A 57,671-nucleotide genomic window follows, 5' to 3' on the forward strand; every position below is an offset into this window, starting at 1 on the left:
TGACTGTACATTCTAGATTGCGCATAACGCGCACTATTGTTCCAATACGCGGCAGGGATTATCCATGCTAGACCACAGCTCAGCATGTAAGTACCATTGCCTTTATCTTCATAATCAGGAGAATTTTTAATATCTAGATTACGAAACAGCGCCACCATATCCGCGCCAACCTGCTTACGATATTGCTCAATATCGGCAAACGCCGGATCTTGTTTATTGCCGGGAGTAATCGCATCAAGCGCCTGCTCTTGCGATTTTTTCAGCCCTCTTTGCGTATCGTATTTTACTTCTTTCGTGCCAATTAAGTTGACTTTGATGTCCAGACCACTTTGACGCAGAATTTCATTTCCCACGTTGAATCGGTGCTGGATTTGAGCCACGTGATCTTGCTGAAACCACTCAGCCGTGCCGGGTGTATAAACACCTAGAATATCAATTTCAGTGGTTGCACTACTCGGTAACGCATGTGTTGCTAACACCACGGCTAATGCCAATGACGCTATTTTCATAGAAAACTCCTACATTATTTATTTTATTAACACACAAAGCCGTGTGTTTTAGGTATCAATGGCTGGTCGAGGTTTCGTCATAGCCATGATTCGGTGGTACTCGGTAAACCCATGCTTCACTGCCGTTGCCTTCAAGCTTCACTTGACCACTGGGATGACCAATAAAACCAAGTATTGCCGTTTTGCCGAAAGTGAATGTGGCCGGGTAAACTTCCCCGTCGAGTTCAAACTGCCCAGACCAAGTCCGGACGCCTTCATTCTGAATTTCTGATGAAGTGACTTGGATATTGACTGGCTGGTTATCAGGCATAGTGACCGTGACAGCATCGCCCGTTGCCAGAACTCGGAATTGTTCAATATTTTCGATTTCGATCGCTTTGATTTCCGTCACTGCATCACTTTTTGGCCTAATGGCTTGCAACGCTGGGCTTGGGTTGATGTCGTGCCATACTTCATCAACGGTTTGTGCCGCAAGCATGCGCTCTTCAGTGATAGGCTCTGAATTCAGAGCAGAACGAGCATCTCCAGCGTTCGATGCATCTTCTCGTGGTGGCTTCATCAACTGACGCTCATCAGCAACTGTTGCGGCTTTAAAATCAGTATCCTCGTTATTATTCAGTGCTTTTGGAGCAGGCACTAATGTTAATGAACTATGGCTAATGTAATATTTACCAACAATGAGACCGAATATTGCTAATAACAAAATGGTCATTATCTTAACTTTCAAACTTTATATCTCCGACAATTAGATGTGGCATATATATAGATACATAAGATGTATGAATACAATTAAATAACGTGATCTTAAGTCAATAAAGTTAAGGTTAAATATAATCAAACTTTATAGATTTGAATGATGATCTAATTTTCAAAAAAATGAATGCAATGCGCTAAATAAAATATCAAGCCAAAAGAAAAACAATAATCCGTAATTAATAAATTAGTTATTATTGTTTGATGGCAATAAACAGAGAAAATTAAAGAAGATGGTACTCTTGATAACGACGAGTCTTATGAAAAAGGTACTTAAAAGCGCAAAAATACAGTTTAGGCTGTCTATGACTAAACAACTTGAAATTGCAGGTCGATATGGTAAGTGAGCACCCCATAGCAATAGCTAAAAATGTAGCCAACATTGCTACAGCTACAAGTGGGAAGGAAAAAGCCTTCATTCTCGAAGCTCTTTAATCTATGGCTGAGCACTTTGCTGGAACTGTAAACCAACTAATTTGGTATTTTATCAAAACGTAATTCACTATTTATCCTAATGACCAAACAATAAGATATTTATCTACTCGGACATAAATCTGATTATTTCTTGACACTTATTCCATTATTTTAATATTTGCACTTTTTATAAACCATGGGAAAGAGAAAACAGATGATGGATGACATTGTAAAGAAAGATATAGCTAACGACCCAAAGGTAGCCCGTTTACTTTAGTAACCTTCTTCGTTTTTTAATTCATTATCTGCTCCTTTGAAAAGACACTACTATGAAATACAGGTCAATCCGAATGCTATTAGTGTCCATATAAATGATAATATTGTGTATAACTACACAACTTGAAGTTGCAGGTAGGTTGGAAAGTAAGTTTCCCCCATGAGCATAGATAAACGATTTGATGAAGTGAGCGAACGTAACCAACACCGCTGCAGCTTCAAGTAGGAAGGGGATATCAGACGATCAATCGGCATGAATCATCATAGATAGAAGGTCACAACATTCCCCGCGCTAAGAAAAGTACTATATAAATCTTGTTCAATTTTTTCGAACTTAATCATCAAACAGAGTGAGTTATCTCAGGTTACGAATCACTCTACACTGGCTCCAACAGCTAGGAAGCCGCTGAGCACCTACTACCTTTTAATGAATCTGAGGACACTTTAATGAAAGCACTATTGAAACAACTAACCACATCAACTTCTGGATTTTCTGCGCTTGCGCTTCGTTTCCCAATTGGCATCATTTTTATGGCGCACGGTGCGCAGAAACTCTTTGGCTGGTTTGGAGGATATGGATTAGAAGGCACAGGTCAATGGATGGCTTCAATTGGCTTAAACCCAGGTGTGCTGATGGCATTTTTAGCGGGTAGTGGTGAATTCTTTGGGGGCCTATTCATTTTACTTGGCTTACTAACTCGCCCTGCCGCCTTGCTTCTTTCTATTACGATGATCGTCGCAATCGCTTCTGTACACTTAGGTAACGGCTTATTCATGGCTAATAACGGTTATGAGTTTGGCCTTGCGCTGCTTGCAGCCAGTGTATCGTTGGTTTTCTCTGGTGCTGGCAAATTGGCACTTGATAACTGGTTAAATAAAAAGCTCGCATAATCTATGCCTAAGGCCAGCATACCGTTTCATTGAAGGAGGCCAAGCCTCCTTCAAACGTTAAGATTTTCAGTCGATAACATTCAACTTAGTATCACTTTCCTTCCTTTCTCTACTTGTGTTGCATACCCTTCTTTTTATGCTACATAAAAGTGCCGTTGAGACCCTATTCATATAAAGCAACCTTAATGGGTAAATATGCAACCAAACGAGCTTAAAATTGAATGAAAACTAGCAAATTACCATTAGATGAGAATAGTGATATTTGTTAACGCAAAAGACTCATGTGTTGCCAAATGATAAAAAATAAAAATTTAAACCCAAAAATAGGTTATTAAAACGTAAAAGATGGGCAGTTTTAAGTGATAAAGATCACAGCAATTAACCGTTAACATTATTTTACTTTTTGATTTGCACTCAGCCCTGCTAACCTGCGGCACGCTTTGAAATGATGTCGAAGTGCATAAAATAAAGGAGTGTTCACAATGAATACCAAAAAACCGATGTCGCTTACCGGCCGTGTTATTTTAGGTATGGTAGCGGGTATTTTGACTGGCTTTGCCATTCGAGCCCTATTTGCTGAAAACGGATTTGTTGACGCGTATATCGTTAACGGCTTATTCGATGTTGGCGGAAAAATCTTTATCGCCAGCTTAAAAATGTTAGTTGTACCCCTCGTGTTTGTTTCTCTCGTTTGTGGTACGAGCTCACTGAAAGATCTCACCACACTTGGCCGCATGGGCGGTAAAACCCTAGCCTTTTACATCGCAACCACTGCGATTGCCATCACACTGGCACTGACAATGGGCACTGTGTTTCAACCGGGGTCCGGAGCCGATTTAACCGCAGCAAGCTCATTCCAATCTGCGCAAGCCCCTTCTTTGGGCCAAGTGTTTATTGATATGTTCCCGACCAACCCAATCAGCGCGATGGCAGAAGGTAAAACACTGCAGGTCATCGTCTTTGCAGTACTATTTGGCATAGCCATCAGTGCCGCGGGTAAACCGGGCGAGCGTATTGCGGGCGTTTTTAATGACTTGAACGAAGTTATTATGAAACTAGTCGCCTTGTTGATGAACCTTGCTCCATACGGCGTATTTTTCCTGATGGCGAAATTGTTCACCAGCCTTGGTTTAAGTGCCATTTTGAACCTCGCAGAATACTTCGTAGTACTGACGGTTACCTTGCTGCTACACGGTTTTGTCACCTATAGTTTGATGTTGAAAGGCTTTACTGGTTTAAGTCCAATCACCTTCTTCCGTAAAATGGAAGATGCCATTATGTTCGCTTTCTCTACAGCCTCTTCCAATGCGACTATACCCGTCACCATGGAAACGGCTAAAAACCGCTTAGGGGTTGATAACAAGATAGCTTCTTTCACCATTCCGCTAGGTGCGACCGTTAACATGGATGGCACAGCGATCATGCAAGGCGTTGCGACAGCATTTATTGCCCAAGCGTTCAATATCGACCTAACCATGGGTGACTACGTGATGGTCATCCTCACGGCAACACTAGCCTCTGTTGGTACAGCAGGCGTTCCGGGTGTTGGTCTTGTCATGCTAGCGATGGTGCTAAACCAAGTCGGCTTGCCACTAGAAGGTATTGCTTTGATTATGGGTGTTGACCGCTTATTAGATATGATCCGCACCGCAGTCAATATTACTGGTGATAGCTGTGTGACTCTTATTGTGGCGAAAACAGAAGGCGCGTTAGACGAAGCTCGCTTTAATGATCCACAAGCTGGCGTGAAAGAAGAAGAAGTCCATTTAGCAAAAGCTCAAGCCTAACTTTCTTCACTTCCACTCATCAAAATCAAACCCTGTCGCTATTGCTACAGGGTTTTTCTTTATTCGCTTTACAGGTCAAGAATAAGATTAAAAATCAAGTAGATCAGAGCTATCTCACACCGAACTATCTTCAATAGATCTAGAATTTTATCAGCCTAACTTTCTAGGAGTGAACACAATGATACCTCGACGCACATGGCTTCTTTTGTTCTGCACTTTACTCTTTCCTTCAGTCGCTCTTGCTTCCTCTAACGATATCGATTCGTTAGATCTAACACACTCAACGATTGGTTATGCCTCTTTAGTCATTTTTACTCTGGCATACACTTTGGTCATGATGGAGGAGTACCTTAAGCTACGAAAGTCTAAACCTGTGTTACTTGCAGCTGGTTTAATTTGGGCCATGATTGGTTATGTTTATCAGCAGTATGAATTAACCGAGATTGCCAAAAACGCGCTAGAGCATAATTTGCTGGAATACGCCGAATTATTGCTGTTTCTGTTAGTCGCGATGACCTACATCAGTGCAATGGAAGAGCGGCGATTATTTGATGCATTACAAGCGTGGATGGTGGGAAAAGGTTTTGATTTTCGTGCTCTTTTTTGGATCACGGGGCTGCTTGCATTTTTCATCTCGCCAATTGCCGATAACCTAACCACCGCACTGTTGATGTGCGCTGTCGTACTAAAAGTGGCAGGAAACAACCCACGTTTTATCAACATTGCTTGTATTAATATCGTCGTAGCGGCTAACGCCGGAGGCGCTTTTAGCCCTTTTGGAGACATCACCACCTTAATGGTTTGGCAAGCGGGCCATGTGCCATTTTCACAGTTCCTTTCTCTGTTTCTCCCTTCTGTGATCAACTACCTTGTTCCTGCATTGCTGATGTCATTTTTTCTGCCCAAGGAAAAGCCAACCACCCTGCATGAACATGTCGAGCTTAAACGCGGAGCCCGCCGTATTGTCGTACTTTTCCGCCGTAGCATTCCATGCTGTGGTGCGCTTTCCACCCGTGATAGGCATGATGATGGGGCTCGCTTACTTACAATTTTTTGGCTATTTCCTCAGGAAAACCTTACCTACTTCGCTGGCCAAAAAAACCGTAATTGCGATTGCAAATAATGACGAGGCCGCCCTAAAACGTATTGGCTCTGTGGTGCCATTCGATGTCTTTAAGCGAGTTTCACACGCCGAATGGGATACGCTACTGTTTTTCTACGGGGTGGTCATGTGCGTAGGAGGGCTAAGCTTACTGGGTTATTTAGGCATGATCTCTGAAGTGATGTATAGCCAATGGAACCCCATATGGGCAAACGTGATGATTGGTTTTCTTTCGGCAATTGTCGATAACATTCCCGTCATGTTTGCAGTACTGACGATGGAACCCGATATGTCCACAGGAAACTGGCTGCTCGTCACATTAACAGCGGGCGTCGGCGGCAGTTTACTCTCGATTGGCTCAGCCGCTGGAGTGGCTCTGATGGGCGCTGCACACGGCAAATACACCTTTGTAGGCCATCTAAAATGGACACCGATTATTGCAACAGGCTACGCCGCAAGTATTGGTGTCCACTTACTACTCAATCACGCTTTGTTTTAACGAATTTGCTTCGCAATATAATGACACAGCGCCTCTGCCAGCTGGTGCGAGGCCAAGTTACGTGCCACCACTTCTGAAGCCAGCTTTCCGCTGTTTATCACGCCAATCCAATCGTCAATCATGGCGCTAAAGCCTTTACTGGTCAGCATTGGCGTCCAATCTTTTAAACTAAGGGCTTGCTCTTGCCCTTGATGCCAACGTTTTCCTTGTGTAAATGAGTCAAACTCAAAACCTTCATTCACAAAGCTCGCGCTGACTCGCTCAGCGGTTATGCCGAACTGGCGATTCATTGAGGCATGCAGCAAACTTTCGCCGTGTTGCCATTGAACATCCAAGCGGGATAACTGACCTTGATGCTGCTGGTAGGTAATATAAGCATCATCCAATGTGGCTTTAGCATTCACGTTTACGCTGTCTAGCGGATGGATAAAATCATCAAAGATAAAGGTGCGCACATCACCGGGCAGATCATAGCGGTGCTTTTCCCAACGAAGCGAACGTAAGTCGTTTCTATTACCAGTTTGCACTGCATTTAGGTGTTGGTTATAGAGCGGAATATGTCGGCGATTAAACCCCACATACAAGGGTTGACGATGCTTTTCTGCAAGCTCATACAACATTTCACAGACGCTTGCGCTGTCGGCTAGCGGCTTATCAACAAAGGTTGGAATTCCGTGTTCAAGGAAAAATTGGGCGATTTGAGGGTGAGCCGAGGTCGCCGCATGGATCATAACCGCATCAACGTTATAGCCAAGTAGCTCTCGATAATCCGTGCAATTCTCTGAAATGCGGTAACGCTGCGCTAGTTGCGTAACAAGAGCTGGATTACGAGTACAAAATACCAATTCTAAATCTGGGCGCTGTGTGATGACCGGAAGATACGCCTTTTGCGCGATATCACCTAGACCAATAATGCCAATTTTCATCATCAAATCTCTTTTCGTTAGATGAAGGTTAGGCTAACACAAGAAGATAAAAAAGGGAGGTGTAGAACTCAGTGAAAAGGCAATCCTTGCCTGTCTGGGATGAGGCTAAAATGGGCTCTCTTTGTTCAGTTCATTGCAAATTTCGACAATCGCCAATGAGAGCCCGGATTTGATGATTTGTTGCTGACGCTGAAGTTGAAGCTGGTAAAAATCCAGTTCAATGTCGCCATCCGGTTCCAATACTTCCAACTGCACCATGCCCATTTTGGCCACCAAATGGAGCTTTTTTATCGGCACCAAAATTTTCGGGTCGGTGAACTCGTATTCCGCACCATCACTGTTGAGTTGATTACGCAGTTTGATGATATCTTCAATATCGTGATAAACATCATCAGGTAATACCCCAAGGCCAAACAGCAGTTTTAGCCTGACAGACAAGTTGCCGAGTGGTCCAGAATCTTGCAATAGAGGGCCAACTACTGATTGGACAGCGAAGTTATCTTTGCGAAAAATGCGTTGCATTAATGCGTCAATCGCCTCATTGAACACTTCAACCGTCGTAATAAAGAATCCGCGCACCGAATGGGCACTATTCAGTCGTTCAATTATATCGCTTTCGTTAATTCTATCTGCCATACGCTGTACTAATTGTTGTTATAAAGGGAGGGCATTAGCGCCCTCCAAAGTATTTATGTGATTAAAGCTGTTTGTAGATCGCTTCAATTTGCTTAACCTGCTCGCTCTGCTCATCTAACCCTGTGTAATGGGCCAGTGTTTTACATACGCCATATTGGTTCAATGATGTTTGAAGCTCGACCGCTTGAGGATCGCTGTCGTTGGTATACTTAAGGGCCGCCGCAATCCCTTTCAATAGCATTTTGTTTTCAACACCGTACTCGATTGTACCGAGTAATGGCTTGATTAATCTATCATTGGGGCCTAATTTTCGTATTGGCTGACGACCAACGCGATCCACTTCATCCACCAAATATGGGTTGGCAAAGCGGCTCAATATTTTTTCGATATAAGCGGCGTGCAATTCACGGTCAAAACCGTAACGACGAATGAGTACTTCACCGCTTTCATGCATGGCTTGCTTCACTTGCTGACGAATTGCAGGATCTTCAATTGCTTCACGAATCGTCTTATGACCACTCAAACAACCCAAATAGGCGGTAATGCAGTGCCCAGTATTTAGAGTGAAAAGTTTACGCTCAACAAAAGCCATCAGATTATTGGTTTTTTCCATCCCTTCAATGTTGGGGATCTCACCTTTAAATTGCTGTTCATCAACAATCCATTCGCTGAAACTTTCAACCGTCACGGCCAACGGGTCATCGTTCGCGGCTTCGACAGGTGGCACAATGCGATCCACCGCGGAATCGACAAAACCAATTAACTCATCGGTTTTAGCATGCAGCGATGGGTCTAGATATTTATACACTTCGCCTTTCAGGTGTGTTGTACCACGCACCATGTTTTCACAAGCGATCACATTGAGTGGCTGTTCATTGCCCGCTTCAAATCTTTTGGTGATGCCTTTGGCGATCGTTTTCGCAATGATATCAAGCACTGCAGGGCCGACAGCTGTAGTAACTAAATCCGTTTTTACAATGCGATCAATCACATCATCACTGGCTGAATTCACCGCAGTGACATGAGTGACAGTATCAATTTTGCACTCAGAACCCACTACCTTTACTTTGTATTCTTGACGATGACTCAATTGATCGACCAAAGGTTCATTTACATCGGCAAAAGTCACTTCAATGTCTGCATCGGCCAATAATTTACCAATAAAACCACGACCAATGTTACCCGCGCCAAAATGTACTGCATTTTTCATAATCTTACCTACCAAAAACTTATCTAAAAGAGAAAAGAGCGCTTAATACTTCAATTGAGGTGAGGTCAGCAGTATAGGGGAACAGCCGACCTCGTTTTGCCTCAGGAGCAAAAGCGTTACGCTGCTTGGTTACCCGATAGGATGGCCAAGATATCGCTCACGTCTCTGGTTGAGGTGAGCTTCTCGATAGCATCAGGCTCATCGAGTGCGTTGGTAATGGTGGTAATAACTTGAATATGTTCATCATTTTTGGCGGCAATACCGATAACCAGTTTCGCTACGCCATCTTGGTCGTCCGTAAACTGCACACCAGCAGGATATTGGCAAATCACAATACCCGTTTTAATCACACGGTCTTTGGCGGCGACGGTGCCATGAGGAACGGCAATCGATTCTCCAAGATAAGTGGATACCATTTTCTCACGTTCAAACATGGCATCAACATACTCAGGCTCCGCATAGCCAAGCTCAACTAACTTATTGCCAGCGAAACGAATGGCTTCTTCTTTATTAGCGGCATTCAAACCTAAGTGAATGTTTTCTTTTTGGATTTGAAAAACGGACGGTTTTTGAATTTCAAAGCTGTCGTCATTCGCAGCGAGGATGGATACTTTAACCACATCGCTATCATTCGCCGCCTTAGGGCGTTGAGCTGCCAAAAGCTTAGTCACAAGCTGGTTGTACATTTCACTGTCTAAAAAGTTGCTCAGTGAAATATGCTGTGCACTGGGTGCATGTGTGCGTGCGCGGCCAGTCAGGTCTTTATGAGTAATCACGATTTCTGCGTTCTCCGGCAAACTATTGATGGCAAGGTTAGTGACGTGAATCGCTAAGCCCGCATCTTTGATTTTTTTACGCAGCATGCTTGCGCCCATTGCGCTTGAACCCATACCCGCATCGCAAGCAACAATAATGCTTTTCACGTTGGCTAAATCAATATTGCTTTTTTGAGAAGCCGTCGTCACATTGCCCTTTGCGCTCGATTTCATCTCTTTCATTTGTGATGTGGCTTTTTCTAACGCCGCTTCATCACCTTCTTCCTCGGTGCTGCTCTGTGCTTTCATCAATAATGATGCAACGGTAAAGGACACACCTGCCGCACCAAATATTGAGCATAATACGCCAACAATCGATCCTTTCTGTGTCATCAGTAACACTGCAAAGATAGAGCCAGGAGACGCTGGAGAAACAATACCTGCATTGAAGAGAGTCAAAATGAACACCCCTGTCATACCACCAGCAATCGCTGCAAGAATCAGACGTGGATTCATCAGTATGTATGGGAAATAAATCTCATGGATGCCGCCGAAGAAGTGAATGATGGAAGCGCCACCAGCTGTTTGACGTGCTGTACCTTTACCAAACACCATGTAAGCCAACAAAATACCGAGACCAGGGCCAGGGTTTGCTTCAATTAAGAAGAAGATTGACTGCCCCATTTCACTGGCTTGTTGAATACCTAACGGTGAGAAAATACCGTGGTTAATCGCGTTGTTAAGGAACAAGATCTTCGCGGGTTCAACAAAAATAGAGGTGAGTGGTAAAAGGTGTGCTGAAACTAGGAAGTTTACGCCTGCCGCTAAACCACCAGAGAGCACTTTGACAAATGGCCCAATAAGGTAAAACGCCAAGATTGCGCCAAGCATACCAATAATGCCTGCCGAGAAGTTGTTTACCAACATCTCAAAACCGCTTTTTACTTTACCTTCAACACGTTGGTCAAAGGTTTTGATCGCCCAACCACCCATAGGGCCAACCATCATGGCTCCCATGAACATGGGGATATCTGTTCCGACAATCACACCCATTGTGGTGATGGCACCGACAACAGCGCCACGTTCTCCACCAACCAATTTACCACCCGTGTAACCAATCAGCAGTGGTAATAAGTAAGTAATCATCGGCCCAACCATAGATGCTAACGTTTCATTCGGTAGCCAACCTGTTGGGATAAATAGTGCGGTTATAAAGCCCCACGCGATAAACGCGCCAATGTTTGGCATAACCATGTTAGATAAGAAGCGACCAAAATTTTGTATCTTGATCTTTGCATCTGGTGATATCATGTGGATTCCCCGTTCGATGTTCTGATGAATATTGTTGTTGTAACGGTTCTGCGAAAAACCGTTGATTGCTTAGTACACAATCAATTTACCACACAATTTCATTCTGGAACTGACGACGGGTTTTTCGTGATCAGCCCCTCATAAATCCTAGCTTACAAATCATTTCTTCGTGATCATGGTCATTAAATTGACATGTAAATTTACAACAAAAAACAAAAATACAACTTATCAACAAGACTTAAGCGATCAACATCATACTTTTTGAGTTTTAACTTTTAATAAAAAAGAGATTAAAATCACAATTTAACTCTAATTATTAAAAATTAAAGAACCGAAAGTGATAAAAATCACAATTACATCTTTATTTCACTAATCGAAATAAAACCACCACTTCCATATTGTCTATTTTGTAACTTATATACACAAAACCATATTAATATTAGCTCATACATTAATATGGCTTTTTTTACTAACAACATCGGATCTTCTTCTAAAAGCAGGCCAAGGATACGCTCCAATTCACAAACCGAACAATAAGAGGTGGGACGAGTATAGCCTTACAACGCAAAATGTTTTGACCCTGAGCATTCCCTGTTAGAATCGGCTGTACTGTTAACCATAGACGCTGTGAACGAATTCATGAAAGAAAGAGTGGTTGTTTCCGTTTCATCCATCCATGGGACGAAGCACTTTCATCTCGGTAAATGGTTCCGACATTTTTTAAAAGGTTTTGGCTATGTGCTGGTTGCCAGCATTCTCGCCACTGGCGGCGTTATCTATTACCTTCTTGATGAAGTTGATTTTGCTAAACTCAAGCAACAAGAGTTAGAGAGCCAGTCGATGTCACTGACCGAAGAAGTCACCTCTTTAAAGGAGCTAAAAAACAGCTTAGAGAATGACCTGCTCGAACGAGAAGAAAAGATGCAGGTTGTTTCAGACAGGCTCGGCGATCTTGAAAAAGTATTGGGGATGGATGAAAGCGGAGCGGAATTAGAATCACGTTTAGACACCGCTGCTATCACTTCTTCAGTTAGAATGGTGATGCTGACCCAAATACCCAGCGGTGCACCTGTGCATAATGCGAGAATTTCGTCAGGATACGGTGAGCGTATTCATCCTGTCACTGGCAACGTCAAAATTCACCGCGGGCAAGATTTTGCGGTTAACATAGGCACGCCAATTTATGCACCAGCCGATGGCGTTGCCGAAGTCACTCGCGCCAGTGATAAAGGGTCAGGCAATTTTTTACGCTTACAGCACTCTTATGGATTTACCAGCTCCTATTCTCATTTGCAAAAATTTGCCGTGAAAGGGGGCGATTTTGTACAGAAGGGCGACTTAATTGCTTATTCTGGAAACAGTGGGTTATCTTCTGGCCCACATTTGCACTATGAAATTCGATTTGTCGGCCGTTCATTAGATCCAAGACCTTTTGTTGATTGGGGCGTGAATGATTTTGAAACGATATTTAGTAAGGTAAGAGGTATCCGATGGGAATCTTTAGTAAACAAAGTCGAGCTAAGAGTCAGCACTCAGCTACAACTCTCATCGCAAAAGGCTGTTCCATTAGTGGGGAACTCAGGTTAGAAAGCGACATTCAAATTGACGGGTCGGTAGAAGGTCAATTGCACGTTGATAAAACCATCGTCATTAGTGAAACAGGCACGGTTAATGGTGAGCTGTACGCAGGCCACATCATCATTAATGGCGAGTTCCAAGGCACATGTCACGCGACTAAAATTGAAATTTTAAGCAAAGGGAGCGTCACAGGGTCTATTTATAGCGACGACTTGAGCATTGAACAAGGTGGGCGCTTTAATGGAGTAACCTACCCTGCCCCGGAGAAGCAAGTAGTTGAATTAAAAGAAGCGAAAATCGCTGCTGAAGGTTAATTCAACTACCGATTTCGTTCGCACTTCCCCATTTGATAGAAAGTCCCATTTGCTACAAAGTGTAAAAAGGCCTGCTGATGTTAGCAGGCCTTTTGTTTATGAATGTCCTTTCCCAACAGGGAGAGACTTAGAAACCTTCGATATTTTTTGCTTCTAATTCCGCAAAGTATTTTACGGTTTTCACTTTTAGTTCTTGAGTCGATGGTTCATCACATACAATCACTGATTTCGCGTGAAGTTGTAGTGCGGAGACGGTCCACAAATGGTTGACGCTTCCTTCCACGGCCGCTTGCAAAGCCAGCGCCTTATTGTGGCCTGTCACCAAAATCATGATCTCTTCTGAATCTAGCAGTGTGCCTACACCAATCGTTAGCGCGTATTTAGGAACTTGGTTGATATCACCATCAAAGAAGCGAGAGTTTGCAATGCGCGTATCTTCTGTCAGTGTCTTAATGCGAGTGCGCGACGAAAGTGAAGAAGCAGGCTCGTTAAACGCGATGTGCCCATCATTTCCCACACCGCCCATAAATAGATTAATGCGGCCGTATGATTTAATTTTGTCTTCATAGCGCTTACATTCTGCATCAACATCTGGTGCGTTGCCATTCAGTAAGTTGATATTTTCTTCTTGAATATCAACATGATTGAAGAAATTGTTATACATAAATGAGCGGTATGACTCCGGATGATTTTCAGGAATACCAATGTATTCATCCATATTAAATGTCACGACATGCTTAAAGCTCACCTCGCCTGCTTTATGCATTTCAATCAGTGCATTATAAGTCGTCAATGGTGTACCACCAGTAGGTAAACCCAATACAAAAGGACGGTCTGCCGTTGGGTTGAATGCGTTGATACGTTTTACGATGTGTGCTGCTGCCCACTTGCCGACTTGTGCAGCCTGTTTTAACGGGATAAGTCTCATGATTGGCCCCTAGTTATTGGAATATTATGGTGTAATAGAACATTAATTCGCATTATAAAATAAGTATTGGGTAACTGCCATTGTTTTAGGTCAAATTTTCGCTCTTTCTTCAAATCTCAACCAGAAATGCGCTTAAATTTGTAGCAATTTCTACAGGTAAGCTTAACTAATACGGCACATGCTATAACCAAATGAGATAAAAATTCATCTATAAAATTAAGTAAAGTTTGAGTCGCTATCAATCCACTATCTGGCGAAGCGTGCATTCATTACCCATACTTGGAGTAACAAGCAAGAAAGGAGCAAATGCCATGAAAAACGAACTTGAACCCGCGAAAATTCTCCATGCTTATGAAACAGTAATGGCGCATGGTACACCGACTGAATTCGGGAAAATCTATGAAGGTATCGAAGCTTTTTCAGACTATGACGGCTATAACATTTACATGCGAGGAAATGGTGTGGAGCTAAAAGTTGGCTTCCACAATACCTACCATCTCGATTATGACCAAGAGCATCTACGCGACAGCTTTTTGAAAAAAGTAGCCATTTTGGCTAAGTAGCGGTGTTGACCCAGCTCATGGATTGGCTAAGCGCGACCAAATGAGCAGAGTGGCGATAATGCAAAGCCCGAGTGAGTCATCAATACTAGGGCTTTGAGCGAAAGCACTTTTCTCATCTTGATTGAGTCACACTCTTTTGCACAGAGATCTCTTATATGAAAGGCGATACAAGCGAATTTGTCAGCCTTATTGAGACAATAAGGCTGAAGAGATAAATGAGAAAGCTGACCAAATTACGGCTTAAGATCCTGCATTAGAGATACAGATTAATCTTCTTCCGTTAAGCTGACTTCTTCATCATTATAATCGTCACCACTTTCCGGTTTATTGCGACCGTTCAACGTATGGAAACGCTTACGACCACGAGCAAGTTGAGTGTATTTTAACCAGACACGCTCTAACTTAGATTTCGCTTTACCTGGGTTTTCAATCGCCTTAACAAAATGAGCTTCTTCGGCATTCTCTGGCGTGAGTTCACCAGATTCAAGACCAAGCATGGTACCACCATAAATGGCGAGAAGTTCTTCTTCTGCAAGAGTAAAATCACCAGACTTAGCAAAGCCTCGTGGAAACTTTGTATTGTCGTAAAAACGTTTTTTTCCGTGACGGAATTCAGTCTCAGACATATCAACCTCATGTGAATGGCGCTACTACCATGTAGCGATAGATCACGCGAAAATTAGGCGTAAATCTCCGAAAAGAAAAACAAAAATTTTTTATCGTCATAATTGCACTTCCTTGTTAATCTGACGGGGTAATTTCAGAGGATTTAATATGGATGTAAAAGTTTTTCGCACTTTTCTCGAACTCGCCAAAGTACGTCATTTTGGGCGAGCAGCTGAAAACCTTTATTTGACCCAAGCCGCCGTCAGCGCACGTATCAAGCAATTAGAAAATTATTTTGATGCTCAACTATTTACGCGTGATCGCAACAACATAAAGCTCACATCGGCAGGAGAACGACTCGTTGGCTATGCCGAAGTGATGGTGGCTACTTTGCAACAAGCCAAGTTTGAGCTCTCTTTGGAAAATGGCCGAGCTTTGCAGCTTACATTAGGGGGAACGCCCAACGTTTGGGATGCTCATCTACAAAACTGTTTAAGCGTTGTGACTGATGCTTTTAGCGGTTATGGCTTTATGGCGGAAGTCATGGGGCGCGAGCAGCTCAACCGCAGCCTACTGGAGCGTACCTTAGATATGGCGTTTGCCTTTGACCCAATTAAAGCCGAAGAGCTAAACTGCAAAAAAGTCGCAGATTTAGTACTTGTGTTGGTTTCGACGCGTCCTGACACACTGGAAACCGCCTTTGATAATAAATACGTGTACGTCGATTGGGGAAGCCGTTTCGCCTCCGAGCATGCTGAGCGACATCCGAAGACGCCGACCCCCTATTTGCGCACCTCGACCGCTCGTATCGCACTTGATTTCATTTTAGAAAAAGGGGGAAGCGCTTACCTTCCTACCTCACTTGTTGAACCTTTTATCCACTCTGGCCAATTGTATCGAATTGACAATGTGGAAGATTGGCAGCGTCCCATCTTCCTCAGCTACCGAAAAAACAGCTCATCGATAGAAGCCATTATGCAAGTGGAAAAGTTAGTCAAAAACATCAACCCTAGTAGTGCTTACTCATTACAACAAGCGGGCGAGGTCATTCTCGACTGACCCAACAAATTCATAACGCTGTAGCGGGTATTGAATACAGCGTTATGAATATCCTTTTTCAAGAGAAACCGCAGAAAAAGCCATCCAGTTCCGAAAATGGCTAGTATCGACAGAATTCATGCATACACTTAGCTTATAAAAACTGCATAAGGCTCGTTATACCAAATGGCACCATGGATGGAAGTCGATAAAGAACAATGCCAACAAGCTCGCACTAGCCGTGATCCGCGATTTGATGGACGATTTTTCGTTGCCGTCAAAACAACCAACATCTTTTGTCGCCCAATATGTCCGGCAACCCTGCCAAAAGAAAAGAATGTTGAATACTTCGCCAACTCCGCACTAGCTCTACAAGCGGGTTATCGGCCATGCCTGCGTTGCCGCCCAGACAGTGCACCTCATTCTTGGGCATGGAAAGGGGTTGAAACCACCTTTTTGCGTGCAATCAAGCTTATTGAGCAAGGTGAATTACAATCGAGTAATCTGGCTCAATTTGCCGAACGTTTGGGGATCAGTGACCGCTATCTACGACAACTGTTTCAAACCCATTTAGGAGTGTCACCGAAACAATATGCTCAGTACCATCAGTTGATGTTTGCTAAGCAGTTGTTGCATTCCAGTGCTCTGTCCATTACCGATATAGGATTCGCTTGTGGGTTCAACAGTACCCGCCGCTTTAACGATGCGTTTATCAAAACGTTACAACTGACCCCCAGCCAAGTGCGGCAATCTAAAACTGCATTGATGACAAAAAACCTATTAACACTCTCTTTTCGCGGCCCTTTCGATTGGCAACATATGCTAGATTTCTATCGATTACGTGCAGTAAACGCCATTGAACAGGTCGGTAACAATCATTATCAACGCACCTTCAACATACACAATACGACCGGCTGGTTTCGTGCCAGCTTAACCTCTGAGGCCCATTTAGAGGTTGAATTCGAGTTGCAAGACATCACCAAACTGCGTTACTTGGTGGCAAAATTACGCCGCCTATTTGACCTCGAAGCCGACATCAGCCACATCGAGGCCTATTTGGAAGGCTGCGCTCCGGGTTTAGTCACTCGTTCAGGAATCCGCATTCCCGGCGTTTGGAATTGTTGGGAGGCGGGAGTCAGAGCTATTTTAGGTCAACAAGTTTCGATAAAAGCAGCCATTGGCCAGCTCAACCGATTAGTCGATGCGGTGAACCCAGCTCAAAATACGAGCAGTTACTTTCCAAGCCCGGAACAAATCGCACAGCTTGATTTGCACTTTTTAAAGATGCCACACAGCCGAAAAGAGACCTTAACACGCTTTGCTCAATTCATGTGCCAACACCCTGAAGCCGATGTGGATGCTTGGCTTTCACTAAAAGGTATTGGGCCGTGGACCGTAAACTACGCTAGGTTAAGAGGTCAGTCCGATTCAGATTGCTTTCTAGACACTGATTTGGTGGTTAAGAAGGCCTTAAGCCATTTTCCTGAGCTGAACGCAGACAAGGTTTCACCTTGGGGAAGTTACGCCACCTTTCACTGTTGGAATTACTAATATGAATAGCTTCACCCACTATCACAGCCCCTTAGGAATCATGACATTGCAAGCCTGCGAGCAAGGTTTATTGGGGGCTTGGTTTGAAACCGAAACCACCATGCCAACAGAGTTAGGGGTAAAATCCGAACACTGCACTATACTCATCAATACTATCAAACAGTTAGATGAGTACTTTTCCGGGAAACGGACTATATTTACTTTACCTTTAGCGGCAAAAGGCACCGAGTTCCAACAATCTGTGTGGCAAGCATTATGCAAGATACCTTATGGCGAAACTTGGAACTACCAACAGATTGCAGAGGCGATCGGTAACCCCAAAGCCGTAAGGGCTGTCGGCTTGGCCAATGGTAGAAATCCAATTTCGATCATCGTTCCTTGCCATAGAGTGATCGGAAAAAGTGGTCAACTCACAGGCTATGCGGGAGGAATAAACCGTAAAGCAAGCTTATTAGAACTTGAGCGAACAACAACAGAGGTTGCAGCAACATGATAAGATCTACGGCAAAATCAATCAGTATTCTCGTCCTTACAGCCACTTTGCAAGGCTGTTTTCAAGATGACCTTGAACGTTGGTTAAACCGTGAAACTTATGAGTTCAAAGGGACTTATGACAACCAGTTCAATGATGACTTATTGATTTTCGAAGAAGGTGTTGTACGTGCTGAATCTGAAACTCAGCACTGGTCTCGCGCTTACAGCGTGGATGGTAATCAACTGACGATCCAGCTACGCAATAGCTCGAAAGAAAAACGGGAAGATATTGTGATGGTGATCCATGGTAAAGGAGAAGTGCTCACATGCAGTGTCTGCGCCATGTATAAATTGAGTAACGTGTGGGCAAAAACAGGTTATGTGGAAGCCAAACCGTCTGGAGTAGACAACGCGAGCCAATGACTCGCGTTAACGCAATGACCAGTTCTACTCACTCATGTTTACCCGCGCCTAAGCTCAAAAATTAAGCTTTTATCTATTTTAAAAACCATCGCACACACTCGCTCTGTCATTTACCCAAAATTCAAGTAAGGTAGAGATATCAGACTGTTGAATTGAATGGATCTCGTGAAATAAGGAGATAATGATGGCAGAAAAACTGTCAACCTCAGCACTGGCTAAATTGCGTAATACAGATGCTAAACAACTATTCAGTAACCTCCAAAAAGCAGGGTACATTAACCGCTTCGACAACAAGTGGGTATTAACAGAACTGGGAGCAAAATTTGGCGGCGAATACGCCCAGCACACGCAATATGGCCAATTTATTGTCTGGCCGGAAAACTTGCTCGTCGACACACAAGCCACCAACGGGAAAACGTTAAGTGCCACTCAACTTGGCGATCATTTCAGGCTCAACCCAAAAAAAATAAATCAACTATTGAGTGAGTTAGGCTGGATATCTAAAACAGAAAAAGGTTGGCAAGTAACGGAGGCTGGGCTCAGAGCTGGCGCTCAGCAACGTGAAGATAAATCTTCTGAGCAATTCTTTGTTGTTTGGCATGATACGGTGACTCGCCATAAACGTCTGAAACAATCCATTGTCGAATTTTTAGGGCAAGAGGCTCACAGCCAATCGACCGATAAATCATTGTCCCACTTTCGCCAAAAATTTGAGGCAAAACATCGCACCTTAGACGGCCACTATGTTCGCTCAACCGGCGAATTATTGATCGACAATTGGCTCTATTTGGCGGGCGTCGTACACGCTTATGAGCGTCAGTTGCCGATAGAAGCTGATGTGATGTGCGATTTTTATCTGCCAGCAGGAAAAGTGTATTTGCAATATTGGGGTTCAGATAGTGGCGCGACCGACGAAAAAACTCGCTTACACACACAAGCGATTTACCACGATCACGGCTTTGCTCTGATTAATATTCACCCGCAAGACATTGCCCATTTAGATGACATTCTGCCCAGAAAACTGCGAGAGTTTGGGATTAAAGCGTATTAATCGCGTTGGCGAGATGCCCCCTTCCCCTCGTCACTGAGAGAGCAACACGAGAGAAAAGGAGCAAAAAACAAAACCTATATTAACGATAAGAAGAATAGCGAGCTCTAGCCGCCTCTTCTTTCGGGACGATGGTTTTACCAATCGGAGCCAAAGAAATAACCGCGAGTTTCAAATGCTGTAGTGCGAAAGGGATGCCAATGATGGTAATAAAACACGCCACCGCCGATAAAATATGACCAACGGCTAACCAAAAACCAGCGAAAACAAACCAAATCACATTGCCGATTAAGCCAAATGGGCTGGTACCAATATCTTGCTGATTGGTCAATTCATCACGGGAAATCGCCTCTTGTCCAAAAGGAAAAAACGAAAAGTTACCGATAACAAAGCAAGCACGCCCCCATGGAATGCCAATAATGCTGATAAAGGCAAGGAGACCAAAAAACCACCAAGCGAGCCCCATAAACACTCCGCCCAGTAAAAACCAAATAATATTGCCGATTGTTCTCATCACTGCTACTCCGTATAAAATAGACCCATAAACCCTTTCAGTATCATTGCATGACCTGAACGGAAGATTAACGCTAGGCTAAACCATGCCATACCGCCGTAACGCCGCTTATCGTACAAAGCAGCAACGCAGCGAAACGGATGTTATCTTTGGGCAGTGATTGCGTGGTCATCATCGCCAACTTATAACCCAACCAAGCTGAGGGGATAAGCGGAATCGTTATCCATAAATGATGTAACGTCAGAAAACCTGCCGGTATTTGAATAATCAAAGAGATGATCGAGCTAAACACAAAAAATGCCGAAAGATTGCCACGCAACTGATTCGCTTCTTGATGCTGTAAGATCAACGCCATCGGCGGCCCACCAATCGCGGAACTGGTGCCAAAGAAGCCGGAGAAAAAACCCGCAATACCCATTTTTATTGGGGTCGGTTCGATGCGATACGGCAATAAACTAACAGCCACGGCAAATAACACCAATAAACCAAGCCATAACGCCAGTACATCCGTCGAGACTAAAACCAGAAGGATACCGCCCGCAATTGAACCGGGAACGCGACCAATCAGCGCCATTTTTAAACCGCCGAGCTCAATGTTCGAGCGATGCTTTAAGGCGTTCAAGATAGAAATAAACAGCGCCACGATACAAATGGGGGCAGGAACGTAATCGGCGGAGATCAAGAACAGCAAGGGCGCTGCGACGATCGCTAAACCAAAACCAATCGCCGTTTGCACAAATGAACCCAAGAAAATAAGAAACATGGCGATAAGCGCCGTACTACTGAACATTTCCATTAAAATGCCTATAAGCGAAACAAAGAAAAGTAATGCCCATAGAGAGCATTACTTCGTTCACGTTATCAGCAATTTTCGATCAAGAGAATAGCCAAATGGATCTATCGGACTGGTATCAGTAAGCGACACCAATACGTTGACGAGGGTGAGCGGCACTTTCTAACTCATCGATCATCGCGAGGGCATAATCACTGACTGAGATTTTGCTGTTGCCTTCAGCATCAAACAATAGAGTGTCACCACCCACACGGTAAGCACCTTGCTTCTCGCCCGGAAAAATTTCAGCGGCCGGGCTAACAAATGTCCAATTAACCTTGCTTGTACTCGCACGGAAGAGATCCAACGCTTCGCCTTGCGCTAATGCTTCCCCTTTGTACTCTTCAGGGAAACCTTCTACGGTCACCAATTTGATACCGGGAGCGACTTCCAATGAACCCGCACCACCAACCCACAGTAGGCGATCCACACCCACTTGCGGTAGATCTGACAGCAGTTTTTGCGCTGTAGCTGCAACAATATCGTGGTTGCCAGCTGCACGTCCGCCGATAGAAGCGATCACGACATCAACACCAGCTAACGCAGCGCTAATTTTTGACAAAGGCTGTTGTAAGTCAAATAGTTGAACGCTAACACCTTCAGCATCGACTTTACTTGAATCACGCACTAACGCGATCACCTCGTGGCCCCGTGCTTTTGCTTCATTGACAATGTGACTACCAATCCAACCTGATGCGCCTAATACTGCAATTTTCATAATTTATTTCCTCATTCGGTTTCTGTTTCTCGACAACAATTGTAGTCTAGTAGTTAAACGAAGGAGGAAAAACACCCAAAAATGATGTAGATTGTATCAATATTCGTATCTAATAAAGGCCTACCATGGACAGACTAACCGCCATGCGCAGTTTTATCGAAGTGGCAAATACTGCCAGTTTTACCAAAGCCGCAGACAACTTGAGCTTAAGTCGATTACAAGTGTCACGTAATGTCCAAGAAGTTGAGGATTGGTTAAAGCAGAGGTTACTGCACCGCACGACACGCAAAGTCAGCCTAACCACCGCCGGTGAAGAGGCTTTAATCCGTTGCGAACAAATTTTGCACCAAACTGCCGAACTTGAAACACGGGCGTTGGAACAGTCACAACTCTTAAACGGTACCATTCGCATTGCCGCGCCGATAGGCCTTGCTCAAAACATGTTATTGGCCGTTGTTGAAGACTTCACGCAACGACACCCCAATGTGTTAATTGACATTGTCGCTTCAGATCGCCTTTCACAACTGGTCGATGAACGCGTGGATATTGCCCTGCGTTTTACCCAACAGCCGGATGATACGCTCATCGCTCGCCGTTTAATGAGCGTCGGCACCGTCATATGCGCTTCCCCTAGCTATCTCAACCAACACCCTCCTATCAATACACCCAATGACTTAACCCAGCACAACTGCTTTGTGCACATGAGTAATAACAAGTGGGATGTGGTTAAAGACAATGAACAGCTCTCTGTCACCGTGAATGGCAACATCCGCGCTAATGATATGGAAATTTTATGCCGTGCTGCCCTACATCACAAAGGCATCGTACGGCTACCATGCGATCTTGCAAATGTCTTTATCGCCTCAGGAACACTAGTACGCGTTTTGCCAGAGTTTCACAGCCCAAGCAGCGCACTATGGGCTGTGTATCTTTCTCGTAGCTATCAAACCCCATTGGTTCGCCAATTCATTGATTTCATCGCTCAAAGCTGGAAAAACGATCTCATCGCTTAGCGTTAAGTCATTCTAGCTAATAATTTAATCAATATTATTAGCTAGATTAAACATAGTGTTAATGCCAAAAATGAAATTATCTATAATTAATATTGTAGATGACCTCATTTATCTCACAGACATACTATCTACCTATTAAAAAGTTAAGTAAAAATAAAAATATATTTTTACTTACACTAAAACAATCAACAATAAATGTTGATAAGTTACTTAATACTATTAGTAAAAATAACCAGTATTGTTGAAATCATCATTTAACCCTGAAATAAAAATTTCATCAAGTAAATGAGCGTTTATTATCCCTTTCAATATCTCACGAAAAAACATGATTAAGCTGGCAAATTAAGCGCTTAATAAATAACAAAAATGAAATTAAACTTAAGATCTATCCATTGATATCATTATAAAATTATTTTATTTACATACTGATATGTACATATTAGTTATGCAACCTTGATTAACTGGAATCACTAACTATATTTATCCACATAAAGATTATAAACATGTAAATATCAACACTAATATCAATAATATTTAATAGATATAACCACAAAAACCATTCGAAATGGTTAAATCAGTACAATGATATTCTGTGGATCCATAAATAAACGTCAGTAGGTATTGAATGAAAAAAATAGAAATACTTATCGTGGTTGATTGTGCCGGAGCATTAACAACCACGAGCTTAATGGATAACGTTTACTTAATTGATAGTAACCAATGGCTTGGTTCTTGGGATGAAGGAACGTGCCAACTCCACACGGTATCTCAAGATGGTCAGTTTATTTGCTGGCGTAGCTGCGCCATTTCGCCAGATGACGAAGTCAATATAACGGGATTCTCTGGTGACATGATTGATCAAAACGCTTGCTTACCAAGCCCTGTTAATGACGCGTGGGAAGGCAGAGTTCAGACTCGCGGGGATACTGGGCGTTATCTATATACCATTTCTCTTTCAATAAACGGAATAACAATGAATTTTTCACCTTATCTCGAAGTTCAATAACTCCATCTAAATAAGGAACATTGTATGAAAAAAGTAGAAATACTCATGGTCGTAGATGCAGCAGCAGCGCTGGCAAGTCGAGATCTGCAAAGTAACATTTATCTCATTGATACAAATAAATATATGGGCTCGGGTAATGAAGGCCAAGCTGAGTTAAAAACAGCCTGTAAAGACGGTCAATTATTATGCTGGCGAGTTGTCGCTATTTCACCAGACAATGAAGTTGATATTGTCGAGTTTAATGGGCAAATGATAAATGACAGAGTTTGTATACCCACTAAACAAGGACTAAGCGGTGATGAATTCTGGGAAGGCCGAGTTGAAGCGCAAGGACAAGCCAGCACACAACAATACAATGCGACCTTGTCTATTGATGGTGCAAGATTAACGTTTGATCCTTTCCTCGTTATTTCACTGTAGAGGGCGAACTCATGTTAAGCCCAAATGTTGATACCGCATTAAATATGCTGACCGACGTATATACTGATTTTTTAGGTATTAGTAACTACGATGCAACGTGCAACTCTCTCTTTATTGGCCATGTAGCAAAAGATCCAAACTGGCTCGTAGAAGTTCGAAGCAGGACTGAGATCTTAAGAGCGGTAATGAATGAGTTTATGCAACAAAAGCCTAAAATTTTTGCGCAAATTATTACATCGTTTATTAATTATCAGACCACGTTCGATGCCTGTGCACAAAACAGTAAGGCGATAACAAGTACGAAGCAATGGATTGAATGCTTACAATTATTGCAAAAAACGTTAAAGCAAAATATCACGTTAACAAATGAAGCTCAGCAAGTTTTCACGAAATCTTACAGCCAAGCGAAAAATGCAGAGGAGCTGCTCGCATCCAGCATTCAAGATGGCTGGAATGAACTTGCGAGCGAAGAACAAGCAATGGTACGCATTGCAACAGAGATAGGCTCTCTATCGCAATCTATTGCCAGTTTAGGAGCTAATGTCACAGCGGCCCAATTAAGAGCAGGAAAAGCTTACATACAAAGTATGGTCACTATTTCCTACGGTGTCGTAATGGGAGCAACGACGTCTGTACCATTCCTTTCCTTTGCTGGTGCGCTATTCACGGTTGGTTACAGTGCATACAGCACAATATCGAGCGCGAAAGAGGTACAACAAGATTTAGACAAACTCACTCAATTACAAACACTAGCCAGTGAAGAAGCACAAGCGGCTGCCATTACTAAAGCCATTATTCAAACCCTCAGCAACATGAGCGAAGAATTCCTAAAGATTGATGATAGCTTGCCAGCACTTTCATTGTTATGGCAAGACGAATTAGACAAGGTAAACGAACTGATCAACGCCTTACAAAGCGGTTCAGACCCAGCCCTATTGACTGATTTGCAAACCATCAAGATTGCTTCAGCCTCATGGAAAACCATTTCAGAATTTGTGCAACTCATTAGTTTACCGCCAAACGTTGGAAAACCCGTTTTAGTCAACACACTAAATAACACCATTCAAGAACAGTAAAGGAGATACACAATGTCACAACAAGTTACTCAGTTGAATCCAACACAGCAAACCACTCAATCTGCATTTTTGGCAACCACAGTCATCACAGCGCAGTGCCATGCCATTTTAAACACACAATTTACGCCACCTACGGTAAAACCAGATTGGTTTGATGACCTGAGTAAAAAATTAGACTCAGCAAAATTGGTTGCTAAGCAATGGATTGACGATTTGGGACCACAAGTATCAGCATCGATTCCCTCCAGCGTAATTAATTTTGACGCCACTTTCCAAGCATCAATCGATGCCATTCATGAGTTATATAAAGCGGATCCAACAGCAAGTGGCAAAGACAATACGACGGTTCAGCAAGCTTCACAGATTATGACCGCCCTATCTTCTCAAGTCAGCGGTATCGAAGCCACAGTCAAAGGGATGAATAAGGAACTCTCTGATTGGGGGGTGAAAATGCAAGCAGCACATGATGACTTAGTCAATGGTGCGACCAATATTCAAAAAACAATTATCGATTTACAAACAGATATTGAAAGTATGAATAACGCAATAGACAACAATCGTGCAGCCATTGAGAAACTGAATAAAGATCTAGTCTATGCACAAGTTGCGGTTGGTGTTGGCATCTTTATGCTCGTCGCAGGCGTTGCGCTTACCGTCGCAACCGCTGGCACCGCAGCTGTAGTCTCCGGCGGTATCGCAGCCGTCGGCGCGGCATCGATTATTGCTGGTGGCGTTACGTGGGGCGTATTACAAAATCAAATTGATGATGACTACGACAGCATCGCGCAAGAACAAAAGCAAAAAGCTGAAGATCAACAACAGATTATCGCTTTACAGGGGCTTTCCAATGCCAGTAGCGCCGTCGTTTCAGCGATTGAAACATCGACATCAGTATTATCTGATTTTGAAACGACGTGGACTGTCTTTGGCAACGAGTTAGATGATGTAGTAACCAAGCTTAATAATGGTGCATCCATGCAGAGCATTATTATGGAAAAAGTGATGTCTGACGCAGCGAAAAACGAATGGGATGATGCGGTTGAACTTGCTAAACAGCTAGCTAGCGCAAAAATAGCTATCGAAACGAAAGAGTTAGCACCTGCAGTAAAACAAGCAGCTTAAACATTACTAAAGGGGGTTAATGCCCCCCTTTTATTCTTTTTCGAGGACCATCATGAATCAATCAGCCAGCGAGCAACTTCAAACCGACATTCCTGCATCTATTAGCGCTATGGTGTTACTAAATTCTGCATGCCAAGGCGTTGTTGAAACTTATATTGATCAAGGCAATGCAGAACATTGGTATGCTCAGGTAGAACAAAATTTAAATGCGGTGCAAAAACTGGTACGGCAATGGCGTTTGAGTGGTAATTTATATTTTTCAAATGACATTATGGACAGTGTTCTTTCCATTGCGAATACATTCAAAGATTCTAATGTTCAAATTTTAACCTTATTCAAAGCACTAGAAACCCGTTTTGACGCCGCTCAACTAAAGCAGCTAACTTCATTAATCTTAACATTACAAAATCCGATTCAAAGTCTTACATCAAATATAAAACGTTATGATGAGGGATTGAATGCTTGGGCTCGCCAAGTGGAAGATGCTCATAACACATTGCAACAAACTATTGCACAGATCCAGCAAGAAGAAGTTTCCATCCAAGCAGAAATTATCGCCACTAACGCCCAAATTGATCTAATGAAACAGCAGATAGCAGCATTTAAAACCGCCATTGCGAATGCTCAATCGCAGCGTAAGAAAGGGATATTTGAAACGATTTTTGGCGTGGTGCTTGCTCCGTTTACACTGGGAGGTTCTTTGATATTGGCAGGGTTTGGTGTTAGCTCTATTGTAGAAGCACAAAGTGAAATATCTAGCCTGCAAAGCGATATCCAATCATCTTTAAATACCATCAACCACGATCAACAAACGCTCTCTCAAGATCAACAACAAATCGCGTCTCTCAATGCCCTATTGCTAAGTGTCGATCAAGTTAACAACGATTGTGCGGCGATCAGCCGATCCTTAGATACACTACAAACCACGGTGCTCAGTTTATACAATGAAACCAACAACGTCGTTTCTAACCTTACCAAAGCACAAGATTCACAAGCGGTCATTCTGGAGCAAGTTTGGTACCAATCAGCTTACAATGAGTGGCAAGATATTCTGGAGGTAGCATCAACGCTCAATAATGCACAACCTCAAATAACAAAAGCTCAAATCAAGTAATTGATTTGGCTCCAGTGACGGAGCCAATGGCTGATTTAATTGAGCAAATTATAAAGCAATGCCGATACCGCCAATAACCCTATTGCCATGACAAAGGGTGTACTCATCTGCTGTTGATACTTCGCCAGCGATGGCACTTTGAATACAGAAATCATCGGCATAATAAACAGAATCATAGCGATCACGGGGCCTGAAAACGCTTCCATCATTCCCAGAATGCTGGGGTTGAGTATCGCGACAATCCAAATCGTGACAAACAAAATCGCAATGGTGAGTCGCCCAGCAAGACGCAATGACAGGCCAAAGTTTTTACACAGCAATCCAGTCAGGCTTTCTCGCGCACCAAGGAAATGCCCTAAAAAGGAAGAGGTAATGGCAATAAACGCCACTAAAGGGCCTAGAGTGGCGATAAAGGGATTATCTGTGACATTGGCAAGGTAAGTCAGCACTGAAATATTTTGCACTTTTGCTTCTTGCAATGCCTCTGGTGATAAAGCCAATACGCAAGAGAACACGAACAACAAGACAAACAGAATCAATACAAGACTGGTGTAACGCAGAATCTGCTCTGATTTTTTATCCGCTAGCGCGCCATAATGACGACGTTGAACATTGGCAAAACTTGAGATCGCCGCTGCGTGGCTAAAAGAAAACACCACGACAGGAATGGCTAACCACACTGTGTGTAAGAAATCACTCGTTTGCGGCAAGACTAATGACGGCACTGACCAATACGGGATCAAATAGAGCGAGAGACATAATAAAATAGCCGCCAATGGATAAACCATAACAGCAAAAGCGCGCAACATGATCTTCTCACCACCCAGCATAATGGCAATTAACGCAAAGACTAAGCCACCAGAAAGTAGCGCCCGAGGGGGAGCGACCATCTGCGCTTGATTAACCAAAAAGCTATCAACCGTGTTAGTTAGACCGACACCGTAAATCAGTAAAATTGGGAAAATAGAGAGGAAATACAGCAAAGAGATCAAGCGACCAGCCCTTTGGCCAAAGTGTTCTTCAACAACGTCGGTAAAATCGGCATTAGGACGGCGCGATGAGAGAACAAAACGCGCAAGACCACGATGAGAGAGATAAGTCATCGGAAAAGCGAGTAAGACCATTAACACTAATGGCCAGAAACCACCTAACCCAATGTTGATTGGCAAAAATAGAATGCCAGCCCCAACGGCCGTACCAAATAAACTGAGTAGCCAATAGGTGTCGTGTTTAGTCCAATTGGAAATCTGAACATGACTAAAATGAGCCATTTCCTTAGTGTCTTTCACTGCTTTTTCACTTATATAAAAATAATAATGTCGCGAATCCTACTCCTATTAATCATTATGATCATTTTGAGACCTTGGTCATAATCACTATAATCAAGGGACTTGGCTTGGATTGAAAACCATGAAAACACCGAATTAACAGCATATTAAACTGGTTTTATGTGATTTTATTGAAACTAAAAACCAAATTTTAAGATTTTTCAGTAAATGTAATTAGTTGACGATTTATCCAGCACAGTCACGCACAGCAAACAAAAATAAAGGACATTTGTCCTACCTAATCGGTAGGCGATCATGATTTTATACAATCGTTTTTCGAAAAGAGGCACACAGATAGACACTGTAGGTATGCGGGGCCAGAAGATAAATAGGAATCGATTTATAGGTTTACAGTGTAAATGGCCCTAAATAGGGCCAATTGAGTCTATCTCTGAGCTGTGATATTTATGAATTAACGGCTTTGATAAGGATAGAAGTATCCATTCTTCCCTCACCTTGCTCAGACAAGGCTTGGTAAGCATGATAAGTTTTTTCTGTCATCGGCAATTTTAGATCGTTTCGTTGCGCTTCATCCAAACAAAAGCCCAAGTCTTTGATCATCCAATCAATGGCAAAGCCGTAATCAAACTTACCTATTGACATATTCACAGCGCGGTTTTCCATCTGCCATGAACCTGCGGCTCCATTTTTCAAACAATCAACCAAAACGCCAATATCTAACCCTGACTTTTCCGCTAAGATCAATCCTTCCGACAGGCCATTTAATACGCCAGCAATGCAAATTTGATTGACCATTTTTGCGCGTTGTCCTTGCCCTGCTTTCCCCATCAGCACCGATGACTTGCCATAAGCACGAAATACGGGTTGCAGCTGCTCAAACAGTTCGGCATCTCCACCACACATAATGGTTAGCACACCATTTTCAGCCCCTGCTTGGCCACCAGAAACAGGAGCATCCATAAAGCGAATGCCCGCTTTATGAGCCGCAGACGCCAGCTCTTCGGCTAACAGTGCCGATGTGGTGGTGTGATCAACCAAAATTGCGCCGCGTTTCATCGCCCCTATCGCGCCGCCGTCACTGGTCGTCATGCTACGGACATCATCATCATTGCCAACGCAGGTTAAAACCACATCGGCATCTTGCACGCACTCTGCGACTGTTTGCGCTGCATGCCCATGATACTGCTGCGCCCACTGCTGCGCTTTAGCTTGAGTGCGGTTGTAGACGCTAACATCAAATCCTGCGTTTTTTAGATGCCCAGCCATAGGGTATCCCATAACCCCTAATCCAATAAAACTGACTTTCATTAACTTCTCCTTTTATTATTACCCAGCAGCCCAAACGGACGAACACACGTAACTGAGTGTGGGCTGTATGTATCCTTGCGTCATTCTCTATGAATAAGACCACGGTTAGCAATGCACAGATAAAAAAAAGCCGAGTCAATCACTCGGCTTCTCATTAATTCGCTCTATTACAGCTCAGCGTTATGGTAAACCTGTTGTACATCATCACAGTCATCTAGCATGTCGAGGAACTTCTGGAATTTCTCCGCCTCTTCGCCCGTGACCGGTGTGTGTGTTTGTGGAACGAACGTGATTTCTTCCACATCGATAGTCAAATCAGGGAACTGATTATTTAGCGATGTTTTCACTTTGAAGAATTCAGTGTTAGGTGCAAATACAGTGATCACACCATCTTCCAGTTCAACATCCGTCACATCGACATCATCCATCATCAGTGCTTCAAGGATAGAATCTTCATCATCCCCTTTGAACTGAAATACCGCTTGGTGATCAAACATGTGTGATACGGTACCTGGAGTACCAATTTTCGCACCCGTTTTAACAAAGCATTGACGCACATCTTGGAACGTACGGTTGCCGTTATCTGTTAAGCAGTCAACGATAACACTTGCGCCGCCAGGGCCAAAACCTTCGTAACGAGCAGGTTGGTAGTCTTCACCACCACCACCACTGGCTTTATCTAGCGCTTTATCAATAACGTGGCCTGGAACTTGGTCTTTCTTCGCTTTTGTGATCAGGTGGCGTAAAGACAAGTTCATGTCTGGGTCCGAACCACCATTTTTCGCACACATGTAAATTTCTTTACCGTATTTGGAATAGACTTTAATTTTTGCGCCTTGAGTTTTCGCCATTGAGGCTTTGCGCACTTCAAAACTTCTTCCCATAGGGATGATCTCTCTAATTCAATTTAACGCGAGGGATTTTAGCAAAAAGTGGGATCATTTCAATTTTCCACTTAGCAAAGACATGAATGCTACGCAACACCCATCACTCTTTTGTATTTGTTCACCGATTGTAAAAACCACTCTTTTTCGGCCTCACTGGCAATTTTAGACTGCTGCTGAGTGATCGCTTCAGGCCCTGCTTTTCCTTGCTTGAGTTTCCAAACAAGAAAGGAAGCTTGTTTATCGAGCTCTACTTTGTTTTTCTCTTCAGCGGCAAGTAAAGATAGGTTGAAGGACATGAGTTAGCCTAGATCGGTAAATACGTGGCACGAAATATAGCATAGGACATAGGAAAATTAAGAGCATAAATGTGCAATTTATCGGTATGAAATCAAGAAAATTGGAAAATATAAAGGGTGGCTATGCGCCACCCTTAGGGGATTAATGGTGAGAACTCGTCAGTGAAGTATGCCTAGCTCCTTCGCTTCTTCAATGGTTAAACCACTTTCTCGAATCTCTCTTAATGCTTCAATACGACGGCGAGCTTCGGCTGATTTAAGGTTTTTAACTGGTTTTTGAGTCTCTACTTCTTCCGTGAAGTCCCACTTATTTGCAATATCAGTCATTTCGTCATGGTCAATAGAATTTATGGACATTGTTACCTCCGAACAAACCACGTAAGGGACATGTAATCTGTAGCAAACGACATTTGATTTGTTAAGCATATTTCGTCCATATTGTGATTTTGGCGATGGTTTAGAAACCTTATTTTTAAAACTATTAATATTACTTTGCCAACCTTGCTAGACGAGGCTAAATTTAAATATTGCGTACATGAATTCAAGCGTTTTAGCGCTCATTTTATTCTGTTGCATACTATCGCAGTCCCCCCTACCCCACGCTCTTTCAATGTGCTGATTTTTAGCACATGGTTCTCCATTTCTGTTTGGCAAATAAGCTTGAAATGCACCAGACTGTAGTTAATACATTTAAAGTTGTAGGTAAGACGCGATGTGTAAGCTTCACGACTGGTTAACCGAGATCCATCAATGGCATCTGAACAAGCGCTATGACCAGGTGGCTCAATTACAACCTCTGATCCTTAATGCTCCACAAGAGATCTGGGGGCCGGATCTGAGTGATGATCAAAGTAAAGCAATTGCTTGTTGGCTTGATGCTTGCCTGCGCCAATATGAGTACTACAAGCTCATTGACGGTGAGCTTGCCTTCCAATATCTGCAGCTTGCTTACGCTCGTTTTCAGCGTTGTGTCTCGGAGCCGAGTAGTGAACTTGAGTTAAAATCTTGGTGTATAAAACGGATGCAGCAGTTGATGGTACTGAGTTTGGAGCATCTCAACCAACAGCACGTTGATGAAGCCTTATCCCGAAGTTTAATTGATGCTCATGTTCGATTTCTTGCATATTACGCGTGGAACGATGATCAAGGTATAAAGCGAGGGTATTAATTGATTGCAGGGATCAACAGATAAAAAAATAGCGAGTTATATAACTCGCTAAAAACATATATGAGCCAATCTATTAATTCATCAGATAGGACAAAAGGTTGTCTATTCGTTTTCTATACTAACGAACCTTCTAAAACAAAATGTCAGCTACATGTCAAGGTTGTGTTGTAAATTGGTTTTAAATACCAATAGCGACTTCATCAAGTGCCCGGAATACGGATTCATCTAAATGCCCCTCGTACACTTGCTTGCACACTTTGCGGCGTACCGCGAGACCCGAGATCAAACGTTCGATCGATAAATGTTTATTCTCGTTTTTCGTGTTATAGAGCTCGATCAATTTACTTAACGTCTCATAAGAGATCGCCTCATTTCCAACCCTCAGCCAATCCAGCTTATCAATCAGCTCTGTACACTCTTCCTTGATAGAGGATGGTGGATGCCCAGTCATTGCTGATAACGCCGTTATACTGCGTTCTAGGGCCTCTGGAGAGGTATATTTAGATAAGGTAATCGTAATTTCATCGGCATTGATCTCTACTAGGTGTTTGCGCTGCTTAACTCTTCGTCCTAGCTTACCCTTTGGAGACGGTGCTTTACGTTGAATAGGTTCAAATTCACCATCAATGATCTCAGAAAGTTCTTCTAATTTTTGCTTAGAAACCATCTCATTGCGCAGTGGGTTAGGCAACGTTGGAGCCATGTTGCGTTTGCCTGCATTGGTGGTACGAGCGCGCGAGTAGCGCAGGACTTCTTCCACATCGCACTTAATGTCGACTTGGTAATCCATCACTTTTTCTTTATCCACCAGTGTGGTGACCGTCAAATGATAGCCCCAAAGATTCACGACAAATAACGAATCGCTGCCCTTTCCTTCCGATAATCGTTTTAGCTCACGGACAAGATCCATCGAAAAACGACGCCATTCGATATTACGGGCCAACTTTTGGTTCAATTCACTCAGTAGCATGCTGTCGGTATGGCGACGCGACATGCGACTGCGAAAATAGGAGTAGAGTTGGAAGACCAACGTATGTTGCTTTAGGATCTCTGGTGGAAACAAGAAAAAGTAATCGCGAGTGAGTAACTCTTCGTAGAATGAAGGTTCCCACACCAAAATGTACAAATTAGGTTTGATCCTAATTTCACCATCAGCCCCTTCCGTTGGCGCTTCTTCAGAAGCGGTGATCGTTCTTGCTAGGAACCGAAAACGATCACTCTTAAATCCTTCTGGCATGTTTTCACTCAGCCAACGGCCGGTTAACTCATGCAATTGGAAGTCCGTAAATTCAATCCGATCAATACTATCGCGAATAGAATCTCTTGCTGGGCCACTATCTTTTTTACCGCGAAGCGACAAAATGTCAGTAATGTACAATGGGGTTTTATTCGGTGTGTGTTTGGTATTAAGTTGGTAATCTTCTTGGTGATGATCGTGGTATTGCACCGTTAAGGTGAACAGTGCAAACAGTGTCATTAGATCATCCACTGTCATGATGTTTTTGGAAGAACGAGTTTCAATGATCGCACGGGTACCAGAAATCGATACCATTGATTTCTGGTAGCTTTTACGAGTTCTCGGTGGAGCTAATGCTTGATCAATGATCCCAGCCCAATTGGTGGGTGAAACCACAAACTGATCCGCTTCGTCTTTCATCGCTGGTGGAATATTTAGCCCATGTTCTGTCAACAAACGCTTATTGACCTGAGTTTGAGCCAGTGCTTTTGAACGCTTGCGTTTTTCTGTCTGTTTTACTGATTCAGTTACCAGACTGGTTGAACCAAGCACAGAGATGAGCTTATTTGGGTTAACAAATTTATGCAGCATTGTCTTGCCAGCTAAACCTTCTTCAAATCTCACCGGGATCTGTTTAAATAAACCAATACTTACTGCAGCACGCAGACGTTGCTGAATAGCCGCTCTGGTCAATTGGCCATCGGTTGCTTCAATTAACTCTGTTGTTGAGACTAACCCATCTTGGCTGCGGAAACCTCTTAATGAGATCAGGTTAAGAAGTTCAACGATACTTTTGGTAACACCTTTAAAATGTTGGTATTGATCAACCCAATCAACAGCAGTTTCTGAAACTTCAAAAAGATGCCCATCTTTGTGGCTCCTTGGTGCTTTGATCAATATTTTTTCGTCTGCGTTCATTATTAGATCCGTATCACACTAGCCGTAATATCGCTATAGTTCCAATAGAATAAAGAAAAAGAGATCATAAATAAAGAAAAACTTATTGCTTTTAAATAACTGATCTTTTTGATTATTCTGATCTATATTGCTTATATGATCTAATGATCAGGCCTTAATGAGCAGCCTAATTGATTGTTTTATAGGGATAAAAAAAAATCCCCTTCAGAAGCATGATCATAGAAAACTGAAAACATGATCATTGTAGAGAAGAAAGCATGATCAATCACATTCCGAACGATGATCATCAGACGACTGAATCAATGATCAAACACTTTCTTAAAGCATGATCATGGCTCATGCACAACTTATCCACATGATGAGTTGAAGTGATTATTTTATTTGAGCTAGATGAAGAATATGGGCTTGGTTTTTCTTTGGAAAGATGATCAAGGAAGTGCATTAAATGTTCTTTCAAAGTCGATTTTGGCATAAACACGAATTGAAATGACAAATAACTCTTTTAACGGCTTCTATTATAAGGAGTGAGAGTGTGTCGAAAGCATGATCAAGAGAGTATTGACGAAGGTTTTGTTATTTGGTGTGTTTTAAATTTTACTTGTTATGTACTAGGTATCTTGCTCAGCCCCTACTCCATCTGCAATCACCCGTAATTATGCGCTATTTTTACATGCTTCCGAGCTTAAATCACACTTGATCATTGATCCGATGAAGATCCATTTGTTTTCTGATTATTTGCTGATAAGGAAGGCGCTAATTCCTCTTGATCATTGTTCCTGTAGCGAGGGATCTCTTCGGACGCATGATCATCATGTTAGCCTTGATCATGCGTCCTGGTACCCTGACGAAAAGGATAAGTTTCCCCTGCCCTGTAGCTCTAGTTATTATTATTCATGTTGTACGATTATTTAATTGATCTGCAGGGGGAACATCATTCCAAATGACACATACCGTAAATTATGCTGCTTCTCTAATCGTTCCGGGTATTTTAAGCTCATTTACAATGTAAATAAGTTACGTTGTAATATTTTTAATGTTCAAATAAATAATGGACTAAGTTGCCCATTATTTAAGGAAAAATGATGACCATAATGAGGTCAATTCATTAAATTCCGATATGTTTTTCTATTTATTGTGATATTAATCTAAAAGTGAATGTTCACCTTTTTGTTGAGTATTAAATTGTTTGCTGTACAATCTGCGTTAGGTACTTATTATGGAATTTGGCAATGAAAAGAGAACAAACCATAGCGAATCTCTACCAGCTCGCCGAGCAAACTCAACAGGTGCAAGCTGACCGAATTGAAATTGTTTTAGAAGAACGTAGTGATGACCATTTCCCAGCGATGTCAAAAGCGCTAATGGAAACTCGTTCAGGCTTAACACGCCGTAAGCTAGATGATGCCATTTCCAAAATGGAACAAGCTGGCCATCAATTTACTAAAAACAATGCAAATCACTATTCAATTTCTTTAGCGGAAGCCCACATGCTCATGGATGCCGCTGGTGTGCCTAAGTTCCACCAAAGGAAAAAGCATGGTGATCATAAGCCTTGGGTCATCAATGTTCAGAACCAAAAGGGGGGGACAGGTAAATCAATGACGGCTGTCCATCTAGCCGCGTGCCTCGCCCTGAATTTGGATCAGCGTTACCGTATCTGCTTGATTGACTTAGATCCGCAAGGTTCATTACGGTTATTTCTCAACCCGCAAATAAGTTTATCAGAGCACAGTAATATCTATTCTGCCGTTGATATTATGTTAGACAACGTGCCTGAAGACACTGAAGTGGACAAGGCGTTCTTACATAAGAACGTGATGTTGCCAACCCAATATCCCAATTTAAAAACCATCTCTGCATTTCCTGAAGATGCAATGTTTAACGCAGAAGCGTGGCAGTATCTTTCGCAAAACCAATCGCTTGATATTGTTCGACTGCTGAAAGAGAAACTTATCGATAAGATTGGCGATGATTTTGACATCATTATGATTGATACTGGCCCACACGTTGATCCATTGGTATGGAATGCAATGTATGCTTCCAATGCATTACTGATCCCGTGCGCGGCTAAGCGATTAGATTGGGCGTCAACCGTCAATTTCTTTCAACACCTTCCTACGGTTTATGAAATGTTTCCAGAAGATTGGAAAGGGTTAGAATTTGTACGTTTGATGCCGACGATGTTTGAAGATGATAATAAAAAGCAAGTCTCGGTATTAACGGAAATGAATTACCTGTTGGGTGATCAAGTCATGATGGCGACGATTCCGCGTAGCCGAGCATTTGAAACCTGTGCTGACACCTACAGCACCGTTTTTGATCTCACCACCAGCGATTTTGAAGGTGGTAAAAAGACGCTAGCGACTGCGCAAGACGCTGTGCAAAAAAGTGCACTGGAGCTTGAGCGAGTGCTTCACAGTCATTGGTCATCACTAAATCAGGGGTAAGTAAAACATGGCAATTAAAACGTCTGAACTAAATGCGAAACTGTTTGGTAAAGCGAATAAGCGACGTGCAACCACCCCGCAAGAAGCCCAAACGGCAGCGAAAGAACAAGCGCAAATCATCGAATTGGCGGTTGCGGGAGAAGAGTTAGTCACTTTCGAACTGGTCAGGATTCCCGCTGAGCAAGTAGCGGAAAAGACGATTGTTTTTACGCAGAATGCGCGTGAACAAGCTTTTCTGAATGAGCATGCTCTATCTGATGTATTGAGTACATTACGTGAGCGTGGTCAGCAATATCCTGCGGTTGGTCGTAAAACCGCTGGGGGCAAAATTGAAGTCCTTGATGGCAGCCGTCGTCGAATGTCTTGTATCTTGGCGGGTAAAGAATTTTTGGTTTATGTTGCTGAAGACATAAACTCGGAACATGCGAAGTTTCTTTCGGATGTGGCAAACGCGCACAAGCCGCTTTCTCTTTATGAGAAGGGTAAAGAGATGCAAGCGAAGCTGGATAACGGTGAAGCGGAAGACCAAAAAGCTTTAGCTAAGATATTTCAGTGCAGTGAGGCCCTAGTAAGTGGTGCTCTAAAAGCAGCGGCTTTGCCACTTGAGCTGTTGCAAGCTTATCCAAATGTGGTTGAATTAGGTCGTCCAACCATAGTTAAATTGCATAAACAATTTAATGAACTCGATGCAAAGCAACAAGCAAATTTGTTGGAAAAGTGTCAATCTGAAGATGGATTTGTTTGGCAGCGTAGTAGCGTACAAGGTGTTGCCCGATTGACGAAAGAAGTCACAGAGACAATTGAGTCTTGGATACAAGAGTTGTTGCCACCTAAGCGCACTGAGCATGTAAAAATTGATCTGATCAAAGGCCGCGTAAGTTACAGTCGTAAAGGCAGTAATTTAGCGCTTAATTTGAAAAAGGTGGATGATGCTACGGTGCAAGAAATATTAGATTTTATTCAATCTAAGCTTGATTAAGCATCCATCATGTAAAGAATAAAAAACCCGCCACGGCGGGTTTTTTAGTAACTAAGTCTATTCAGCTCGAATCTATTGATTTCTTAAACGCTGCCAGTATTTTTCGTAGATAGCGAGCGCTTCAGGCCCAACATCATTAATGAATTCCCCTTTAGCCATATCTTCATCGGCTGGAAAAATCGTTGGATTGTCGCGAAGTTCTGCTGGAAGCAACGCTCGGCCGCTTTTTGTTGCCGATGCATAACCTAAGCTATTCACAATCTCAGCTTGGTTCTCTGCTTGATACATGAAGTTGATGAATTTATGCGCCAACGCTTTGTTGTTGCTGCCTGATGGAATAGTAAAGTTATCCATCCACAAGACTGCGCCTTCTTCCGGCATTACAAATTTTAGCTCTGGCATCTCAACTTGGCCTTGGTAGGCATTCCCGTTCCATTGCATCCCTAACGCTGCTTCACCTGAGACATAAGGCACATGTGGCGCATCAGAGTTATACAACAGTACATTATCTTTTAACGCGACCAATGATTGGTAGGCTTTTTCAATCTCTTTTTCATTTTTTGTATTAATACTGAAGCCATTTAAGATCAGCGCCATACCAAAGACATCGCGAATATCGTCAATCAACATCACTTGTTGGCTATATTTCTTATCCCACAAATCAGCCCAGCGAGAGACACCTTCTGGTACTAATGCTTCGTTATAGCTGAGGCCAGTGATCCCCCAAATATAGGGCAGGGAATAACTATTTTTGGGATCGTGTGCTTGGCCGAGTAGTGAAGGCATGGCATCTTTCATGTTCGGGATTTGTGCATGATCCAGCTCGGTTAGTAACCCTTCACGTCCCATTTTTTCAATGAAATACGCTGAGGCAAAAACCACATCATAACCGCCACCTTTGAGCAACTTGAGCTTGGTATACATTGACTCGTTATTTTCAAAGGTCGAATAGTTAATCGTTACCCCTTCCTGCTGCTCAAACTGCTTGAGGGATTTTTCTGGAAGATATCCTCCCCATGCATAAACGTTGAGTGTTTTGTTGTCTGCGCTTACGTGTGAAGAAGTTAGAGCTGCTGCCAAAACCAATCCTTTGATGAAAGTTTTCATTGCATTTGAATTCCTTAAATAGCCCAGAAGTGTACTGGGGTGTAGGTGAATAATTAGTTAAAAATGGTCACGATTAAAGCAAATATAATTTGTCGTAAAGAAAAATATTTTTAACGACGCACAGTGATTATAGCGGCTGTGCTACCATTGCGTTTCAGCGAGGTGGCGTAAATATGAACATGATAGCGGCTTATTTAGATGATTTGATGGTGCAGGCTGAGAATAGCCTATGGCGTATGGGGCTCTTAATCCGTGGTGAGCCTCAATGGCAACAACACGTGCTTATGCATTTTCTCGCAAAAAATGAGGGGCAAGCCATATTTCAGTTAGGTGGAGAACCGTTACCATGCGTTCGTTATGCCCCCTTCAACAAAGGGCAGCAGTTTCTTGGTCAAGAATGCCATTTACTTATTTGTGACAATCACCATGGTTTTGATGCGAACAGTTTCAGTGCTGCGCTGGGTTCACTGGTCGGTGGTGGGTTACTGTTGATCATTGAAGCCCCTCAGCGTAATGACTCTTTTGCTGAGCGCTGGTTAACGCGAGCGTTGGAACAGCTTGTTGTTATAGAACAGAATCAACCTTGCCCTCCTTTACCCGTTTATCCACGAGTCAGTTCTCAATCACCGATTTATGAACAGCAAGTTGATGCGGTTTCAGCAATTCTTCGTGTTATGGATGGGCATCGCAAGCGACCATTGGTTCTCACTGCCGATCGGGGACGAGGGAAAAGCAGTGCGCTTGGTATTGCTGCGGCTAAATTGATGGCGTCTCGTTCATTAGATATTGTGGTCACGGCACCCTCAATCCATGCCGTAGCGCCGATATTTGAACATGCGGCTAAAGGTTTAGCAGGCGCTCACGTCACCAGACAATCCCTTACTTGGCAAAACTCGTCATTGACGTTTGTGGCACCGGATGAGCTGATTTTGCATCGGCCACAGTGTGATCTCCTATTGGTAGATGAAGCGGCCGCGCTGCCTTTATCAATGTTAAAAAACTGGGTTGAACACTATCATCGTGCGGTCTTTTCTACCACCATTCATGGCTACGAAGGGTGTGGGAGAGGGTTCACGCTTAAGTTTCAAACTTGGTTAGCACACCATCGAGCTGGGACTCGAACTCTCCATTTAGATCAGCCGATCCGTTGGCGTCAGGGTGATCCGTTAGAAGCGTGGCATTACGATACTTTCCTCCTTCATTATGATTTAGCTACATTGCCGACGATGACATCAGAACAGTTAGCGACACTTAACATTGAGCATCTGGATAAGGCTCAACTCATTGCCAACCCGACACGCTTAGCCGCTATTTTTTCGTTATTAGTGAATGCTCATTACCAGACATCACCGAACGATCTATTTCATTTTTTAGCGGACGATAAAGTTCAGCTAGTTGCTGCAATGGTAGGCGAGGTTTGTGTCGGTTGTTTGCTGACAGTTCGTGAAGGTGGGCTTTGTAGCGCTTTAGTGGAAGAGATCCAACGAGGAAAGCGGCGTCCTAAAGGTCATCTAGTTCCTGTTTGCTTAGCTAATCAAGTAGGTATTACGCAGGCAGCGCAGAGTGTTTGTCAGCGCATCATGCGTATTGCAGTTCATCCCGAATTACAAAATCAAGGGTTAGGCAGCCGCTTGATTGAAGCGTGCATGTTGGAAAATGATGCCGACTATTTAGCGACGAGTTTTGGCGTAACGAGCGATTTAATGGCTTTTTGGGCTAAGAACCAATTTGTTCCGATAAAACTAGGGAGCCACAGAGACAGTGCGAGTGGCTGTTTTTCCTTAATCATGGTTCAAGCGGAAAAATTGGATTGGTTAACTCGGGCAGAACAGATTTTCGAACAGCATTTCATTTTCTCGCTATCTGATTCGTTGCAAAGTTTAGAGCCGGCTTTGGTTCGGGCCATCTTGCCATTAGTCCGAGATCGTGTCGCATGCGCGGATTCAAATGAAGTTAATTTCCTACCTTATTCATTGCTACGTTGTTACGCACAAGGCGGTGCGGATTATGAGAGTGTGAGTGTATGGATTCATCGGCTAATTACTTCATTGGATAAAGCTGCTCTATCACTGTTATCTGATGTACTTATTGCCAAAGTATTGCAAAGGAAAAGCTGGCAAGAGTGTGCCAGTCAATTAAACCTCACTGGACGGAAAATGATTGAGGCTACCCTCCGTCATGACCTCAATCGACTATTAGATGATTTACACTGTAAAGTTGATCATTCAACGCAATGAACTGCAGCCAATTTACAGTGTAAAGCGTGAATAATGTAAGAGCAGACACTTTCTCCAGGTGTACTGTGCTTGTCATATGACAAAAAAGTCCTACTACTTACGTCTTAAGAGTAGGATTTTTTTGTTCTAGTCACAGAATAAAAAATCCAAATTATATTAATGAGTTAACCATACGGTCCCCCTTATTGTGAGGTTTTTATTTTTGTTCCTAACGTGTTCAATCATTTGCTTAATGAGTATTCCCTCCTACACTCAAAGTCAGGTGTTCTCCTAAAAAATAGAATATAAATAGTACGTAAGGATGAGATATGGATTTTTTGTTGGCGGAGTCTTTGGAAATTTCAACGGTACTAGATTCCAAAGCAAATTATCTTCAATGGCTAAGCCTAACTCCTCCTTTAACGATAGATGCATCACGAGTTAATAGCGTGGATGCTGCCGGTCTGCAACTGCTTGCTTCTTTGTTTATGACAGCAGAGCGAGCTGGAATTGAGATCACTTTAGTTAACGCAACAAACACGCTCAATGAAGGTATTGCGCTACTGGCTTTAGAAAGCTTGTTCGCAGAGTAATGAGATTTTGCAAGGAAGGGGCTATGACAAAGATCCTCGCGGTTGATGATTCGGTTTCAATTCGTCAAATGCTAAGCCATACATTGAAAGATGCAGGCTATGACGTTGAAACCGCTACTGATGGAAGTGATGCATTACGTAAGGCACAACAAACCAAATTTGATGTTGTTATTTCGGACGTCAACATGCCAGTGATGGGTGGTTTTGAGTTAGTTAAAGCAATACGTGGTAATGCTCAATATAAGTTTATACCTATTTTGATGTTAACCACTGAAACGAGTATGGAAAAGAAACAAGAAGGAAAACTCGCGGGAGCTACAGGATGGTTGGTCAAACCGTTCAACCCTGAGACGCTATTGAAAACACTAAAACGGGTCATATAGAACACCGTATTTTATTAAAAGCTTCATTCGTTAAACGACGTTAACTGGCAGGAAGATCTATGGCTTTAGACATGGAACTGTTGCGCAAGATGTTTTACGAAGAGTGTCGTGAAAATCTTGAAGTGCTTGAAAATGTACTGCTTAATCTTGACCCTAATCAGGTTGAGAAAGAGACTATTAATACCATTTTTCGGGCTGCCCATTCGATTAAAGGTGGCGCTGCGACCTTTAGTTTACTGGATATCAGTGAATTTACCCACTCTGTCGAAGCGTATCTTGACCTCGTCCGTAACGAAAAATCAACTCTCACCGCTCAAAGTGTGGACATTTTACTGAAAAGCGGTGATTGCATTCGCAATATGCTCGCGGGGCATGAGAGCCACGGTGAGGTTGATAGTGAGCTTCAGCAGAGAGTCAGCCAGTCACTGCATGCTTTACTTGCTGACAATTCAACGGTTGATCATGAGCTAGCAGACCATCACCCGCTTGACGCCGAAGATGAACAGACGTCATCGCTCTTAAAGGCTTCTGACAACGAGAACAACTTAGGTTGGAAAGTCGTTTTTACTCCGCATAGAGAACTTTATTTCAGTGGTAATGATCCACTTCGGTTGCTGCGAGAGCTTTATGAACTGGATGATCAGTGCAGGGCGGAAGCTCAGCTTGAGCACCTTCCCGAATTGGTGGAAATAGAGGCTGAGCTTTGTTATTTAAGCTGGACTATTTTTCTCAGTAGCCAAGTGCAAGAGAGTGATATTCGCGAAATTTTTGAATGGGTTGAAGATGAATGTGACTTAATTGTTGAACCTTTAGTACAAGAATCGACGACCCAAGGTATGATCAGCGAGAGTGAGGAATCTTCGGCCGAGGTGCCACCTACGTTTCATGCGAACGCTGTTCCCCCTACCGAATCGGCAGAGCAAGTTGATCTCATAAAACCCATCGATCTCATAAAATCAATAGAGTCTACGCCCGCTGTTGCGCCCAAAGTGGCTAAAGCAGAATCCAGCGTAAGCTCTATTCGCGTCGATATTGAGAAAGTCGACAGCCTGATTAATTTGGTTGGGGAACTTGTTATCACCCAATCAATGCTGACCGAAATCGGCAACGATTTCACCATGGATAAATTAGAAAAGTTGCAAGCAGGCCTAGTTCAGCTTTTGCAAAACAGTAAAGATTTACAAGAAAATGTGCTCAATATTCGCATGCTGCCGATGAGCTTTGCTTTTAGCCGCTTTCCTCGCCTTGTGCGAGACTTGTGCGGCCGACTTGAAAAAAAAGTAGAACTGAACATCATTGGCGAGCATACCGAGCTCGATAAAACCGTCCTTGAACGTATTGTTGATCCATTGGTTCATTTAGTCAGAAATGGTATTGACCACGGAATTGAGCAGCCACACATTCGCCTTGAACAAGGCAAACCAGAAATCGGCACCATTGAACTACATGCTTATCATCAAGGTGGCTCGATAGTGATCGAAGTGAAAGATGATGGCGCTGGAATCAACTGTGAAAGAATATTTCAAAAGGCGCTAGAAAAAGGTGTATTACCTAAAGATACACAGCGTGAAGAGATCACCGACAAACAGATCCTTAACCTTATTTTTGCAGCAGGGTTTTCAACAGCAGAACAAGTGTCTGATATTTCAGGTCGTGGCGTCGGTATGGATGTTGTAAAACGTAATATCGAAGAGTTGGGTGGGCATATTGATGTCGAATCCACATTAGGTAAAGGCAGCCATTTCACTATCTGTTTACCACTCACTTTAGCCATTCTCGATGGGCAATTGATCAAAGTAGGAGGGGAGGTTTATATCATCCCACTGCTCACCATTATCGAATCTATTCAAATCAACTTAGCTAATGTGAAGTATGCCGCTGGTGGGGTTGAGCTGTACCGACTTCGTGACGAAAACATTCCTATCTTACGTCTGCAAGATGAACTGGAAATGGGACCAAGTGGTGCTTTGCCCGATAGAATACTCTGCTTTGTTGAAGCCGCAGGGTGCCGCGTTGGCTTATTGATTGACGAGCTGCTAGACCAGCAGCAAGTGGTTATAAAGAGCTTAGAGTCAAATTACTGCAAAGTGGCAGGCATATCAGGAGCTACGATTTTGGGAGATGGTTCCGTTTCGCTCATTTTAGATATTCAAGGGTTAATCTCCACGTACTCGAATCGACGTTCAAGTTTATCTCCCAAGATTATTGCCGCTTAGTGAAGGTGACAGAGAAGAGCCATGGAATATGATTATTCACCAAATCATCAACAAGAGAATCAAACACAGAGTGTTTTGAATGCTGTGTATGAAGAAAGAAGCTGTGAGGCCGATTTTCTGAGTTTCCGGTTAGCGAACGAGTTGTACGGGGTGGCAATTCAAGATGTTGAAGAGATTCGAGTGTGGGAGCCACCTACGCCTATTCCTCGCGCGCCTAGCTTTGTGAAAGGTGTGATTAATTTACGCGGTATGATTGTGCCTATTATCGATCTGCGCCTTCGATTTGGTATGGAGGCTTGTGGCTACTTTCCCACGACTGTGGTGTTGGTACTTCGTAGCCTTCAACAAGAGCGGCCTCGTATTATGGGCTTAGTCGTTGATGCAGTGAGTGATGTGATTGGCCAGGGAGATAATGTGCTGTTTCCAGCCGTGGGGGAAACACCTGCCGCTGCGTATTCGCTCGGTTTGCTCAATGTTGGCGAAGAGGTCATGTCACTGCTCGATACCCAAGGGCTCCTTGATATGCACCGAATACTGAGTGAGGAACCCTGATGTCTAAACAAGAGTTTCTTAGTTTCGTGCTGGATAACGATGAGTACGCTGTGCCAATCCTTGAGGTCCGAGAAGTTCGCGGCTGGAGTGATGTGCGCTCTGTACCCAATGCACCGGATTACTTAGTTGGCTTACTCAATATTCGTGGTGAGTACGTACCGATTGTTGATCTTCGAATTCGTTTTCATCTGCCACCTGCACAGATTGGGGCCACGACAGTTGTTATCGTTTTGAATGACGCGCAACGCAATCCGCTCGGCATTATTGTCGATGGTGTTTCAGAAGTGTATGACTTAGCCGCTGAAGAGATAAAACCTGTACCAGCCTTATCCACCACGGTTGAACCACAATTTATGAAGGGAATTGCTAGTGTGGCTAACGGTCATTTGATCCTAATTAATATCGAGACCCTTTTTGATGTACCTGGGTTAAATCAGACATTCGTAGAAGACGCTATTTTGTGAGGGAATACTCATGGCATTTTGGAACCGCAAACCAGAACCAAAAAAATTTGTTGAGCAGATAGAAGATCCATTGGTCGATGAGAATGAAGGGCTCTCCAATCAGCAGCTTCTTTCTGCTCTTAATGCAGCAAAAACCGCATTGATGATGATTAACCGAGATTTTCAAATCACCTATCTCAATAAGCAGTCATTGATTCTACTCAAGCAGCATGAAGTGCTTTTTCAAAGTGTCTGGCCTGATTTTAAAGCTGAAGAGTCGTCATTGATTGGCTACTGCATCGATGGTTTTCACGTCAATCCACAGCATCAACGCCAAATGTTGTCTAATCCAGCCAACTTGCCTTTCACTACCATGATTACGATTAAAGGAGTGAAGATCGAGCTTAATGTTGGCGCCATTATTGATGAAGACGGTATTTATATCGGGAACACATTAGAGTGGCGTGATGTCACTCAAGAGATTGCAAAAGAGCAAGAAATTGGCCGCTTAGCTTCGGCAGTCGAGGGGATGACAACCAACCTAATGATGGCCGATAAAGAGGGTATTATTCAATACTTAAACCCTTCATTGACCAAGTTGATGCGTACAAGAGAAAGTGAGTTGAGGACAGTATTAACAAGCTTTGACGTCAATAATCTGGTCGGACAAAATATCGATATCTTTCATAAAAATCCGGGCCATCAACGTAGCATTATTGCCAACCCTGATCGTTTGCCATTTTCATCCAACATCAAAGTGGGGGCGCTGCAATTTAATTTAACTTGTATTGCGATGCACAATCACAAAGGGGAATACATTGGCCCTGCATTGCAATGGATCGATATTACCGAACAACAAGATGGTCAATACCAAGTAGAGAGCCTCATTCAAAAAGCGATCGCAGGGCAGTTGAATGAACGAATTGATACCACGGTGTACAGCGGATTTATGCGGGAGTTAGGCGAGGGGATTAATAACTTGCTTGATACCTTAGTTTCACCGCTGGCTCAGTGTATTGACGTCATGAGTAAAGTGGCGGATGGCGATTTGAATACCAAGATGGAAGAGGGTAGCCAAGGTGAGTTTGGTCAACTGCAAAATGCGGTCAATACCTCGATTGCTAACCTGCGCGATATGGTTGAAAAAATCACCATTTCTTCTGCCAGAGTGGCTACGGCGTCAACGGAAATCGCGCAAGGCAATAATGATTTGAGCCAACGGGTGGAAGCTCAAGCATCCAATTTAGAAGAAACGGCCGCCAGTATGGAAGAGATGACAGCGACCGTGCGCCAAAATGCAGATAACGCCAAAGGTGCGAACGATCTAGCGAGTGATGCTGCCAAAAAAGCCAGTAAAGGTGGTGAAGTGGTGGGGCAAGCGATCTCGGCCATGTCGGAAATTAATCGTTCGAGTAAGAAGATTGCCGATATTATTGGAGTGATAGACGAGATAGCCTTTCAAACCAATTTATTGGCTTTGAACGCAGCGGTAGAAGCGGCAAGAGCCGGAGAACAAGGGCGTGGGTTTGCTGTTGTTGCTGGAGAGGTTCGGAACCTTGCGCAGCGCAGCGCAGCAGCGGCGAAAGAGATTAAAGGGCTGATTAAAGATAGTGTTGAGAAAGTAGAAGAGGGATCGCGTTTAGTTGATGAGTCAGGAGCAACATTGAATGAGATTGTGGACGCTGTAGCAAAAGTATCTGATCTCATCGCCCAAATTGCATCATCAAGTATTGAACAATCGACGGGCATTGACGAAATCAATCGTGCAATTACAGCCATGGATGAGATGACGCAGCAAAATGCCTCTCTTGTTGAACAAACCTCTGCGGCCAGCCAATCGTTGAAAGATGAAGGGAAAGAGCTGATTAGCTTGATGAGCTATTTCACCACCGATGACAACATCAAAACGTTCGAGCCCAAAAGAACAGCCATCTCCGCCCATCAACCCAAACCCAAGGTCAAGAAAGTGGCAGGCATTAGAGCCACCAATAACGTTGCCAATTCTGGGCTCAATCTCAATGAGGATGGAGATGAATGGGAAGAGTTTTAATGGATAGCCATCCAATCACGGTGAACCATGATCAAGAGTTTGAACTTACTGCAAAGGATTTCAAATTCATCCAGTGGTTTATGCACAAAACGGCCGGCATTTACTTATCAGATGCGAAGCGCGCGATGGTTTACGGCCGTTTGAGCCGTCAGATGCGTCGACTGGGGATTCAGCGTTTCTGTGATTACAAGGAGCTTATTGAGCATAATGAGCGAGAGCGGATCAACTTCATCAATGCGTTAACGACTAACAAAACCCAGTTTTTTCGCGAGTATCATCACTTTGAGTTTTTGGAAAAAGTACTGCTCGATGAGTGGCGATCACAGGGCGTGCGTCATCCTAAAATTTGGTCTGCTGGATGCTCTAGCGGTGAAGAGCCATACAGTTTTATTGCGTCGCTATACAGCAGCGGTTTATTTGATTTCGCGGATAATATTGATATCTACGCAACAGATTTAGACACACAGGTTTTGGCACATGCGCAAGCGGGCATTTATACCGATGAGGCTGTGGCTACTATTCCACAGCACTATCTCAAAAAGTGCTTTGTAAAAGGGCGCGGTATCAAACAGGGAAAAATAAAAATCGCCAGTCAATTGCAACGTTTTGTCCATTTTCAGCAACTGAATTTATTATCTCCTTGGACGTTACCTAAGAATTTAGACCTCATTTCGTGCCGAAATGTGATGATCTACTTTGATAAACCCACTCAGGAGGCTTTGCTCGAAAGGTTCTATGAATGGTTGAAACCGAATGGGATTTTATTTCTGGGTCATTCAGAAAGTGTGGGGCGCTGTGCTGATGTTTTTCATCATCTCGGCCACACCATTTACGTGAAAAAATGAGGAACAATTAATGGCCTCGTTAGCGATGTATTTGGCAACAGATAATCGGAATTTCAGTCGATTTCATCATCCCAAGCAGAAAGTGGATTGGGTTAAGGTGCTACCCGGTGGGTTGTATAGCACTATGCAACAAGAGGTAATTTACACTGGGCTCGGTTCTTGCGTAGCGGCTTGTATGTGGGACCGAGAGGCCAAAGTCGGGGGGATGAACCATTTTTTATTACCTTTTGATCAGCATTCGCAAATTGATCACTGGCATCCAGATGAAATTGAGTCCACGGCTTCTCGTTATGGTTGTTACGCAATGGAGTTACTGATTAACCAATTGATCAAAATGGGTGCCGAGCGTAGGTGCTTACGCGTCAAGCTGTTTGGTGGCGCACAAATGCTGGGTTTTAAGGCCATGATTGGCCAGAAAAATATAGATTTTATCAAAAACTATGTTGAGCAAGAAAGGCTTATTGTTGAAGCCAGTGACTTGGGGGGGGACGAACCGAGAAAAGTCATTTTCGAACCTCTGACAGGTAAAGTGTGGTTAAAAAGAATTCCATTAACTGAAGTGAACCAGTTAAGTTTTCAAGAAAAGATTTATGCCACGCAGTTAGATCGTAAAGCGCATAAAGAGAGTGATGATGTGGAGTTATTTAAATGAAAAAAATCAAAGTGTTGATTGTCGATGATTCTCCCGTTTTTAGAGCACTGCTCTGCGAGCTGATTAATGCTGACCCCATGTTAGACGTTGTCGCAATGGCACAAGACCCTTACCAAGCCCGAGAGCTTATCAAGCAGCACAATCCTGATGTGCTAACGCTAGATATTGAAATGCCAAAGATGAATGGCGTGCAATTTTTAAAAAATATCATGCGGTTACGCCCTATGCCGGTGGTGATGATTTCAACCTTGACCCAGCATGGCGCGCAAGCCACGTTAGAAGCATTAGAGCTTGGTGCAGTGGATTACTTCCCTAAACCGTCGGTCGAAAATACGGCTGAAATGGCAAGTTATAGGGAACTTGTGAACGACAAAATAAAAATGGCGGCAGGGGCCAATGTCGTTCAAGCGCATCATTCTGCTGCGGTTAATCAGGTCGAACTGATAGCGGCTAGCCACCAAGGGGCGCGTTATCAGTTGATCGCGATTGGAGCCTCAACGGGCGGAACAGAAGCATTAAAAAGCATATTCTCTGTTTTACCAGCCGGGTTGCCACCGATCGTGATCACTCAACATATCAGTGCGATGTTTACTCGCCCCTTTGCAGAGCGTTTGAATCTTTGTAGCGCCGTAGAGGTAAGAGAGTTGTCCGCTAATCAAGCGCCTTTAGTGAATGGATGTGCTTATGTTGCTCCCGGAGATAAGCATCTGATGGTGATAAAAAAAGGCACTCACCTTTACTGTCAAGTTGACGATAGACCTGCGGTCAATCGTCATAAACCCTCAGTAGATGTGATGTTTGATGCGGTCGCCGAAAATGTGGGAGACAAAGCCATCGGTATCCTCTTAACCGGGATGGGTAAAGATGGAGCGCAAGGCATGCTCAAAATGAAGTTGTGTGGCGCATTGACTTTAGCTCAAGACGAAAAAACATCAGTGGTGTGGGGAATGCCCAAAGCGGCAGTAGAGATTGGCGCAACACAGAATATCAAAGCGTTAAATGCCATACCACAATGGATTTGTGATGAACTCTATCGCTAGTGTTGTCTCATTAAATAAGCTCAACATAGATAAGCAAGGAATGGGTGATGATAAATAAAACAGTGACACCAAAAGCAAAATATATTTTAGCTTTAGTTTTGCAGCTAATGGCCCTTTTTGCCGTCATGCTTCACTCCCCTAATTTATGGAGCATAGGACTGGTGATTTTTGCGGCAGCAATACCTTGGCTAGTATTGTCCATGAATTTTAGTGAACAAAACAAAGCTAAAGCCAACCAAAATAAGGTTGAAGAAGAGTCCACTCTTGAAACGCAGCAACATCTACAGAGTATTGAAAAACTGTTCAAAGAGACGCTACCTAAAGTGAGTAGCCCTTTAACCATGCAGCACACCGTGATTGAAGGCTCAGTAGAGACATTAAACAACGCATTTTTTAGCTTGCAAGACATCAGTGAAAAGCAGAGCCAAGTTTCGAGTACCTTGGTCAATAATTTATTGGCTAACCAAGGTAGTGAATATGATCTTACCACCGTGTTGCCAAGAACTGAGGCAATTATTGACGGTTTTGTTCAGATTCTAGTAGACATTTCGGAGAAAAGTATTTCAGCGGTACACAGTATTCACGATATGTCAGAACAGCTAGATGCGGTCTTTAAATTACTTAATCAAGTCCGAAACTTATCGGAACAGACCAACTTATTGGCATTGAATGCGGCGATTGAAGCGGCTCGAGCAGGCGAGGCGGGGCGAGGCTTCGCGGTCGTGGCTCAAGAGGTGCGCGATTTGTCGGTTAAAGCAAGAACGCTGAATACCCAAATTGAATCTGAAATTAATGTTGCCCAACAAACGGTGCTGCAAGCAAACAAAACCGTTGGCGATATGGCCTCGATAGACATGACACTCATAATTGAGTCTAAAGGAAATGTGGATCACATGCTGCATGGCGTTCAGCAAGTGAATATAGAAATAGAGCAAGAAGTGCAAAAAATTCAAGAATTAGGACAAGAATTAACCCAGCAAGTGAGTAATGGCATCCGTGCCCTTCAATTTGCTGACATTGTGGTTCAACAAAGTGATTATGCGCATGCGTCTATTGATTATTTGCAGGAAGCAAATGAGCTATTGAACGCTTTACTAACACAAAGCATGACTAAAGCAGCATGGGCAGAACAACTTCACCAATTGACAGAGCGCTTGCACAATAGAAGTGCTCCTGCTGCAAATCAAACCAATATGGATGAAGGCGAAGTCGAGCTGTTTTAGGAGAATATGATGAGTATAGAAACGGTAATAGATAGCACTACTAAGCACATTACGATCGTAATTGAGGGGGCCTTTGGCTTTAACCTAGTTAAAGAATTTCGTAATAGCTATTCACCTTACCGAGGCTTTAGATTCACCATTGATTTACGCAAGGTGGACTATATTGACAGTGCTGGTCTTGGCATGTTGCTCAATATGCAGAAATATCTTGAGCAAAGTGATGGCATGATCCGAATTACTAACACCTTACCTCAAATAAGGAAAGTTTTACTGATTTCTCGATTTGATAAGAAATTTAGTATCGAATAATGCTTAAGGAATAAGCCGATGCGCGTAACGATTGTTGATGACCATAAATCAAATAGAGAGCTCTGTCGGTTTATCTTATTGCCTATTGCAGAGCATATCGATACCTTCGAAAATGGCGCTGATGCTGTTGAGGCGATGCTCGTCATGGACGTCTTACCCGACGTTATTTTGTTGGATGTGATGATGCCAGTTAAAGATGGTTTCACCACCGCAAAAGAGATCCGAGACTCTTTTCCAAATCACCATATCCCAATTATATTTTTGACTGTGCTTGATGATCATGATTCATTTGAACGCTGTTTATCGCTGGGCGATGATTTTATTCTTAAACCAGTAGAGCGAAGCGTACTGCTGGCCAAAGTGCAGGCTCATTACCGTATTGTGAAAATGCATAATGAAGTGACTCAGCAGCGAGATAAGCTCAATTATTTCAACGAACAAGTACAATATGACTACGCCATCGCCGAATCCATTTTCACCAACTTAATGGAGGAGATGAGTGCAAAAGTCAACAATATCTATGGCATCAGTTATATATCCACACCTTCGACCATTTTTAATGGTGATCTCATCATTGTGGCGAATCGGCCCTATGGTGGCGTGTACGTCATGATCGCTGATGCCACTGGGCATGGATTACCCGCCGCGATTTCAACGATCCCTGCCACGCGTACGTTTTTTTCAATGGCTGAAAAAGGGATGTCGCTTGGCGAAATGGTCGCTGAACTTAATAGTGCGCTAGTAAAGTTTTTGCCTGTTGGCATGATGCTTGCGGCCAGTGTATTTGAGATACGAGCCAATGGCTTCGAGGTTTCGTGGTGGGGAGGTGGTTTGCCTGATGGTTATCTACTGGATGAAGAAAGCAACATCGTTCGTCGTCTCGTTTCCACACATATGCCGCTGGGAGTTCTGGATGCTGATGAATTTGAAGTAAATTTAGTTCATCTCAAATTAAAACCTAACCAAACTATCCTCTGTTATACCGACGGTATTACCGAAGCGATGAATGAAAACGGGGAACAATTTGGCCAGTTGCGACTCGAACAAGTTTTGCAACGGAACGTTAAGACTCAGATTTCAGATTTGTATGATGAAGTATGCCAGTTTTCCAATCGTGGCCATGGTGATGATCTCTCAATTCTTTCAATGACATTTCCAATTACCAATAATAATGAAATATTAGCGTCGCAAAAAAACCGATTTCTTAGTCATATACCAATGCAAAGCCATCTCTTTTTTCCTGCTTCAATTCTTAAAAAGATTTCAGTTATGGTCGAGATGCGTAACATTGTTCGCGGTTTTATCAGTGGTGGTGAGCATCTTGATCTCGTTTGCTCTGTATTGTCAGAACTGTTTGCTAATGCCATTGAGCATGGGTTATTAAAACTTAACTCTTCACTAAAAGATGACCCAGATGGATTTCTCACTTTTTACCAACGACGTGAAGAGTGTATGGATGAGTTAGATGAATCGTTATGGATTAAACTAGACATTGATTATGACCCAACGGTGGGACAATTGAGCTTTTCACTCGAGCATAATGGTGAAGGCTTTGAATACCAACATACGGTTGCAGACGGCAACTGTACACATGGTCGAGGGATTATTTTGGTCTCTAAATTGTGTGAGTCATTGGAATATTCAAAAAATGGTTGCACTGTTAAGGTGACTTACGCCTTTAACAGTAAACATGATTTTCCGATATTGTCTTAATACTGAACAGATTATTTACACTGTAAAATTCTGCGTAACTCATTCTTTCGTTTATTTTTAGGTTGTACGGTTCGTTTCGTCGTGACTAAGTGATGTAGCCCTTAATTTAGTTGCCTAAAGATTTAGTCCATACTGTAAATTGTATACACTGCCATACGAACGGAATCTAACCATATGGGTTAAGTAGTATGTGGAAACGCTTAATTTCGCTTTCAGAGGACAAAAAACAAGTCATTGCCCAGTTGCCTGGGACGGAGTCCATCGACAAAAATTTTGACCAAGCAGGCTTGAAAGAAGCATTGTTTGAGTTATCTGCATCGACATTTTTCTTAAATGAAACTGAAGTTACCCGCTTTATCAACTGTGCAAAAGAGGGTAAGGGTGAAGCATTCTCTGGAATCACCATTGCAGAGAAAAAGAACGCTTCGGTGGAGATTGAATTTAGTGATCGAGATATGTTAGCCAGCATGGTCGTGACGGGTGCATATGGGGGCAGAGCATTGCGCGGTAGTGAGTTGGTGTATGCATTGGCTCACTCCCATGTGACAAAAGGCATCAACAAACTGGCTTTAAAGAAAGTGTTAATGGTAAGTAATACCTTGAAGCCAGGGGAGGTATATACTCAGCCTGTTGCGCAGGGGCGTGAACCCATTCAAGGTAAAGACGCACAATTTATTCCTTTGGTTGAGGATGTCAGTAAGCGCGTGTTAGCACCGACCAAAAAGCAAGGACAGAACAAAATTGATATGCGCAACTTAGGTGAAACCATCACTGTTGGTCAAGATGATGAAGTGATGCGTCGAATTCCTGCAACAAAAGGAACGCCAGGCTATACCGTGCAGGGAAAAGTACTGGATCCTAAACCAGGTAAAGACTCGGCCTTAGTTGCAGGAAAGGGGTCTTACATCTCACCCAATGACCCGAATGTGCTACTGGCCAGTCAAGCGGGCATGCCTATCCTGAAAAGTAAAACGGTTGATGTCGATAACGCTTTATGTTTAAACAACGTCAGTGTAGCGACTGGCCACGTGAAATTTAAAGGATGTGTTGTCATCACGGGCGATGTCGAGCCTGGGATGATCGTGAGAGCGACGGGCTCAATCACCATCGGTGGGTTTGTTGAGTCTGCTGATGTTCAAGCCCAAGGTAATATTGATGTTGGTAAAGGCATTATTGGCCATACGGTGTTTGATGATGAAGCAAGAACATGCATTATCAAATCAGGAGGCTCTATCACGGCTAACTATGCTCAATTTAGCGAACTGCAAGCGGCAGATGATATTAATTTAGCGGTTCACAGCATGAGTAATGAATTGCGCTGTGGCAATGATCTAAAAGTATTAGATAGTAAAGAGAAGCAAGGCACGCTCAGCGGTGGCCACGCGAAAGTTGGTGGTAAGATCGTTTGCTTCAATCTAGGCGTTGAAGGCGATACCGCCACGGCTGTGCAGGCTTTTGCTCGTTATGCTGTGTATAAAGAACGGGTCGCGAAACACAAAGAGCATTATAAACAAGCGCAAGAAGCGACGATGGAAGTGATCCGCCGTGAGATTGAATTTAAGAAAAAGCCTAAAGCGGAACGCTCGGAAGAGGAACTGCTAAAAATTGATGAATTTAAGAAACAGACTAATGATCGTTTAGAAAAAGCAAAATTGGCGTTGGATATGCTGGGAGAGGAGTTTGATCAATTGCTCGAAATGAATACGATCGAAGTCAAAAATAAAGTTTATACCCATGTTTCGGTGCAATTTGATGATGAGCGGATCATCACCAAGCGGGCTCATGGCGCTAGTATTTTCTCATTTAACCAGTATGAGATTAAATGTGCCTCGATGCTTGAAGATGAAGATGTCGGAGGGATCTAACATTCTTATCTCAGAGTGCTAAGCAAAAAACGAGGCATTTTGCCTCGTTTTTTGCTGATTATGCTATTTCTAGTAAGGTGGCTATTGCACTGATCTCACTTTGCCCTGTTTGAGATCGTTTAACACCATCGATTTAGGACCATCGGCAATGACACAGCCTTTCTCCATCACAATGACGCGATCAACCACATCGAGCATTGACGTTTTATGAGTAATTAATATTAATGTCTCACTTGGTGTCAATTGAGACAGTTGATGTTTGATGTGCATTTCAGAACGATTGTCCATGGCGCTGGTGGGTTCATCAAGTAGCAAAACGGGTGGGCGTCCGAGCAGTGCACGAGCAATGGCTACCGCTTGCCTCTGACCACCAGACAACAACAAGCCGCCTTCACCCACTTGTCGTTCTAACCCCGCGGGGTCTTGCTGTGTGAACGCGGTAACTCCCGCTCGGTTAGCGGCATCCATCACATCTCTATCATCAACTAATGGACGCCCGAGCGTAATGTTATCGCGAATTGAACCGTAAAATAGGTTGCTGTCTTGAGGTACGCAACCAATATTACGTCTCACATCAATGTGATGCAGTTGCGCGATATCGGTGTCATCAATACGAACATTCCCCTCGGTCGGTTGATATAACCCCATAATAAGGCGCTCTAAGGTGGTCTTCCCTGAGCCGATGCGGCCTATGATCGCTACTTTTTCACCCGGATGAATCGTTATACTTAAGTCACGTATTGATGCAACAGGCGCATTAGGGTAGTGAAAAGTGATTTTGTCTAGCTCAATTTTACCTTGCACAATCGGACGATGAATATAGCGTTTACCTTCTTCTTGCTCATCGGGCATTTGCATCACTTGCTCAATGATTTTTAAGGACGATTTGGCTTGGTTGTAGCGTGTTGAAAGTAATGATAGTTGCACCATTGGGCCAATCGCACGGCCGCTGAGCATGGTTGCGGCGATGAGCCCACCCATGGTTAAATCGCCGTTGGATATCAGATAGACGCCTAATATGATCATGCCAACGTTCGCGGCTTGCTGAACAAAGCCGGCAGTATTTTGAATACCATCAGTAATTCGACGGCTTTTAATGTTCCAGTTCGCCATGTGCGCGACCGCTTCTTCCCAGCGATATTGAAACTGACTTTGAGCGCCAAAGAGTTTCACAGTTTCAAGTCCAGCTAAACTTTCAATCAGGTTGGCGTATTTTTGTGATGCCAGTCGAGAGCCCTCTTCAATCGCCCGTCGTAGAGGTGCTTGGATGAGCAGAGAATAGATAGCAATGATCAGTACACCAGCGATAGGTACCAGCACTAAGCTGCCCGCCATTAGCCAGATCAGCACTAAAAAGAGCAGTGCAAATGGCAGGTCAATCAATGATGAGATGGTTGCTGAGGTAAAGAATTCGCGTATGGATTCGAACTCTTGTAAATGTCGCGCAAACGCACCGACAGAGGGAGGACGAGACTCCATTCTGATCCCCATCACTTTACTAAAGAGCTTAGAAGAGATCAGAATGTCAGATTTTTTGCCCGCCACATCAATAAAATAACTGCGAAGTAGTTTGAGGAGCAGATCGAATAAGAAGATCACAAAAATCCCGCTCGCTAATACCCACAAGGTTTCAAACGCAAGGTTAGGCACGACTTTGTCATACACTAAACGGCTGAACATTGGTGCCGCAATGGCAAACAAATTGATTAAAATGGAAGCGATCAACACATCGCGATAAATGTGCTTTGACTGCCATAACGTACCCCAAAACCAGTGGCCATCACGGGTCTTTAATATTTCTGGTGAGCGCTCGTCATAGCGAAACTGTTTTTTCACCATGAAGTAGCGGCCAATATAGCGTTCAGTCAGTTCCTCTAAGGGAATAGCTACGGGGATTAGACCAGACTCCGCAGTGACGACCTCAGCTTCTTGATTCGCTTCGTTGATGCTGCTGAGCACACAGGCTTCACCGCCTTTTAAAATTAAGATAACGGGGAAAACCAATTTTGGGATTTGATCCAATGCTGAGCGATTTTCCTTGGCGATTAACCCCGCTCTTTCGGCTGCTCGAGGAAAGAGAAAAGGCGTCAGTTTCCCATCTGATAAAGGTAGGCCGTTGATCAGTGCTTCTGGGGAATTCGCCAATCCATAATAACGACTCACATAGATAAGCGAATTGAGTAGCGTGTCTTGCATTACATCTGACCTTTTTTATTTATCCACAATAAAGCCTTGGAAGACTTCTATAAAATGCTCGGAAAGGAAATCAAGTTGAGTTTGCGTTTCTACCCTTGACGCAATTGTGGTGATTCCTAAATTGTGTGCTGTGCGAGAAATCGACGTTAAGGTGAATTTTTGCTTTTCATCGTCGAGATGGTGAGTAAATAGATAATCGAGTTTCACGTATTTTGGACGGTACTCGTTGATGTAGTCTAATGATTGGAAATTCCGGCCATAGTTATCGACACCAAAGTCTGCGCCGGCTGCTCTTATGGCATTACAAAATAGCGCCGTATGGTGAGGGGCGT

General features: G+C 43.3%; 53 protein-coding genes and 1 pseudogene (2 of these 54 cut by a window edge). 34 read left to right on the plus strand and 20 right to left on the minus strand.

The genetic code is table 11. The features are described 5' to 3' along the window. Both AACQ75_RS00240 and AACQ75_RS00245 read right to left on the minus strand, forming a co-directional pair. Positions 1-509, minus strand: the beginning of a protein-coding gene (locus AACQ75_RS00240) for a zinc-dependent metalloprotease family protein (protein WP_170889205.1). It extends 727 nt beyond the left edge of the window; only the first 509 of its 1,236 coding nucleotides appear in the window; its start codon is at positions 507-509; the stop codon falls past the left edge of the window. A gap of 55 nt (positions 510-564) precedes the next feature. After that, the gene (locus AACQ75_RS00245) at positions 565-1,221 is read right to left on the minus strand and encodes a hypothetical protein (RefSeq protein ID WP_170889206.1); all 657 of its coding nucleotides are present in this window, start codon (positions 1,219-1,221) and stop codon (positions 565-567) included. Positions 1,222-2,399: 1,178 nt separating this feature from the next. On the opposite strand from AACQ75_RS00245, the gene AACQ75_RS00250 reads away from it, so the two are divergent. The 3 genes and pseudogenes from AACQ75_RS00250 to nhaD all read left to right on the plus strand — a co-directional run bounded on the left by AACQ75_RS00250 (position 2,400) and on the right by nhaD (position 6,231). After that, on the plus strand, positions 2,400-2,843 hold the full coding sequence (locus tag AACQ75_RS00250) for a DoxX family protein (RefSeq protein ID WP_013868258.1): 444 nt from the start codon (positions 2,400-2,402) through the stop codon (positions 2,841-2,843). A gap of 482 nt (positions 2,844-3,325) precedes the next feature. Beyond that, positions 3,326-4,630: a dicarboxylate/amino acid:cation symporter gene (locus AACQ75_RS00255; RefSeq protein ID WP_029189696.1), complete on the plus strand. Its 1,305-nt coding sequence runs from the start codon at positions 3,326-3,328 to the stop codon at positions 4,628-4,630. A gap of 178 nt (positions 4,631-4,808) precedes the next feature. Further along, positions 4,809-6,231: pseudogene (nhaD, locus tag AACQ75_RS00260) on the plus strand (sodium:proton antiporter NhaD). Here the strand turns inward: nhaD and AACQ75_RS00265 are convergent. From AACQ75_RS00265 to AACQ75_RS00280, 4 genes are all read right to left on the minus strand, one after another. Beyond that, positions 6,228-7,157: a Gfo/Idh/MocA family protein gene (locus tag AACQ75_RS00265; RefSeq protein ID WP_170889233.1), complete on the minus strand. Its 930-nt coding sequence runs from the start codon at positions 7,155-7,157 to the stop codon at positions 6,228-6,230. The pseudogene nhaD and the gene AACQ75_RS00265 sit on opposite strands and share 4 nt — an antisense overlap. Positions 7,158-7,262: 105 nt before the next feature. Next, a complete protein-coding gene (locus AACQ75_RS00270; RefSeq protein ID WP_010319258.1) occupies positions 7,263-7,793 on the minus strand; it encodes an MltR family transcriptional regulator in 531 nt (176 codons plus the stop codon). A gap of 61 nt (positions 7,794-7,854) precedes the next feature. After that, positions 7,855-9,003 carry a mannitol-1-phosphate 5-dehydrogenase gene (locus AACQ75_RS00275; RefSeq protein WP_170889207.1) on the minus strand — a complete coding sequence of 383 codons (1,149 nt, stop codon included), beginning with the start codon at positions 9,001-9,003 and terminating at the stop codon, positions 7,855-7,857. Positions 9,004-9,119: 116 nt separating this feature from the next. Then, positions 9,120-11,069: a PTS mannitol transporter subunit IICBA gene (locus AACQ75_RS00280; protein WP_019283047.1), complete on the minus strand. Its 1,950-nt coding sequence runs from the start codon at positions 11,067-11,069 to the stop codon at positions 9,120-9,122. A 639-nt stretch (positions 11,070-11,708) separates the two neighbouring features. Between AACQ75_RS00280 and AACQ75_RS00285 the strand changes: the two genes are divergently transcribed. Both AACQ75_RS00285 and AACQ75_RS00290 read left to right on the plus strand, forming a co-directional pair. Further along, positions 11,709-12,656: a M23 family metallopeptidase gene (locus AACQ75_RS00285; protein ID WP_017044959.1), complete on the plus strand. Its 948-nt coding sequence runs from the start codon at positions 11,709-11,711 to the stop codon at positions 12,654-12,656. Positions 12,657-12,664: 8 nt separating this feature from the next. Then, positions 12,665-12,961 carry a bactofilin family protein gene (locus AACQ75_RS00290; protein WP_305951630.1) on the plus strand — a complete coding sequence of 99 codons (297 nt, stop codon included), beginning with the start codon at positions 12,665-12,667 and terminating at the stop codon, positions 12,959-12,961. Between the two features lie 127 nt (positions 12,962-13,088). Here the strand turns inward: AACQ75_RS00290 and nagB are convergent, their stop codons facing one another. After that, positions 13,089-13,889, minus strand: coding sequence for a glucosamine-6-phosphate deaminase (gene nagB / locus AACQ75_RS00295; RefSeq protein WP_013868251.1), 801 nt, complete (start codon positions 13,887-13,889; stop codon positions 13,089-13,091). A gap of 311 nt (positions 13,890-14,200) precedes the next feature. On the opposite strand from nagB, the gene AACQ75_RS00300 reads away from it, so the two are divergent. Continuing rightward, positions 14,201-14,452: a DUF3081 domain-containing protein gene (locus AACQ75_RS00300; protein WP_017044957.1), complete on the plus strand. Its 252-nt coding sequence runs from the start codon at positions 14,201-14,203 to the stop codon at positions 14,450-14,452. Positions 14,453-14,718: 266 nt separating this feature from the next. Here AACQ75_RS00300 and AACQ75_RS00305 read toward each other — a convergent pair whose 3' ends face one another. Continuing rightward, on the minus strand, positions 14,719-15,078 hold the full coding sequence (locus AACQ75_RS00305; protein WP_013868249.1) for a DUF413 domain-containing protein: 360 nt from the start codon (positions 15,076-15,078) through the stop codon (positions 14,719-14,721). 148 nt (positions 15,079-15,226) lie between these two features. Here AACQ75_RS00305 and AACQ75_RS00310 point away from each other — a divergent pair, with 148 nt between their 5' ends. The 5 genes from AACQ75_RS00310 (at position 15,227) to AACQ75_RS00330 (ending at position 19,595) form a co-directional block, all read left to right on the plus strand. After that, positions 15,227-16,117: a LysR family transcriptional regulator gene (locus AACQ75_RS00310; RefSeq protein WP_013868248.1), complete on the plus strand. Its 891-nt coding sequence runs from the start codon at positions 15,227-15,229 to the stop codon at positions 16,115-16,117. A gap of 177 nt (positions 16,118-16,294) precedes the next feature. Next, on the plus strand, positions 16,295-17,647 hold the full coding sequence (locus tag AACQ75_RS00315; RefSeq protein ID WP_170889234.1) for a DNA-3-methyladenine glycosylase 2 family protein: 1,353 nt from the start codon (positions 16,295-16,297) through the stop codon (positions 17,645-17,647). A 1-nt stretch (position 17,648) separates the two neighbouring features. Beyond that, the gene (locus AACQ75_RS00320; RefSeq protein WP_170889208.1) at positions 17,649-18,140 is read left to right on the plus strand and encodes a methylated-DNA--[protein]-cysteine S-methyltransferase; all 492 of its coding nucleotides are present in this window, start codon (positions 17,649-17,651) and stop codon (positions 18,138-18,140) included. Then, positions 18,137-18,544 (plus strand): hypothetical protein, encoded by a 408-nt coding sequence (locus tag AACQ75_RS00325; protein WP_017042139.1) that lies wholly within the window; start codon positions 18,137-18,139, stop codon positions 18,542-18,544. The genes AACQ75_RS00320 and AACQ75_RS00325 overlap by 4 nt, the downstream gene beginning before the upstream one ends. A 184-nt stretch (positions 18,545-18,728) precedes the next feature. Continuing rightward, complete coding sequence (locus tag AACQ75_RS00330; protein WP_170889235.1) at positions 18,729-19,595, plus strand: glycerol kinase; 867 nt, start codon at positions 18,729-18,731, stop codon at positions 19,593-19,595. Between the two features lie 79 nt (positions 19,596-19,674). Here AACQ75_RS00330 and AACQ75_RS00335 read toward each other — a convergent pair whose 3' ends face one another. From AACQ75_RS00335 to AACQ75_RS00345, 3 genes are all read right to left on the minus strand, one after another. Continuing rightward, positions 19,675-20,106 carry a YccF domain-containing protein gene (locus tag AACQ75_RS00335; protein ID WP_026027764.1) on the minus strand — a complete coding sequence of 144 codons (432 nt, stop codon included), beginning with the start codon at positions 20,104-20,106 and terminating at the stop codon, positions 19,675-19,677. Positions 20,107-20,179: 73 nt separating this feature from the next. Continuing rightward, positions 20,180-20,902: a sulfite exporter TauE/SafE family protein gene (locus tag AACQ75_RS00340; RefSeq protein WP_013868241.1), complete on the minus strand. Its 723-nt coding sequence runs from the start codon at positions 20,900-20,902 to the stop codon at positions 20,180-20,182. A gap of 115 nt (positions 20,903-21,017) precedes the next feature. Continuing rightward, a complete protein-coding gene (locus AACQ75_RS00345; protein ID WP_170889209.1) occupies positions 21,018-21,656 on the minus strand; it encodes an NAD(P)-dependent oxidoreductase in 639 nt (212 codons plus the stop codon). Positions 21,657-21,781: 125 nt separating this feature from the next. On the opposite strand from AACQ75_RS00345, the gene AACQ75_RS00350 reads away from it, so the two are divergent. From AACQ75_RS00350 to makE, 6 genes are all read left to right on the plus strand, one after another. Next, on the plus strand, positions 21,782-22,669 hold the full coding sequence (locus AACQ75_RS00350) for a LysR family transcriptional regulator (protein ID WP_170889210.1): 888 nt from the start codon (positions 21,782-21,784) through the stop codon (positions 22,667-22,669). 625 nt (positions 22,670-23,294) lie between these two features. Then, positions 23,295-23,675 (plus strand): alpha-pore-forming tripartite toxin MakABE regulator MakD, encoded by a 381-nt coding sequence (gene makD, locus AACQ75_RS00355; protein WP_170889211.1) that lies wholly within the window; start codon positions 23,295-23,297, stop codon positions 23,673-23,675. Between the two features lie 24 nt (positions 23,676-23,699). Further along, complete coding sequence (gene makC / locus AACQ75_RS00360) at positions 23,700-24,095, plus strand: alpha-pore-forming tripartite toxin MakABE regulator MakC (RefSeq protein WP_013868236.1); 396 nt, start codon at positions 23,700-23,702, stop codon at positions 24,093-24,095. An 11-nt stretch (positions 24,096-24,106) separates the two neighbouring features. Next, the gene (makB, locus tag AACQ75_RS00365; protein WP_013868235.1) at positions 24,107-25,171 is read left to right on the plus strand and encodes an alpha-pore-forming cytotoxin subunit MakB; all 1,065 of its coding nucleotides are present in this window, start codon (positions 24,107-24,109) and stop codon (positions 25,169-25,171) included. A gap of 12 nt (positions 25,172-25,183) precedes the next feature. Then, positions 25,184-26,293, plus strand: coding sequence for a cytotoxin MakA (gene makA / locus AACQ75_RS00370; RefSeq protein WP_000082912.1), 1,110 nt, complete (start codon positions 25,184-25,186; stop codon positions 26,291-26,293). A gap of 52 nt (positions 26,294-26,345) precedes the next feature. Further along, the gene (makE, locus tag AACQ75_RS00375) at positions 26,346-27,407 is read left to right on the plus strand and encodes an alpha-pore-forming cytotoxin subunit MakE (protein ID WP_019283034.1); all 1,062 of its coding nucleotides are present in this window, start codon (positions 26,346-26,348) and stop codon (positions 27,405-27,407) included. Between the two features lie 35 nt (positions 27,408-27,442). On the opposite strand, the gene AACQ75_RS00380 is transcribed toward makE, so the two are convergent. From AACQ75_RS00380 to AACQ75_RS00400, 5 genes are all read right to left on the minus strand, one after another. After that, positions 27,443-28,678, minus strand: a complete 1,236-nt coding sequence (locus AACQ75_RS00380; protein WP_212755059.1) for an aromatic amino acid transport family protein — start codon at positions 28,676-28,678, stop codon at positions 27,443-27,445. A 462-nt stretch (positions 28,679-29,140) separates the two neighbouring features. Beyond that, entirely contained in the window at positions 29,141-30,004 is an 864-nt protein-coding gene (locus AACQ75_RS00385; protein ID WP_170889213.1) for an NAD(P)-dependent oxidoreductase, read from the minus strand. Positions 30,005-30,171: 167 nt separating this feature from the next. Beyond that, entirely contained in the window at positions 30,172-30,888 is a 717-nt protein-coding gene (locus AACQ75_RS00390) for a YebC/PmpR family DNA-binding transcriptional regulator (protein WP_017044945.1), read from the minus strand. Between the two features lie 89 nt (positions 30,889-30,977). After that, positions 30,978-31,187 carry a DUF3283 family protein gene (locus AACQ75_RS00395; protein ID WP_017046863.1) on the minus strand — a complete coding sequence of 70 codons (210 nt, stop codon included), beginning with the start codon at positions 31,185-31,187 and terminating at the stop codon, positions 30,978-30,980. Positions 31,188-31,346: 159 nt separating this feature from the next. Next, positions 31,347-31,544, minus strand: a complete 198-nt coding sequence (locus AACQ75_RS00400) for a PA3496 family putative envelope integrity protein (protein WP_017043498.1) — start codon at positions 31,542-31,544, stop codon at positions 31,347-31,349. Between the two features lie 355 nt (positions 31,545-31,899). Between AACQ75_RS00400 and AACQ75_RS00405 the strand changes: the two genes are divergently transcribed. Continuing rightward, on the plus strand, positions 31,900-32,355 hold the full coding sequence (locus AACQ75_RS00405; RefSeq protein ID WP_013868228.1) for a hypothetical protein: 456 nt from the start codon (positions 31,900-31,902) through the stop codon (positions 32,353-32,355). A gap of 178 nt (positions 32,356-32,533) precedes the next feature. Here AACQ75_RS00405 and AACQ75_RS00410 read toward each other — a convergent pair whose 3' ends face one another. After that, positions 32,534-34,510: a replication initiator protein RctB domain-containing protein gene (locus AACQ75_RS00410; RefSeq protein WP_017043500.1), complete on the minus strand. Its 1,977-nt coding sequence runs from the start codon at positions 34,508-34,510 to the stop codon at positions 32,534-32,536. A 1,229-nt stretch (positions 34,511-35,739) separates the two neighbouring features. On the opposite strand from AACQ75_RS00410, the gene AACQ75_RS00415 reads away from it, so the two are divergent. Together AACQ75_RS00415 and AACQ75_RS00420 are read left to right on the plus strand one after the other, a co-directional pair. Beyond that, positions 35,740-36,957 (plus strand): ParA family protein, encoded by a 1,218-nt coding sequence (locus AACQ75_RS00415; protein ID WP_026027506.1) that lies wholly within the window; start codon positions 35,740-35,742, stop codon positions 36,955-36,957. Between the two features lie 7 nt (positions 36,958-36,964). Further along, positions 36,965-37,936: a ParB/RepB/Spo0J family partition protein gene (locus AACQ75_RS00420; RefSeq protein ID WP_017044943.1), complete on the plus strand. Its 972-nt coding sequence runs from the start codon at positions 36,965-36,967 to the stop codon at positions 37,934-37,936. A gap of 72 nt (positions 37,937-38,008) precedes the next feature. Here AACQ75_RS00420 and AACQ75_RS00425 read toward each other — a convergent pair whose 3' ends face one another. Further along, entirely contained in the window at positions 38,009-39,043 is a 1,035-nt protein-coding gene (locus AACQ75_RS00425) for an ABC transporter substrate-binding protein (protein WP_017044942.1), read from the minus strand. Positions 39,044-39,216: 173 nt separating this feature from the next. Between AACQ75_RS00425 and AACQ75_RS00430 the strand changes: the two genes are divergently transcribed. From AACQ75_RS00430 to AACQ75_RS00495, 14 genes are all read left to right on the plus strand, one after another. Further along, positions 39,217-41,280, plus strand: a complete 2,064-nt coding sequence (locus AACQ75_RS00430) for a tRNA(Met) cytidine acetyltransferase TmcA (RefSeq protein WP_170889214.1) — start codon at positions 39,217-39,219, stop codon at positions 41,278-41,280. A gap of 308 nt (positions 41,281-41,588) precedes the next feature. Further along, positions 41,589-41,852, plus strand: coding sequence for an STAS domain-containing protein (locus tag AACQ75_RS00435; protein ID WP_017044940.1), 264 nt, complete (start codon positions 41,589-41,591; stop codon positions 41,850-41,852). Between the two features lie 23 nt (positions 41,853-41,875). After that, positions 41,876-42,235: a response regulator gene (locus tag AACQ75_RS00440; protein WP_026027193.1), complete on the plus strand. Its 360-nt coding sequence runs from the start codon at positions 41,876-41,878 to the stop codon at positions 42,233-42,235. Between the two features lie 59 nt (positions 42,236-42,294). Beyond that, positions 42,295-44,451, plus strand: a complete 2,157-nt coding sequence (locus tag AACQ75_RS00445; protein WP_017049346.1) for a chemotaxis protein CheA — start codon at positions 42,295-42,297, stop codon at positions 44,449-44,451. Between the two features lie 21 nt (positions 44,452-44,472). Then, complete coding sequence (locus AACQ75_RS00450; protein WP_017044938.1) at positions 44,473-45,003, plus strand: chemotaxis protein CheW; 531 nt, start codon at positions 44,473-44,475, stop codon at positions 45,001-45,003. After that, positions 45,003-45,467 (plus strand): chemotaxis protein CheW, encoded by a 465-nt coding sequence (locus AACQ75_RS00455; protein WP_017042330.1) that lies wholly within the window; start codon positions 45,003-45,005, stop codon positions 45,465-45,467. Before AACQ75_RS00450 ends, AACQ75_RS00455 begins: the two co-directional genes overlap by 1 nt. 10 nt (positions 45,468-45,477) lie before the next feature. Next, positions 45,478-47,496, plus strand: coding sequence for a methyl-accepting chemotaxis protein (locus AACQ75_RS00460; protein ID WP_017049347.1), 2,019 nt, complete (start codon positions 45,478-45,480; stop codon positions 47,494-47,496). After that, on the plus strand, positions 47,481-48,341 hold the full coding sequence (locus AACQ75_RS00465; protein ID WP_017049348.1) for a CheR family methyltransferase: 861 nt from the start codon (positions 47,481-47,483) through the stop codon (positions 48,339-48,341). The genes AACQ75_RS00460 and AACQ75_RS00465 overlap by 16 nt, the downstream gene beginning before the upstream one ends. Positions 48,342-48,351: 10 nt before the next feature. After that, the gene (locus AACQ75_RS00470) at positions 48,352-48,993 is read left to right on the plus strand and encodes a chemotaxis protein CheD (protein WP_017049349.1); all 642 of its coding nucleotides are present in this window, start codon (positions 48,352-48,354) and stop codon (positions 48,991-48,993) included. Continuing rightward, the gene (locus AACQ75_RS00475; protein ID WP_170889215.1) at positions 48,990-50,033 is read left to right on the plus strand and encodes a protein-glutamate methylesterase/protein-glutamine glutaminase; all 1,044 of its coding nucleotides are present in this window, start codon (positions 48,990-48,992) and stop codon (positions 50,031-50,033) included. Before AACQ75_RS00470 ends, AACQ75_RS00475 begins: the two co-directional genes overlap by 4 nt. A gap of 44 nt (positions 50,034-50,077) precedes the next feature. Then, positions 50,078-51,256 carry a methyl-accepting chemotaxis protein gene (locus AACQ75_RS00480; RefSeq protein WP_017049351.1) on the plus strand — a complete coding sequence of 393 codons (1,179 nt, stop codon included), beginning with the start codon at positions 50,078-50,080 and terminating at the stop codon, positions 51,254-51,256. A 9-nt stretch (positions 51,257-51,265) separates the two neighbouring features. After that, positions 51,266-51,565 (plus strand): STAS domain-containing protein, encoded by a 300-nt coding sequence (locus AACQ75_RS00485; protein ID WP_017049352.1) that lies wholly within the window; start codon positions 51,266-51,268, stop codon positions 51,563-51,565. 18 nt (positions 51,566-51,583) lie between these two features. Then, positions 51,584-53,278, plus strand: coding sequence for an ATP-binding SpoIIE family protein phosphatase (locus tag AACQ75_RS00490; RefSeq protein ID WP_017049353.1), 1,695 nt, complete (start codon positions 51,584-51,586; stop codon positions 53,276-53,278). A 188-nt stretch (positions 53,279-53,466) separates the two neighbouring features. Further along, positions 53,467-55,143 (plus strand): DUF342 domain-containing protein, encoded by a 1,677-nt coding sequence (locus AACQ75_RS00495; protein WP_170889216.1) that lies wholly within the window; start codon positions 53,467-53,469, stop codon positions 55,141-55,143. A gap of 81 nt (positions 55,144-55,224) precedes the next feature. Here AACQ75_RS00495 and AACQ75_RS00500 read toward each other — a convergent pair whose 3' ends face one another. Together AACQ75_RS00500 and AACQ75_RS00505 are read right to left on the minus strand one after the other, a co-directional pair. Further along, positions 55,225-57,339: a type I secretion system permease/ATPase gene (locus AACQ75_RS00500; RefSeq protein WP_013868207.1), complete on the minus strand. Its 2,115-nt coding sequence runs from the start codon at positions 57,337-57,339 to the stop codon at positions 55,225-55,227. A 15-nt stretch (positions 57,340-57,354) separates the two neighbouring features. Next, a protein-coding gene (locus tag AACQ75_RS00505; RefSeq protein WP_170889217.1) for a bifunctional diguanylate cyclase/phosphodiesterase crosses the window boundary here: on the minus strand, positions 57,355-57,671 show its final stretch. Its footprint extends 1,594 nt past the window's final position; only the last 317 of its 1,911 coding nucleotides appear in the window; the start codon falls outside the window, past its right edge — the gene reads right to left on this strand; its stop codon occupies positions 57,355-57,357.

Source organism: Vibrio sp. B1-2, assembly GCF_963888445.1.
GTDB lineage: Bacteria > Pseudomonadota > Gammaproteobacteria > Enterobacterales > Vibrionaceae > Vibrio > Vibrio anguillarum.

Coding starts and splice junctions, on each gene's coding strand:
- AACQ75_RS00245 (WP_170889206.1), bottom strand. CDS start 1,221: ATGACCATTTTGTTATTAGCAATATTCGGTCTCATTGTTGGTAAATAT.
- AACQ75_RS00250 (WP_013868258.1), top strand. CDS start 2,400: ATGAAAGCACTATTGAAACAACTAACCACATCAACTTCTGGATTTTCT.
- AACQ75_RS00255 (WP_029189696.1), top strand. CDS start 3,326: ATGAATACCAAAAAACCGATGTCGCTTACCGGCCGTGTTATTTTAGGT.
- AACQ75_RS00265 (WP_170889233.1), bottom strand. CDS start 7,157: ATGAAAATTGGCATTATTGGTCTAGGTGATATCGCGCAAAAGGCGTAT.
- AACQ75_RS00270 (WP_010319258.1), bottom strand. CDS start 7,793: ATGGCAGATAGAATTAACGAAAGCGATATAATTGAACGACTGAATAGT.
- AACQ75_RS00275 (WP_170889207.1), bottom strand. CDS start 9,003: ATGAAAAATGCAGTACATTTTGGCGCGGGTAACATTGGTCGTGGTTTT.
- AACQ75_RS00280 (WP_019283047.1), bottom strand. CDS start 11,069: ATGATATCACCAGATGCAAAGATCAAGATACAAAATTTTGGTCGCTTC.
- AACQ75_RS00285 (WP_017044959.1), top strand. CDS start 11,709: ATGAAAGAAAGAGTGGTTGTTTCCGTTTCATCCATCCATGGGACGAAG.
- nagB (WP_013868251.1), bottom strand. CDS start 13,889: ATGAGACTTATCCCGTTAAAACAGGCTGCACAAGTCGGCAAGTGGGCA.
- AACQ75_RS00300 (WP_017044957.1), top strand. CDS start 14,201: ATGAAAAACGAACTTGAACCCGCGAAAATTCTCCATGCTTATGAAACA.
- AACQ75_RS00305 (WP_013868249.1), bottom strand. CDS start 15,078: ATGTCTGAGACTGAATTCCGTCACGGAAAAAAACGTTTTTACGACAAT.
- AACQ75_RS00310 (WP_013868248.1), top strand. CDS start 15,227: ATGGATGTAAAAGTTTTTCGCACTTTTCTCGAACTCGCCAAAGTACGT.
- AACQ75_RS00315 (WP_170889234.1), top strand. CDS start 16,295: ATGGAAGTCGATAAAGAACAATGCCAACAAGCTCGCACTAGCCGTGAT.
- AACQ75_RS00320 (WP_170889208.1), top strand. CDS start 17,649: ATGAATAGCTTCACCCACTATCACAGCCCCTTAGGAATCATGACATTG.
- AACQ75_RS00325 (WP_017042139.1), top strand. CDS start 18,137: ATGATAAGATCTACGGCAAAATCAATCAGTATTCTCGTCCTTACAGCC.
- AACQ75_RS00330 (WP_170889235.1), top strand. CDS start 18,729: ATGGCAGAAAAACTGTCAACCTCAGCACTGGCTAAATTGCGTAATACA.
- AACQ75_RS00335 (WP_026027764.1), bottom strand. CDS start 20,106: ATGAGAACAATCGGCAATATTATTTGGTTTTTACTGGGCGGAGTGTTT.
- AACQ75_RS00340 (WP_013868241.1), bottom strand. CDS start 20,902: ATGGAAATGTTCAGTAGTACGGCGCTTATCGCCATGTTTCTTATTTTC.
- AACQ75_RS00345 (WP_170889209.1), bottom strand. CDS start 21,656: ATGAAAATTGCAGTATTAGGCGCATCAGGTTGGATTGGTAGTCACATT.
- AACQ75_RS00350 (WP_170889210.1), top strand. CDS start 21,782: ATGGACAGACTAACCGCCATGCGCAGTTTTATCGAAGTGGCAAATACT.
- makD (WP_170889211.1), top strand. CDS start 23,295: ATGAAAAAAATAGAAATACTTATCGTGGTTGATTGTGCCGGAGCATTA.
- makC (WP_013868236.1), top strand. CDS start 23,700: ATGAAAAAAGTAGAAATACTCATGGTCGTAGATGCAGCAGCAGCGCTG.
- makB (WP_013868235.1), top strand. CDS start 24,107: ATGTTAAGCCCAAATGTTGATACCGCATTAAATATGCTGACCGACGTA.
- makA (WP_000082912.1), top strand. CDS start 25,184: ATGTCACAACAAGTTACTCAGTTGAATCCAACACAGCAAACCACTCAA.
- makE (WP_019283034.1), top strand. CDS start 26,346: ATGAATCAATCAGCCAGCGAGCAACTTCAAACCGACATTCCTGCATCT.
- AACQ75_RS00380 (WP_212755059.1), bottom strand. CDS start 28,678: ATGGCTCATTTTAGTCATGTTCAGATTTCCAATTGGACTAAACACGAC.
- AACQ75_RS00385 (WP_170889213.1), bottom strand. CDS start 30,004: ATGAAAGTCAGTTTTATTGGATTAGGGGTTATGGGATACCCTATGGCT.
- AACQ75_RS00390 (WP_017044945.1), bottom strand. CDS start 30,888: ATGGGAAGAAGTTTTGAAGTGCGCAAAGCCTCAATGGCGAAAACTCAA.
- AACQ75_RS00395 (WP_017046863.1), bottom strand. CDS start 31,187: ATGTCCTTCAACCTATCTTTACTTGCCGCTGAAGAGAAAAACAAAGTA.
- AACQ75_RS00400 (WP_017043498.1), bottom strand. CDS start 31,544: ATGTCCATAAATTCTATTGACCATGACGAAATGACTGATATTGCAAAT.
- AACQ75_RS00405 (WP_013868228.1), top strand. CDS start 31,900: ATGTGTAAGCTTCACGACTGGTTAACCGAGATCCATCAATGGCATCTG.
- AACQ75_RS00410 (WP_017043500.1), bottom strand. CDS start 34,510: ATGAACGCAGACGAAAAAATATTGATCAAAGCACCAAGGAGCCACAAA.
- AACQ75_RS00415 (WP_026027506.1), top strand. CDS start 35,740: ATGAAAAGAGAACAAACCATAGCGAATCTCTACCAGCTCGCCGAGCAA.
- AACQ75_RS00420 (WP_017044943.1), top strand. CDS start 36,965: ATGGCAATTAAAACGTCTGAACTAAATGCGAAACTGTTTGGTAAAGCG.
- AACQ75_RS00425 (WP_017044942.1), bottom strand. CDS start 39,043: ATGAAAACTTTCATCAAAGGATTGGTTTTGGCAGCAGCTCTAACTTCT.
- AACQ75_RS00430 (WP_170889214.1), top strand. CDS start 39,217: ATGAACATGATAGCGGCTTATTTAGATGATTTGATGGTGCAGGCTGAG.
- AACQ75_RS00435 (WP_017044940.1), top strand. CDS start 41,589: ATGGATTTTTTGTTGGCGGAGTCTTTGGAAATTTCAACGGTACTAGAT.
- AACQ75_RS00440 (WP_026027193.1), top strand. CDS start 41,876: ATGACAAAGATCCTCGCGGTTGATGATTCGGTTTCAATTCGTCAAATG.
- AACQ75_RS00445 (WP_017049346.1), top strand. CDS start 42,295: ATGGCTTTAGACATGGAACTGTTGCGCAAGATGTTTTACGAAGAGTGT.
- AACQ75_RS00450 (WP_017044938.1), top strand. CDS start 44,473: ATGGAATATGATTATTCACCAAATCATCAACAAGAGAATCAAACACAG.
- AACQ75_RS00455 (WP_017042330.1), top strand. CDS start 45,003: ATGTCTAAACAAGAGTTTCTTAGTTTCGTGCTGGATAACGATGAGTAC.
- AACQ75_RS00460 (WP_017049347.1), top strand. CDS start 45,478: ATGGCATTTTGGAACCGCAAACCAGAACCAAAAAAATTTGTTGAGCAG.
- AACQ75_RS00465 (WP_017049348.1), top strand. CDS start 47,481: ATGGGAAGAGTTTTAATGGATAGCCATCCAATCACGGTGAACCATGAT.
- AACQ75_RS00470 (WP_017049349.1), top strand. CDS start 48,352: ATGGCCTCGTTAGCGATGTATTTGGCAACAGATAATCGGAATTTCAGT.
- AACQ75_RS00475 (WP_170889215.1), top strand. CDS start 48,990: ATGAAAAAAATCAAAGTGTTGATTGTCGATGATTCTCCCGTTTTTAGA.
- AACQ75_RS00485 (WP_017049352.1), top strand. CDS start 51,266: ATGAGTATAGAAACGGTAATAGATAGCACTACTAAGCACATTACGATC.
- AACQ75_RS00490 (WP_017049353.1), top strand. CDS start 51,584: ATGCGCGTAACGATTGTTGATGACCATAAATCAAATAGAGAGCTCTGT.
- AACQ75_RS00495 (WP_170889216.1), top strand. CDS start 53,467: ATGTGGAAACGCTTAATTTCGCTTTCAGAGGACAAAAAACAAGTCATT.
- AACQ75_RS00500 (WP_013868207.1), bottom strand. CDS start 57,339: ATGCAAGACACGCTACTCAATTCGCTTATCTATGTGAGTCGTTATTAT.